Source organism: Telluria sp. LT1R51-2 (assembly GCF_059685775.1).
Map to the genome: position 1 here is coordinate 1,946,347 of NZ_JCASIM010000001.1, position 57,671 is coordinate 2,004,017.

A 57,671-nucleotide genomic window follows, 5' to 3' on the forward strand; every position below is an offset into this window, starting at 1 on the left:
ATCACGTCGGCCAGTTCCACCGGCGCTTTTTCCAGCTGGACCAGGCCGCGGCTCACGCGCGAGACGTCCAGCAGATCTTCGACCAGCCGGCTCATGTGCGTGACCTGGCGCCGGATCAATTCACCCATCTGATTGGCGCGCTGTGACGAGACGCCGTCGGGCAGCAGCATGCTCGCGGCCATGCCGGCCGCCGACAGCGGCCCGCGCAGCTCGTGGCTGAGCGTGGCAAGAAACTCGTCCTTGCTGCGATCGGCTTTCTGCAGCGCCTCGGCCTTATCATCCAGCAGGTCGTTCAGTGCTTCGATATTGCGGTTGCGCTCTTCCAGACGGGTCGAGACGAGTTGCAGCTCTTCCTGCCGCGCCTGCAACGCGCCAAGGGCGTCGGCCAGTTCACGATTCTGGTGCCGCGCTTCCGACAAGGCCGCGTGATTGGGCAGCGTCTCGAATTGCGCCACGAGAGGACTAAACCTGTCGGCGCTGATGAAACCGGTGTTGGCCGGAAAGCGCTTGCCGACCGTGATCCGGGTCCCGGATGGACCGCTGGCGATGTCGAACTGGTCCATCAACCGGCGCGCCGACAGGATGCCGACGCCCATGCCCGACGTCGACCGGTACGTGCCGGACAGGACGTGCCCGACATCGGCAATGCCGGGTCCGCGGTCGGCAAACGTGATGGAAAGATGCTGCGGCGCCACTGCGCCTTCGGCCACGAACGAGACCGAGCCGGCGCCAGCATAGTTGAAAATATTGCGCGCCAGCTCGGACACGACCGTGCCGATGCGTGCCTGGTCGACCGAACCGAAGCCGCACGCGCCAGCAATCTGACGCGCACGCTGGCGCGCAGCAATCACGTCAAATTCGGTATCGACATTGAGCGTCAGGATGGCCTGCGTCATGCGCGCTGAGGAAAGATCATGGTGTCACTCTACAGAGATCAGTGGCATCTGAAGACTGCAGAAGCCGGTGGCGGGCCGAATTATAACCCGCCACGACGGGGCGTTGTCCTACAAATTGTGACACCTGATCAAGCCGCAGCGCGACACTTGCCTTTACACGCCCACCATCGAGACGGCCTTCGTATTGAGATACGATTCCAGCGCTTCGGGGCCGCCTTCCGAGCCGTAGCCCGAATCCTTGATGCCGCCAAATGGCAGCTCGGCGCTTGGCGTTGCGGGCTGGTTGATCCACAACATGCCCACTTCGACGCGGTTCATCAGCAACTGCGCGTTCTTGATGGAGCGCGTGAAGGCATAACCGGCCAGGCCATACGGCAGGCGATTGGCTTCGGCGATCATGTCTTCCAGGCTGTCGAAACCGCGGATACCGGCGATCGGGCCGAACGGCTCGTCGTTGAACATGCTGGCGTCCAGTGGCACGTCGGCCAGAATGGTCGGCGCGAAGAAGTTGCCGCTGGTGCCCACGCGTTCACCGCCCGTTGCCACCGTGGCGCCGCGCGCACGCGCATCGTCGACCACCTTGGCCATCGCATCCAGACGGCGCGCATTGGCCAGCGGCCCGAGCGTCGTGCCATCGGCCATGCCGTCGCCCAGCTTGAGGCTTTCGGCGTGCTGCACCAGCGCGCGCGTGAACTCGGCCTTGACGGCGTTATGCACGAGGAAGCGGGTGGGCGAAATGCACACCTGACCGGCATTACGGAACTTGGCCGCACCGGCCGCCTTGACGGCCAGCGCCACGTCGGCATCCTCGGCGATGATGACCGGCGCGTGACCACCCAGCTCCATCGTCGCGCGCTTCATGTGCGCACCGGCCAGTGCGGCCAGTTGCTTGCCCACTGGCGTCGAGCCGGTGAACGTCACCTTGCGGATGATCGGGCTCGGAATCAGGTAGCCCGAAATTTCGGCCGGATCGCCGAATACCAGGCCGACGACGCCCGGCGGCAGGCCGGCATCGACGAAGCACTGCAGCAGCGCCGCTGGCGAAGCTGGCGTTTCTTCCGGCGCCTTGCACAGGAACGAGCAGCCGGTGGTCAGCGCTGCCGCGAGCTTTCGGACGATCTGGTTGATCGGGAAGTTCCAGGGCGTGAACGCGGCGACCGGGCCGACCGGCTCTTTCAGCACGAGCTGCTGGGCAGCCGGATTACGCGACGGGACGATGCGGCCATACACGCGCATGCCCTCGGCGGCGAACCAGTCGATGATCTCGGCGCCGGCCAGGGCCTCGCCCTTGGCTTCGGCCAGCGGTTTGCCCTGCTCCTGCGTCAGCAGGCGCGCGATGTCGCCGGCGCGCTCGCGCAGCAGCGTCGCGGCGCGGCGCATGATCGCGGCGCGTTCGGCAGCAGGCACGGCGCGCCAGGTCTCGAAGCCCTTCTGGGCCGCGGCCAGCGCGCGATCGAGGTCGGCGATGCTGGCGTGGGCAACCTTGCCGATCGGCTGGCCGGTGGCCGGATTGATCACTGGGATGGTCTTGCCGCCGCTGGCGTCGTGCCATTCGTTGGCGATGAGGAGACGGGTATCGGGGTAGCTGGAAGTCGTCATGGTAAGTGGTCCTGTGGTAAGGACGACAATCTTACCGTGGATGGCGACTCCCTGCAGAGGACCCCACCGCTTCGACGGCGCCCGCCTCGGCCATCGAACGGATGCGCGCGGCCATTGCCTCCATCGAAAACGGCTTGGTGAGCACCGCCATCCCCGGATCGAGGTAGCCGTTATTGAGCACCGCATTCTCCGCGTAGCCGGTGATGAACAAGACCTGCAGCCCGGGCCGCACTGCACGCCCCGCATCGGCCATCTGGCGTCCGTTCATGCCGCCGGGCAGCCCCACGTCCGTGACCAGCAGGTCGATCCGCGCATCCGATTGCAGCATCTTGAGCCCTGTCGCGCTGTCGGCCGCCTCGATCCAGCCAAAGCCGAGATCCTGCAGGATGTCGATGACGAGCATGCGTACGGTCGGCTCATCGTCGACGACCAGCACCGTCGCTACCTGCCCCGACTGCGTCAGCGCGGTGGGCGCCGCGATGTCAGGCTCCAGCTCCGTGGCGCCAGCGCCGTAATGCCGCGGCAGATAGATTCTCACGGTCGTGCCCTGCCCCACTTCAGAATAGATGCGGACCTGGCCGCCCGACTGCTGCGCGAACCCATAGATCATCGACAGCCCGAGACCCGTACCCTGGCCGATCGGCTTGGTCGTAAAGAACGGCTCGAACGCGCGCGCCACGACGTCCGGCGCCATGCCCACGCCCGTATCGCTGACAGACAGGGCCAGGTACTGGCCCTCTGCCATATTCTGCTGGCGCGCGACGCGCTCGTCGATCCATTTGTTGGCCGTTTCGACCGTGATCGCCCCACCATCGGGCATGGCGTCGCGCGCATTGATGCACAGGTTCAGCAGCGCATTTTCGAGCTGCGACGCATCGACCAGCGCCGGCCACGCATCGGCAACGCACACCACCTCGATCCGCACGGCCGGCCCCACCGTGCGCTGGACCAGTTCCTGCATGTCGGTGACGAGCCGGTTCACGTTCGTCGGCTTGGGCGTCAAGGTTTGCTGGCGCGAGAACGCCAGCAGGCGATGGGTCAAAGCTGCAGCCCGCTTGGACGCGCCCAGCGCCGTCGCAATATAGCGCTCGAACTCGTTGAAGCGGCCCTGCTGCATACGCATCTGCATCAGCTGCAGGGCGCCGGAAATACCGGCCAGCAGATTGTTGAAATCGTGCGCCAGGCCGCCGGTCAGCTGGCCCACCGCTTCCATTTTCTGGCTCTGGCGCAGGGCGTTCTGCATCGCCTCGAGTTCGGCCAGCTGCTCCTGGTCGCGCGTGATGTCGCGGCCCACCGCATTGATCATCGCGTCATGTGCACGCGTCGACCAAGAGATCCAGCGATAACTGCCATCCCGATGGCGGTAGCGGTTATCGAACCGTTGATGGCCGATCCCTTCCGACAATTCCCGCGCGCCGGCAATCGTATGCGCGATATCGTCCGGATGAATCAGGTCGAACAGATTCGAGCCGACCAGCTCGTGCTCGCGCCAGCCCAGCACGGCCGACCAGGCCGGATTGGTGGCCGTGATCACCCCGTCGAATGTACAGCGCAGCATGATGTCCGACGACAGCGTCCACAGCGCATTGCGATCCTGCGCCCGCTCGGCCACCTGGCGCTCGAGATCGAGCAGTATCCGCTTGCGCTGGTCGATGTCATCGAACACCAGGATGATGCCGGCCTGCGCGCCGGCGCTATCGATCAGCGGAACGGCGCTGACGGCAACCCAGGTTTCCGTGCCGTCCACCGCGCGCCGCAGAAATTCGTCGCCCGGCGTGACGAGCTCGCCCCGTAATGCGCGCGCACTCGGATAGTCGTCGGGCGCCAGCAAGCGGCCCTGCGCGTCGAAGCCGCGCCAGTGTTCCCAGGCGCGCTGCAGGCAATGCGCTGGCGAGAAATCGGGGACAAAAGTACGGAACACCGGGTTATTCAGGATGGCTTGCCCATCCATGTCGAACAGGCAGATGCCCACCGGCAGGTGCTCGATGACAGTGGCAAGCCGGCTGGCCGCTTCCCTGCGCGCGACAATCTCCTGCTCCAGCGCGATATTGCGCTTGATGAGCTGGTTCTGCGCCGCATCGCGCTCTCTGGCGGCGACAACCCCGGCCGTCGTTTCGGTGGCGATATTGAGCAAGCCAGCAATGTGGCCGTTGTCACGTAGCGGGCTGTACGCGAACGACCACCACGTCTCTTCTTCATAGCCACTGCGCGTCATGACCAGCGGCAGATCGGTGAAACTCACCGCTTCGCCAGCCATCACGCGCGCCACCAGCGGACCGATGTCATCCCATATTTCCGACCAGACGTCGGGCAGTGGCTGCCCCAGTGCGCCCGGATGGCGTTTGCCGAGAAACGGCACATACGCCGCGTTGTACAGCAATGTCTGCTCAGGACCCCAGGTGGCGCACATCGCCACCGGCGTTGCCAGCATCATGCCGAAGACGGCTTCGAGTGCCGCGGGCCAGTCTGCGCGTGCACCCAGTGGGGTCCCATGCCAGTCGAATGCCGCGATGTCGGCGTGCGCCGCGCTCACGCCCCTTCCTCGGTGACACGTGACAGGGTGATGGGCGCAGGGCGACGGTTGACGAGCATGTGATTACGTTGGCGCATGTAAATATGTAGTGTGAAGCGACATCAATGACCTTCAGAATTCTTGCACAATTCAGGCGTGCGCGTTGGACAGTTACGCTCAGCAGTACCGCCGACGCAACGGCGCCGCAGAGGACGGCACGCATCAATTTATTAATCATGCGACAATTCGCCACCGAATTTCCGGCTGTATGTACCAAGACCATTTCAAGAGAGTGCCGCCCATGTCACCGCCCAAGCCCCGCCACGGCTCCCCGCTGTTATTGCTCCCGATCGCGCTGATCATCATTGCGCTGGCCGTCCTCTTCGCCTGGATTGGCGGCTGGTTCGGCAACAAGAACGTCACGCCGCAGACGATGGTCAATACCGCCGAAGCCTCCGGCACGCAGCAACCGGGCGTGCGCCGTGCGCATGCCAAGGGCATCTGCATCGTCGGCACCTTTGCACCGACGCCCGCTGCTGCGCAGCTGTCCACGGCGCGCGTGTTTTCGCAGCCGTCGACGCCTGTCCTCGGCCGCTTTTCCAGCCCTGGCAATGACCCGCATTCGCCGGACAACAAGGCGGCGGTGCGCGGCATGGCGCTGCAGCTGAAAACGGACGACGGCCAGGAATGGCGCATGGCGATGAACAGCTTCCCGTTCTTCGCTGCGTCCACCCCCGAAGCCTTCCAGGCGCTGAACGCCGCCCGCCTGCCCGACCCGGCCACCGGCAAACCGGATCCGGCCAAGATGGACGCCGTGCTGGCCGCCCATCCCGAAATCAAGAAGTTCATGGCGTGGTCCAAGAGTGCGCCGACGCCCGACAGCCTGGCCAACACGCGCTTTAACGGCGTCAATGCGTTTCGCCTGACGAATGCTGCCGGCGCGACGCGCGCCGTGCGCTGGTCGATGCGCCCGCACACGCCGTTCGCGGCGGCCGACCCCGAGCAGCTGAAAACCGCCGACCGCGATTTCCTGGCGGCCGATCTCGATCGCCGTCTGGCGGCCGGTCCGCTGAAATGGGACATGGTCATGCAGTTCGCCGAACCGGGCGACCCGATCGAAGACCCATCCAAAGCCTGGCCCGATACGCGGCCCGAGACGCTCGCCGGCACGCTGACGCTGGTGCGCGCCGAGCCGCAGGTCGCCGGCCCATGCCTCGATCTGAACTTCGACCCGCTGATCCTGCCGAAGGGCATTGCCGGCACCGACGATCCCGTGCTGCACGCCCGCTCGTCGATCTACTCGGTCTCGTTCAACCGCCGCGAGCGTGAAATCAGCACGGGCAACCTCCACACCGGGAGCGTACGATGAACCGTCCACGCCACTTCAACCTGCTCGCCCGCGTACTCCACTGGTCGATGGCCGTCGCGATCCTGGCGATGCTGTTCGTCGGCGCCGCCATGGTCGTGTCGCTGCGCCACCGCGAATTTTTGCTCGACCTGCACCGTCCCCTGGGCCTGGCGATCCTGCTGCTGGCGATCGTGCGCCTCGGGAATCGCCTGCTGAACGCACCACCGCCGCTGCCGGCCGATCTGCCACGCATCCAGGTGTGGGCGGCCACCGCGTCGCACTGGGCGCTGTACGCGCTGATGCTGGCCATGCCGCTGATTGGCTGGGCCATGCTGTCAGCCGGCGGCTATCCGATCGTGCTGTTCGACGGCGTGAACCTGCCGGCGATCCTGCCGCACAGCCCTGCGATGTACGGCTTCCTGCGTCCGCTGCATGGCGTGCTCGCGTATGTGCTGTTCTTCACGATCCTGGCGCACCTGGGCGCGGCGCTGTATCACGCGTGGGTCCGGCGTGACGAGGTGTTCGGGCAAATGGCCAAGGGCGACTGAGTTATCGGTGCAGCACCGCACCGAGCCCGGGCAGCTCGCCACGTATCGTATTGACTCCATCTGCAGCGGGTGCACGGGCACCTCGCTGCGGATTCACTTTTCAAGCGAGACGTTCATGCAAAAATACACAGCAGCCATCGTGGGTGGCTTGATCGCAGGCGTGGTCACGACGGCCGTCATGGTCGCAGGCCGCAAGTCGGGTGTGCTCACCAAAACGCTCGACCGGGATGCGGTCGACTGGATCGATGACGTGACGGGCTCGCGCGCCGTCATCGGCGACGCCGGCACCAGCGCCGTCGAATTCGTCAATCACCTGGGCGCCTCGGCCGCATTTGCCGCCGCCGTCCCGAAGCTGCGCGAACTGGCCCCAAGCCTGTCGCCCGCCGCCATCGGCACGCTGTACGGCACGGCGCTGTACGCCGTGAATATCGGCGCCATCGCGCCGGTCCTGGGCATCACTGAAGGCGAAGTGGCGGCCGGCCCGCGCAAGGCCGGCGAGCGCTGGGCGATCCACGTGCTGCAAGCCGTTGTCACCGCCGTCCTGGCCGACCGCCTGACCGGTCCTTCGCGTCGCCGTTGATCCGGCTGGACGCAGCGCACGTCCTGCGTCACTAGTCGAAGCGGCGCTGCAACACCAGCAGCGCCGCACCACCCAGCCCCACCCACATCACGATCCGGAACAGGTCCTGGCCTGCCAGCAGGCCTGCTTGCCGTGCCAGTTCGGCGCCGCCATCAAACAGCAGCGACGATTTCTCCGCCAGGCGCGACGCATGCAGCGCCGTGCGTTCCTGCAGCCCGATATTGGTCATGCCCACGCCCAGCGCGAGGCCGGCCTGCCCCAGCATGTTTTTCAGTTGCTGGGCATTCGAGAACACCACATTGTCCGCCTGCAGCTCCTTGAACGCGTGAATCGCCGTCGTCGCCATCCCCAGCGTCAAAAAGCCGCCGAACAGGCCGAGCCAGAAGATCACGGCATCCCACGCATACGCGCGCGGGTCGAGCGTTGCGAAGCGCCAACCGAGCAAGGCCAGCATCAGAAAGCCGGTGACGAAAAACTTGGTCGGATGCGGGCGCCGCTTGACCAGTTCGAGCATCACGAAAAACGCGATGACCGTGGCCAGCAGCCCCGTTCCCTGCAGTTCGCCGGCCTGTTCCAGTCCGACACCAAGGCCCTTCTGCACCACTTGCGGCAACAGCGTGTTGACCATCCCGAGCATCGCGTAACAGACGCTGAAGATGACGAGGCCCAGCCGATAGCGCGGGCTGCGCAGCACGCCCAGATGCAGGAACGGCGCGCTGCGGCGCGCATGCAGCAACCCGAACGCGGCCAGCAGCGCGAGCCCCAGCACCAGGTGCGCCAGCAGCGATCCGCGTTCGCCATGCCAGTCATACGTCAGGTGCTGCAACGCGTACAGCGTGATGGCCGCGCCGGCCGCCAGCAGCATCGCGTCGATGGTGTGCATGCGCGACGGCGACCCGCCGGAGGCGCGATCGAGCGTGATGGCATCCTGCGGCATCCAGCGCGCGGCGATCAGCGCGCCAAGGGTCGCGAGCGCCGCCAGCACCAGGAACATCCCGCCCCACGCTTCGTGGCCCAGCATCTTCGCGGCCACCCACGGCCCGAGCGCCAGCCCGCCCGACAAGGCGGCGCCATACGCGGCGATGCCCTGCAGGCGCTGCGGCGATGGCGGGATCAGGTTGACCATCATGCGCGAGACTGTCATGAACACGCCGCCGCCCAGCGCCATCAGCAGGCGGCCGCCGGCAAAACCGGCCACGCTGGCGCTCGTGGCGCACACCCACGCGCCGAGCAGGTAGAACAGCACGGCGCCCAGCAGGTAGTTGCGCCAGCCGAGGCGCTGCAGCAGCACGGTCATCTGGGAAATCGCCAGCACCGCCACGGCGGCGTACAGCGCCGAGACCGTCGCGTACTCTTCGGGCGAGGCGCCGATATGGCCCATGATCGCGGGCGCAGCCAGCACCGTCATCCCGGTCGACAGAAACTCGATCAGGTTGAACACGAAGATGGCGCCCAGCAGCGCCGGGCGCGGCGTCGTGCCGATGGCGGCTGCGGTCAACGCGCCACCACGGCCGCTGGTGCGCCAAGCGCGCGGCGGATCGCCGCGTCGGCGCCGTGCGACTCCGTCTCGAACACGACCGTCTCATACGAATGGCGCACCGCGCCGGCCTGCATCAGGCTCGGACCATCGGCGCGGCTGGTATCGATCGCGACCTTCATCGATAGACCCAGGCGCAGCGGGTGGCGCGCCAGCTCCTGCGCGTCGAGCGCGATGCGCACCGGCACACGCTGCACGACCTTGATCCAGTTGCCGGTCGCGTTCTGCGCCGGCACGGCGGCAAACGCGCTGCCGGTACCGGCTTCCTGACCGGCCACGCAGCCGTGAAAGACGACGTCGGCGCCGTACACGTCCGACGTCACGGCCACCGGCTGGCCGATGCGCACGTCCTTCAGCTGCGTCTCTTTCAGGTTGGCCGTGACCCACATCTGGTCGAGCGGGACGATCGCCATCAGCGGCGCGCCTTGCGCCACGCGCTGGCCGATCTGCACGTTGCGCCGGGCGACGATGCCGCCCACGGGCGCTGCCAGCGTCGTGCGGGCCAGGCCCAGCGACGCGTCACGCAGGCCGGCAATCGACGACAGCACGTCCGGGTGCTGCTCGAGCGTCGTGCCGTCCACCAGCGCCCGCGCCGCATCCACCTGCTGGCGCGCTGCGTTCAACGCGGCGCGGGCGGCGCCCACGGCATCGTCGGCGTGGCGGATGTCTTCGCCCGACACGGCGCCCGTATCGGCCAGCTGACGGCGGCGCGCCAGATCGCTCTCTGCCCTGGCCAGGTCGGACTCACGCTGCACGACAGTTGAGCGCAATTGCCCGACGCCGGCCAGTTGCGAGCGCACCTGGCGCGCTGACCTGGCCAGCGCCGCTTCGGCGCGGTCCAGCGCCAGCCGGGCGTCGACGTCATTGAGCTGGACCAGCACCTCGCCTGGCCGCACGAAATCCGTGTTGTCCGCCGCGATGCGCGTGACGGTGCCCGCGACCTGCGGCGTGACGTGCACCAGATTGCCCTCCACGTAAGCGTCTTCGGTCTGCTGGCTGTTCCAGCCGATGCCCAGCACCCCGGGCGAGGACCAGGCAATGCCGGCCGCAGCGGCCAGCACGGCGGCGCAAAGGCCTAGCGCCAGCTTGCGCCGGCTTTGCGGCGCGTGATTCGTTTGTTCAGTCATGTGATGATTCCAGCGTTCTCAATGGATGGCGGCCCGATAGCCCCCGCCCAGCGCGCGCACGAGGTGCACGTCCAGCGTGTAGGCACGGGCCGCGAGCTCGGCCTGGCCCCGGCGCTGCGCGACGACCTGGGTTTCGGCAATCAAGACCTGCACAAAATTGCCCAGGCCTGCACGGTAGCGCTGCTCGGCCAGCGCATAGGCTTCTTCGGCCGCGCCAAGCGCCGCGTCCTGCTCGCGCTGGCGCTCGCCCAGCCAGCGCAGCGACGTCAGTTGCGCACTCACGTCACGCAGCGCTTCGAGCACGGCGCCGTTGTACTGCGCGACGGCGAGATCGTAGTCGGCGTTGCGCGCCGCCAGATTGCTGCGCAGGCGCCCGCCGTCGAGCAGCGGCAAGGTCACGAGTGGACCGGCGGCAAACGTGCGGCTGCCACCCTGCACCAGCCGGTCGAAGCCCAGGCTGGCCAGGCCACCCGAGACAGTCAGGTTCACGGTTGGATAGAACTGCGCCCTGGCGACGTCGATGTCGCCGCTGGCCGCTTCGACCTGCCAGCGCAGCGCCACCAGCTCCGGCCGGCGCCCGAGCAGCGCAGCGGGAATGTCCGCCGGCACGCCCGGTGGCCGGGCCGGCGCCACATGCGGCCGCGCGATCGTCGCACCGGCGTCCTGCCCCTGCCCGCTCAGGGCCGCGAGCTGGCCCCGTGTCAGGGCGAGCGCTTCGTCGAGCGCCGCGATCTCCCCGCGCGCAGACGGCACGCCAATCTCGGCCTGCCGGAGTTCCGCCTGGCTGTCCAGTTGTGCCGCCACGCGCTGGCGCACCAGGTCGGCGATGCGGGTGCGCTGGCGCAGTTCCTGTTCGGCCAGGTCGCGCCGCGTGTACAGGTGGTCCAGCTGCAGATAGGCTTGCACGACGGCGCCGGCCACGGCCAGGCGCGCCGCCTGGGCTTCGGCCTGGCGTGCATTCACGCGTCCCGCAGCGGCGGCCACACCGGCTGCGTTCCTGCCCCAGAAATCCAGTTCGTAGCCGAGGCTGACCCCGAGGTCATTCGCCCACTGCCAGCTGCCTGCAAGGGGTTTCGGTACGCTGCCGTTGTCGCTGTAGCGCTGGCGCACCGGATGCGCCGTGGCGCTGGCCTGCGGCGCCAGTGCGGCGGCCGCCAGGCCTTCAAGGGCGGCCGCCTGGCGCACGCGCGCCAGTGCGGCAGCAATCGTGGGGCTGGTCGCGCGCGCGCCGTCGACCAGTTGGTCGAGCTGTGGGTCGCCGTAGGTGCGCCACCAGTCCTGCGCGGGCCAGGCAGCAGGTGCAGATACAGATGCGGATGCCGGCAGCGCCTGCGCCGAGAGCGCATGCGTGGAATGCGCCGCCGCATCGACATTCAGGCGGGCCGGCGTGAGCTGCGGCCCCATCGACACGCAGCCAGTCAGTAACAGGATCACAGCGCCCAGGGCCAGGCGGCATGCGCCCCGGCCCGGCGTGCGTGTGGGTTGAAGCATGGTGTGCCTCGGCTTTTTTCGGGAAGGCCGAAGCTTACGCGGCGGCACCCGTGCCGGCCATGCCGCCAGGTGCATGCAGGTCATGCAGATTCTGCATGACCTGGTGCCTCAGATATCCGCAGATACGGGGTCGGACGCGGTCAGCGTGGAACGCACGAACGCGCGCAGCCAGACATTGGCAGGATCGCGATGACTGCGCTCATGCCAGTACAGCGCCAGATGCACGGGCGGCAGGTCGATCGGCAGGCGCGCCAGCACGAGGCCCAGGTCGCGGGCCAGCGGCCGGGCCAGGCGCAGCGGAATGGTGGCGATAGCGTCGGTATGCAGCGCGATGTGGGCCGCCGACGTGTAACTGGGCACGTGACACAGGATCCGCGACGGCGCGAGCAGCGTCTCCAGCTTGCGCGTGACGGCGCCGTTGTGCTGGCTCGTCTGCTCCATCTCGATCAGCACGTGACGGTGCGTGAGATAGGCATCGCGATCGAGCTGGCCGGCGCACGGATGCCCGGCCCGCATCACGCACGCGTACTCGTCGGTCCAGAGCTTGCGCCGGCGGATATTGTTGACCAGTTGCGGGAAGCGGCCGATGGCCAGGTCGATGTGACCGCGCTCGAGCTGGGCCTCAATCGCGCCGGGGTCGATGTGGACGCTGCGCAGTTGCAACCCGCTGGCGCCATCTTCCAGGCGCGCCAGTCCGGACAGCAGCTGCGGAAGGATGTTCACGACGGCGCCGTCGACCATGTACAGGCCGAACGAGCGCTGCGCGGTGAGCGGATCGAAGACAGCGGGACCGCTGTCGAGTTCACGCGCTGCGTCGAGCACGGCCGCGATCGGGCCAGCCAGCGCCAGCGCGCGCGTGGTCGCGACCATGCGCTGGCCGGTGCGCACGAACAGCGGGTCGTCGAAGTGGGACCGCAAACGGGCCAGCGCGCGGCTGACCGTGGGCTGGCTCATGCCGAGCAGTTCGGCGGTACGGGTAAGGCTGCCCTCGCGCAGCAAGCTGTCGAGGATCAGTAACTGGGACAGGTCGGGAATCACGGCCGCATCATAGCACCGGGCCTGCGCGGCGTGATCCCCCTGCGCTGGCTTACGCGCCCAGCACCTTGCGCAGTGTGCGCGACAGGTCTTCGGCCGAGAACTTGGCGACGTAGGCGTCGGCGCGCACGTTCTTGACGTGTTCCTCGTTAGTGGTGCCCGACAGCGACGAGTGAATTACCACCGGCAGGTTGCCGAAGCGCTGGCTCGACTTGATGTTGCGGGTCAGCGTGAAGCCATCCATCTCCGGCATCTCGAGGTCGGTCAGCACCATCGCGACGCGGTCGTAGACCGTGCGGCCTTCGGCTTCGGCAGCGGTAGCAATTGCACCCAGCTGGTCCCAGGCTTCCTTGCCGCTCTTGGTCATGATGAATGGCAGACCCATCGCGTCCAGACCCTGCTCGATCAGTGCGCGGGCGACGACCGAATCGTCGGCCGCCAGGATAATGGTGCCCGGCTTGATCGAGATCTTGTTGCCCACGGCCTGCGACAGGTCCTGGCGGTCCTGCTCCGGGTTCAGACGGCGCAGGATGGTTTCCACGTCGAGCACCTGGGCCAGGCGGGCCGGCTGGCCCTCGGCTTCCGGCAGGCGGGCGATGCTGGTGACCATGCCGGTGCCGGCGGTGTTCTCGGCCGTCATCACCTGGCTCCAGTCGAGACGCACGATTTCTTCGACGCTCTCGACGGCAAACGCCTGCGTGGTACGCGCAAATTCAGTGACCAGCATGATGTTCAGACCCGTCTTGGGCGTGACACCGGTGATGCCCGGCAGGTCGAGCACCTGGATGATGTGGCCACGCAGATTGACGACGCCCAGCACGTGCTGCGGTGCGCCGGCGACGGCGGTAATTTCGGGCATCGCCACGATCTCGCGTATCTTGAAGACGTTGATCCCGAACAGTTCGTTGTGGTTGCCCTGCGCGTCGCCACCGAGGCGGAACAGCAGCAATTCGAACTTGTTGGTTCCCGTCAGATTGCTGCGTTCATCGACTTCTTGTTGTACCGATTTCATGGCTGATCCTGTCAAAAATAATGCTGTCCGGAAATCATTGTAGACGGGCTACAGGTCCTTGGGTCATTACAGACCGAAAGCGTCGCAGATTTAGCGTCGGTCGGTGCAAAAAAACCACGGATTGTCACACTTTCATGAAAACACGCCACCAGCACATACCCGCAAGCGGGGACGAATCGCGTCATCAAAGCATAACGCTTTTTACCCCGGTAAAGGGTGATGAGAGCGATGCCGCAGGTAGTTCGACACCGCTGCCTCCACTTAGTGCTCCGCGCTCAGAAAGAATCCGCAGGCACGTTATACTTCACCAATAAGTTTCCACAAGGATACCCATGAGTGCGTCACCTGCCACGCGCCTGCACATCGGCGTCATCGGCGCCGGCACCGCCGGCCTGGCCACGGCAATTGCCTTCGCCCGCGCCGGACACACGGTCGACGTGTTTGAAAAACACCCGGCGCTGGCAACGCTTGGCGCCGGTGTGCTGATTCAGCCGCAGGGCGTGGCCGCGCTCGATGAACTGGGCGTGGGCGCAGCGTTCAATGCCATCAGCCTGCCGATCGAACGCCTCGTCGGCCAGTGCGAGCGTGGCTGGACCCTGGTCGACATTCTCTATACCGGCCTGCAGGCGCGCGCCGTCAGCCGATCGGCACTGGGCGGCGTGCTGGAACGGGAATCCCGCGCGCTGGGCGTGCGCCTGCACTTCGGCTGCGCCGTGGGCGCCATCGGCGTCGAGAACGGCGCTGGCACCGTCGATGCAGGCGGCGTGTCGCACCGCTTCGACCTCGTCGTGATCGCCAACGGCGCCTCGTCGATGCTGCCCGCGGCCACCGGCCTGGCGGTGGCTTCGCACCAGTACACGTGGGGCGCGCTGTGGGCCCTGATCGACCTGGACGACTGGCCTGATGCGCATCTGCTGGCGCAGCGCTACGGCGGCACCGAGCGCATGTACGGCATCATGCCGACCGAGCGTGTGAACGGCGCGCTGCGCGTGTCGCTGTTCTGGAGTCTGCGCAGCGACCGCTATGACGCCTGGCGCGCCGCACCGCTGGATGACTGGAAACGGGAACTGCTCGCGCTTTGGCCCGAATCGAAGCCGGTCGTGGACCGCCTCCATTCGCACAGCCAGCTGGCGTTTGCCCGCTACCACCACGCGCGGCCGTCACGGCTGGCAGCCGGCCCGATCTGCATCGTCGGCGACGCCGGCCACGCCATGAGTCCACAACTGGGCCTGGGCACGACGCTGGCGGTGCAGGATGCGCTGGTGCTGGCCCGTTGCGTCGAAGTGCATGGCGCGGCCGCCGGGGTACTGCGCTATTCGGCCAGCCGACTGCGCACCGTACGCGCCTACCAGGCGCTGAGCCGGACGCTCACGCCATGCTTCCAGTTTGACGGCAAGGGATTGTGGCGCGACCTGCTGTTTGCCGGCGCGCTGAAGGTCCCGGGCAGCCGCTACCTCATGTACCGCAGCATTGCCGCGCCGCGCCGCTGCCTGCGCCAGGCCTGGGCGGCAGGCTAGAACAACGCGCCCTGCCCACTGGTGATGTGGCGGGTAAGACTGGCGAAACTGTCGCCCAAAAACGGCAGGATCGCGTCGGCGATCGGTTCGAGCTGGCGCGTGAGGTAATGCTCGTAATCGATCGGCGAGCGGCGCAGCTCGAGCGGCTCGGGCCCATCGTGCGTCATCACGTAACGGATCCAGCCGCCCTTGCGGTATAGCGCGTGGCGGCCGTTGCGCAGGTGGTGTTCATCGGCCATGCGCGCGGCGCGCACGTGCGGCGGAACGTTGCGTTCGTAGTCGTCCAGCGCCCGCCGCAGGCGCTTGCGGTATACCAGGTCGTCATCGCACTCGCCGCGCAGCATCCGCGCCACCAGCTCGCGCACGAAGTCCTCGTACGGCTCGCCCTTGAAGATCCGTTCGTACAGGCCTTGCTGGAACTGCTGCGCCAGCGGCGTCCAGTCGCTGCGTACCGTTTCCAGGCCCTTGTAGACCATCTCATCAACGCCGTCGGGCGTGGTGGCCAGCCCGGCGTAGCGCTTCTTGCTGCCCTCGTCCGACCCGCGCACGGTCGGCATCAGGAAGCGCCGGAAGTGCACGTCGTATTCCAGTTCGAGCGCGCTGTCGATGCCCAGCTCAGCTGCCAGATGCGTCTTCCACCAGCCGTTCACATGATTGACCAATGTGTTCCCGATGCGGCGCGCATCGTCTTCGGTATGCGGTGCACCCAGCCAGACGAAGGTCGAATCGGTGTCGCCGTAGATCACCTGGTAGCCCTGCGCTTCGATCAGCGCGCGCGTGCGGTGCATGATGTCGTGGCCGCGCATCGTGATCGACGAGGCCAGGCGCGGGTCGAAAAAGCGGCAGCCGGTCGTACCGAGCACGCCGTAAAAGGCATTCATGATGATCTTGAGCGCCTGCGACAGCGGCGCATTCTGCGCCTTCTTGGCCGCTTCCCTGCCCGCCCACACCTGCGTGACGATGTTCGGCAGGCAGTGCCGGGTGCGCGAAAAGCGGCCGCCCCGGTAGCCGGGCACGGTGGTCTCTTCAGGCTCGCGCAAGCCCTCGATCAGGCCCAGCGGGTCGATCAGGAAGGTGCGGATGATCGACGGGTACAGGCTTTTGTAATCCAGCACCAGCACCGAGTCGTACAGGCCCGAGCGCGAATCCATCACGAACCCGCCCGGGCTGTCAGCGCCCTCGACGTCGCCGATATTCGGCGCCACCCGGCCCTGGCGGTGCAGCAGCGGCATGTACAGATGCTCGAACGCGGCCACCGAACCGCCGCTGCGATCGGCCGCCAGTCCCGTCACGCTGGCCCGCTCGAGCAGGAAGTCCAGCAGCCGGGTTTTGTCGAAGATGCGGGTGACCAGCTCGCAATCCATGACGTTGTAATAGGCCAGCGCCGGCTTGTCCTCGTTGAACATGCGGTCGATTTCGGCCATGCGGTCATGCGGGTTGTCGATCGCCTTGCCCACGCCCAGCAGCGTGCGCGAGACGTTTTCAAGACTGAACGACGGAAAGGTCCAGGTGGCCGAATGCAGCGCGTCGATACCGTCGATGACGAGGCGCCCGGCGATGCAGATGAAGTAGTGTTCCTGGCCGCCGCGGTTGCCGCCACCATTGCCACCGCCTTTGCCACCGGCTTCACGCCACTCGATCGCGCTGCCGTCGCGCCCCAGCCGCAGCGGACGCTTCATGCCCTCGGCATGCCGCTGCAGCACGCGCATGTCGAACTGGATCACGTTCCAGCCGATGATCGCGTCCGGGTCGTGCTGCACGAACCACGCTTCCATGCGGTCGAGCAGCTCGCGCCTGGTGGCGCAATACTCAAGATCGTAATCGCGCGGGCCATCGATGCCATTGGGTGGTCCCAGCATGTACACCTGGCGCTGCCCGCACCCTTCGAGCGCGATCGAACGCAGCTCGCCCTGGAACGTGGTCTCGATGTCGAGCGACACGGTGCGGATGGTCGGCCGGTAGCCGGGCGCAGGCTTCAGTACGCCATCGACCAGCAACTGCGGATTGCCCTCGACCGGCTGTCCCGCAAACACGACGGGCGCGGTGATGAAACGCTCCATCAGATAGCGCTCGGGCGGGCGCACGTCGGCCTCGAACACGTCCAGGCCATGCTGGCGCAGGCGCCGTTCGATCTGCATCAGCTGGCGGTACTTGCGGCAGTACAGCCCTGCGACGGGCCGGTGTTGAAAGTCGAGCAGGTCGAGCGGGCGCAATTCCCAGCCCCGTTCATCCTGCAGCAGTTGTTCGACCGTGCCGCGCTGCGCTTCGGGAATAAAGGCGACCGGGGTCTGCACCGGAATGCGCACGCAGCGCGGACCGGCGTCGGTGGCTAGCCAGAACTCGACTTCGCAGCCGGCAGGCGTGTCGCGCCAGTGCCGCGTCAGCAGAAAGCCGGTATTGTCCGACGCCGCATCGTCCATGTCAGCGATAGCGTTCCAGCTCGGCCTCGGAAAAGCCGGCCGCGCGGCGCCCTTCGATATTGAATGGGCCTTTGAGCACGGGCGCCTTGTAGCGCACGGTGAGTTCGTCGTAGGTGGCGATCGGCTCGATCCCGCGCGCCAGGCACAGTTCGAGGTACCAGCGGTTGCCGATTTCGACGTGCCCCACTTCGTCGACCAGCAGGCGGTCGAGGATCAGCGCCGCAGCCAGGTCGCCCGCCTGCGCGATCTTCTTGCGCAGCGGCGGGATCGCGTCCAGACCCCGCGCTTCGAGCGTGCGCGGCACCAGCGCCATGCGCGCCAGCACGTCGTCACCCGTCTTGGCGACCATCTCCCACAGGCTGTCGTGGCCCGGGAAGTCGCCATACGCATACCCGAGCGTACCCAGATGATCGCTCAGCATCGTGAAATGCAGCGCCTCTTCATCGGCCACCAGCAACCAGTCGAGATAATACTGCTCGGGCATCCCATCGAAACGCCACAGGGCGTCGAGCGCCAGATTGACGGCGTTGAACTCGATGTGGGCCAGCGCGTGGACCAGCATCGCGCGCCCTTCCGGCGTGCCCATCGAGCGGCGCCCGACCTGCAGCGGCGGCACCAGCTCCGGGCGCGCCGGACGGCCAGGGATGCCAGGCGGCGCCGCAATCACGGCCTGGGTGTCGATGGCGACCTGACCGGCCTTGCACGCAGCAGACAGCGCGGCGACCGCCCTGGCTTTGGCGGCGGGGTCGGCGTCGAGCAGTGCGTGCAGCGCGGCGGCGCGGAGTTCCATGGTGTTTGCTAATCTGACGAAAGCGGGCATTTTACCCAATCTGCCGGCTGTGCTTCGGTGCATGCACTACATCTGCCTGAACAGATGCGCATACACCGGACTGACACGCGGCTTTTCCGGCCGGCCGCGCAGCGTCAGCATCACCTTGCCCAGATCATCCCGCACCGCGCTGGTCACGCATCCCATATGCACCACCGTGCTGCGGCTCACCTGACGAAACTGCGCGCTGTCGAGTTGCGGCAGCAGTTCCTTCAGCGGCACCCGGATCAGTGCTTCGGCGTCTGCGGTGACCACATTCACATACTTGTCGATCGCCTGGAAGTACACGACGTCTGATACCGGGATCATGCGCACCGCGTTGCCGACCGCCGCCCGGATCACGCCCAAGCGCTCGCCTGGTGCGGCGCGTGGTGCCAGCGCCTGCAACTGCCCGAGCAGCTGGCCCAGTGCATCCGGCGCCAGCGTCGTGCGCGCGGCCAACGCGCCACGCAGGCGCTCGACGGTCTTGCCCAGCCGCGCGCTGCTGACCGGCTTGAGCACATAGTCGAACGCCGCGTGCTCGAACGCCTGCACCGCGTAGTCATCAAACGCGGTGACGAACACGATGTGCGGAAACGGCGCCGGTCCGTCCCAGCGCTCGGCCAGTTCTTCGGCCACTTCCAGCCCGCTCTGGCCCGGCATGCGGATGTCCAGGAACAGCACGTCCGGTCGCAGTGCCAGGGCCTGCTCCACGGCGACGACGCCGTTGGGCGCAGTCGCGACGATGTCGAGGCCGGGCCACAGGCCTTGCAGTGTTTTGGCCAGCGTGGCGGCCAGGATCGGTTCGTCTTCGGCAATCAGCGCACGGGTCATTCGTCGAACTCCAGAGGAAGGGTCAATCGGGCCAGCGTACCTTGCGGCGGCGCCGGATTCAAGGTCATCGATGCGCGCTCACCATACAGGGCCTCGAGCCGTTCACGCGACGTGGCCACGCCGACGCCACCACCACGCCGCGCAGGCACCTGGCCCAGACCCAGACCCGTATCGTGGACGTCGAGCACCAGGCTGTCTCCCTCGATCGCCGCGCTGATGGTGATCTCGCCGCCATCGATCTTCGGCTCCACGCCGTGCACGATCGCGTTCTCGACCAGGGGTTGCAACAACATCGTGGGCAGGCGCGCGGCACGCAGCGCCGGCGGCAGGTCGAGCTGGTAGCGCAGCCGCTCGCCCATGCGCACGCCCATCAGGCCCAGGTACGCCCCCATGGCGGCAAATTCCTGCTCGAGCGTCGTGGTCTCGCTGCGCGATACGCTCAGCGTGGCGCGCAGATACTGGATCAGCTGGTCGAGCATGTCGCTGGCACGCGCCGGGTCGAGCGCGATCAGGCCCTGCAGATTGGCCAGCGTATTGAACAGCATGTGCGGTTCGATCTGGGCCTGCAGCAGGCGCAGCTGCGCCTGCAAGGCCTGGCGCTCGATGATCTGCGCGCGCAGGTGCGCCTCGGCCTGCTCTTCCTGGGCACGCCGCATGCGTTCGCGGTTCCGGATCAGCACGACCATCAGTGTCGTGCCCAGGAAGGTGAAGACGATCATGCTGATGCGGTCGGCGGAAGGATATTCGGCAAGCGTCGGCGTACGAATGCCGAGCAACAGCCCGGCCGTGTACAGGCCGGTGAAGTGGGCAACCGGCGCCGCCAGCACCGCCAGCGCAGCGAACATGGCCCATTCGCGCAGGCGCCAGACCGGCCGCTTGATGAACAGCAGCCGCCCGCCGTACACGATCGTGAAGGACACGATGCCGATCAGGACCGACACCAGCATGTTTTCGAGAAAGCGTCCCGTGACCAGGCTGATGAAACATGCCAGCAGCGCGCTGATGCCGATCGACAGCGGAAAATCGGTCAGCACGCGCCGCAGGCGCGCACGTCGTTGCTGGTGAATCGGCGGGGAGAGGCTGGCCATGCGGACTCGCTTCAGAAAATAAGGGTAATAAGGACAGGGACAATTCATTGTGCCGAGCCGGCGTGCCAGCGGCAAGAGGCGGTGCGACGAATTGGCGAAAGGCGGGAGTGAACCCGGACTCGCAGAGCGCGATGGCCCGATTCGCTAGCGTGCCCATCATTCAATTCTCCGAATTCATTTATGCTGGCCGCATCCATCCACAACGCTACAAGGACCCCATGCACCAGTTATTCTCGCCATTCAAGCTTGCTTCTCTCCCTCTCGTCAACCGCGTCGTGATGGCGCCCCTCACCCGGGCGCGTGCGCCGGACGACGTCGCCACCGAAACCGTCGCGCTGTACTACACCCAGCGCGCCACCGCTGGCCTGATCGTCAGCGAAGGCACGCCCATTTCGCGCGAAGGCCAGGGCTACCTGTTCAATCCCGGCATCTACACGCCGGCGCAGATCGCCGGCTGGCGCCTGACGACCCAATCTGTGCACGCTGTCGGCGCAAAGATGTTCGCGCAGCTCTGGCACGTGGGCCGCGTGTCGCACCCGAGCATCCAGACCGATGGCATCGATCCGGTCAGCGCCAGTTCGAAAATCGCGCAAGGCGCCATGGCTTATGGCCTGAAGGACGACGGCACGCCGGGCATGGTGGCCACCACCCAACCGCGCCAGCTTGCGACCGACGAGGTAGCGCGCGTGGTGCAGGATTTTGCCAATGCCGCCGCGAATGCCATCGAGGCCGGTTTCGACGGCGTCGAGATCCACGGCGCCAATGGCTATCTGCTGGAGCAGTTCCTCAACCCGCTGGTCAATGACCGCGATGACGAATACGGCGCGGCCATGATGGACAACCGCCTGCGCTTTGCCCTGGCAGTCGTCGACGCGGTGATTGCCCGCATCGGCCGCGAACGCGTGGGCATCCGCCTGTCGCCCTACGGCCGCCTGTTCGACATGCCGCTGTACGACGACATCGACGCCACCTATATGGCGCTGGTCGCCGCGCTGGGCGAACGTCGCATCGCGTATGTCCACATCATGGACCAATCCGGCTACGGCATGAGCGACAAGGCATCCGGACCGACCGTGTCCGACAAGATCCAGGACCTGCTGCGCGCCTTCCGCCCTACGCTGCCCGAGACTGCACTGATCCTGGCTGGCGGCATGACGCGCGAACGCGCTGACAAGATGATCGACGATGGCGTGATCGACCTGGCGGCGTTCGGCCAGCCGTTCATCTCGAACCCGGACCTGGTCGCGCGCCTGCGCAACGGCTGGCCGCTGGCCGAGCCGGACCGCAGCACCTACTACGGGGGTGATGCCAGGGGCTATATCGATTACCCGCCGTACGCTGCAAAGACCTGATCGTCAGAGTGGGATGAAGCAGGATGCGCCATCGTGGTGCTCCGGTCGGGTGGATGCACATATCCCGGTTGACCCGTTTCGCCCCACCATGTCATATTGCCATCCTCATCAATCCACGGAAGTCCTCGCATGCGTCACCTTGCCTCCGCGCTGTCCATTTCCATCGCCCTCGCCCTGACCGGGTGCGCCACCTCGGCCCAGGGGCCGCAGACTTCAGGGCGCGATGCGCTGACCTCCAGCATCTCGGCCGACTCGCTGCGCGGCCACCTGTCGTTCCTGTCGTCCGACCTGCTCGAAGGGCGCGGCACGCCGTCGCGCGGCGTCGATCTGGCAGCCGAATACATCGCGGCGCAGTTCCGCCGCGCGGGGCTCGAGGCGGCGGGCGACGATGGCTACTTCCAGACCGCGAACTGGCACTACGCCAAGCGCAGTCCGCAGGACATCGCGTTGACGGTGACGGCCGGCGGCAAGACCATGACCCTCGACGGCACGGGCGCATCGGCCAACTTCGTCGATCCGGTCACGCTGGCGCGCACGCCTGCCGTCTTCATGACCTGGCAGGCGGCGCTGGACGATCCGGATAAAGCCAACGGCAAGGTGCTGGTGGTGCCGGCCGCTGCGATCCCCGGCGCAGGCGCCGCGCTGCAAGCCAAACTGAAAAGCAAGCCGGCACTGATCGTGCTGATCGACCGCGAACGGCGCCAGGCGCGCACGCAGGGCGGCTGGCTGATCGACCCTAGCGTGGCAGTGGCCAAAGGTGGCGCACCGGTCGTACTGGTGCATGCAGCCGACGCTGCGACCGCGCTCGAACAGGGCAGCGCTACTGTCGCTGCAAAGATCGTGGCGCCCGAGATCGCACCGACCAAACTGCGTAACGTGATCGGCGTGCTGCGCGGTTCGGACCCGGCCCTGAAAAGCACCTACGTGATGCTCAGCGCGCACTACGACCATCTGGGCATCCGCGACGGCGAGATATTCAACGGCGCCAACGACGATGGCAGCGGCACCGTGTCGGTAATCGAGATCGCCGCGAGCATGGCGGCGCAAAAGGAGCGGCCGCGCCGCAGCATCGTGTTCGTCGCGCTGTTCGGCGAAGAACTGGGTCTGCTCGGCTCGCGCTACTACGCAAAGCATCCCGTGTTCCCGCTGAAGGACACCGTGATGAACCTGAACCTCGAGCAGCTTGGCCGCACCGACGACAGCGAAGGCCCGCAACTGCGTTCAGCCACGATGACCGGCTTTGACTATTCGACCGTCGGCACGACGCTGCAACGCGCGGGCGAACAGACCGGCATCCGCTTCTGGAAGCATCCAACCAATAGCGACCGCTATTTTGCGCGCAGCGACAACCAGGCGCTGGCCGATGCCGGCGTGCCGGCCCACACGCTGTGCGTGGCGTTCGGCTTCCCGGATTACCACGGCAAGGACGACACCTGGGACAAGGTCGACTACGACAACCTGGCCAGCGTGAACCGCATGATCGCGGTGGCGTTGCGGGACATCGCCAACGATCCGGTCAAGCCGGCGTGGACGGCCGTGCCCAACGCCGCCAAGTACCGCGCCGCGGCGGCTGCACTGCAATCGTCGAAGTAATGGTAGCCCGGTGAAGCTGGCCAGCCTGGCGCTCCGCCCGCCCGGCAGCGCTGCGCCGCAGGCGGTCGAGCGGCTCACGCTCGTTGCCGACTCGGGGATCGATGGCGACCGCCACCGTGACCCGGCATCACCGCGCCAGTTGCTGCTGGCGAGCAGCGCGACCTATGCCGACTTCGATCTCGCTCCCCACGCGCTGCGCGAAAACCTGCTGCTCGATACGCCCATCGACGCCCTGCCCTCCGGCACCGTGCTGCAGATCGGCGACCGGGCGCAGGTGCGCCTGATGTTTGCTTGCGAAGCATGCGGCCGGCTCGACCTGCATGGCGCGCGTGTCGCCGCCCGCATCGGCGCCCGGCGCGGCGTGTTGGCGCGCGTCGTGCAAGGCGGCACTATCCGTACCGGCGACACGGTGTATGACCTGGGGCCATTGCTGCCAGTGTGGTCGGACGACTGGCACGAACGCGTCGCGCAGGTCATCGACGCGATGCCATCCGGACGGGTGATCGAGTACGCATTGCTGGCGCGCCTGGCCGGGATCCAGTCCACTTACTGCCGCGCCTTCCCGCGCTTTTTGGCGTCACTTGGGCCGGCATACGCCAGCAGAGCGATCGCGGCCCGCGTCACGTCGCCGCTGGCGCGATGGGATGGTGGCGGCCTGTTCGACACGCGTCCGGAGCATGCACCTGGGCCGGACGCTGAACTCAATTGTTGTTAAGTTATCCAGCGCACAGCCGATGTGTTTTGGAAATGTTTTAATGCTTCTGTCGCGCACGATTGCGGTCTGGGCGTGAGTCAAAAAATTGGCAGCTGGTGTAAGCTGAATGACAACATTTAATTTTAAGGAGCACCCCATGAAAACCACGATTACCATTTCCGCCCTGATGCTGAGCGTCGCGATGCTGGCCGGTTGCAACAAGAACGACAATATGGGTCCTGCACAAGAAGCCGGCGCTGCCGTCGACAACGCAGGTGCCAAAGTTGCCCAGGAATCGAAAGAAGCCGCTGCTTCGGTCGATGCTGCTGCTGAACGCGCTGGCGACAAGATGGAAGTTGCTGCTGACAAGGCTGAAGCCAATATGGACGCTGCTGGTCAGCGTATCGACGCCGCAACCGACCGTGCTGGTGCACGTATCGACGCAGCTGGCGCAGAAGTGCGTCAGGAAAGCCGCGAAGCTGCTGCTTCCGCTAAAGAAGCCACCAGCAACGCCACCGCTGCTGCTGGCCGTAGCGTCGAGCGCGCTGGCGAAAAGATGCAGGACGCTTCGAAGTAATTCGCACGAATTAGTTCTACTAGCAGTTCTGTAACGCGCAAGCCGCGACCCGGGTAACCGGTGTCGCGGCTTGTTCACATTGGGCACCCTCAGCGCAACAAGCGCGTTGCATTTCGCCAGGCAAACTGGTTGGTTCGCCTCTCAAAACCTTGTGTGCCGGTTTCGACACGTTTCTCGCCTGAGTGAGCGAACTCTTGGCTCGAACTCGAATACCGGTTGACACTGTCAAACTGAAAAACCTACAGTTTCATTATTGAAGATCTGGTTCCGCAAAGAGAAACCCGCTTCATGGATCCGACGTCGGTGCCTGTCATAGCCGGCCACGACCCGGCACCATCACAATAATGGAGACAGACCGAGTGAAGAAACACATCATCGCAATGGCGGCGCTATGCGCCTGTGTGTCAGTTGCACCGAGCGCCTCCGCGCAATCGGCCATTACCCTGTACGGCATCATCGATGCCGGCCTGACCCGCCTGACCAACGACGGCCCGCAAGGCGACCAGACCAAGGTCGATACAGGCCAGATGCAGGTATCACGCTGGGGCATCAAGGGCCAGGAAGACCTGGGCGGCGGCATGAAGGCGCGCTTCGGGCTGGAAGGCACGCTGCTCAATGACACGGGTGGCGCCGGCGTCCCGTTTGGCACCCCATCCAGCACGAGCCTGTTCGACCGCGAAGCGACGGTCGGCATCGTCACCAACTACGGCGCCATCGACATCGGCCGCCAAAATATCGTCGGCATCATGTCGGTCGGCATGGCCGATCCGCTGGGCCTGCGCTTTGCCTCCAGCAGCCCGAACGTGCTGTTCTCGGCGATGAACAACGCGGCCGTGTATGCGCCGTATGGCGCCAACAATGGCGGCACGGCCCTGCGCCAGAACAACTCGATCAAGTACACGTCGCCCGTGTTCAAGGGCCTGAGTTTTGCCTTGATGCGCGCCTTCGGCGAGCAGGCGGGCGATGCGCAGAAGAGTTCGTACCAGGGTGGCGCGCTGCTGTACAACACCGGCAAGCTGGCCGTTGCAGGCGCCTACGCGCGCATGAAGAACATCACCGACACCGATCTGCTCACGTCGCACGCGTATGGCATCAAGTACGCGTTCCCGGCGGTGACGCTCAAGTCGACCTATTCGTGGAATGAACTGCGCAGCACTGGCCGCAAGATCGCGGTGCTTGGCGTCGGCGCCGATGTGCCGGTGGCGCCGGCCTTCCTGGTCACGGCCGCCGCCTACCAGGTCAAGCGCTCGGGCGACCTGAAGGACGATGCACAGCAATTCATCCTGATCGGCCGCTACCTGATGAGCAAGCGTACGACCGGCTACGTCTCGGTGGGCCACGCCGCGACCGACAGCATTGTCCAGACGGACCAGATCAACCTGGCCCAGAACTTCGTGGCGGTCGGCAGCGACTCGGCCAACCGGTTCACGATGGGCATCATGCACACGTTCTGATGACGACACACGACGACGCGCATTCCGTATCACTTTCCGCCCCGCCTGGCTTTGAACGCCTCAACCGCGGAGGGCCGTATATGGCCAATCTGGGCGAGCTGTATTGCCGTCGGGGCGAGGGTGAGCGCGGGAACGAGATCGTATTCGCGATGCGCATCGAGGACAAGCACACCAATATGCGCGGCATCGCGCATGGCGGGATGCTGGCCAGCCTGGCCGATTCGGCGCTTGGTCTGGGCTTGACGCTATATTGCGAAGGGCGCCAGTCGTTCGTGACCGTCAACCTGAGCACCGATTTTATCGACGCGGCCAGGCCCGGCGACTGGGTCGAAGCGCATGTCGAGGTGCAGAAGCTGGGCAAGCGGATGGCGTTTGCCAACTGCTTCCTGCAGGTCGGCACGCGCCGCATCCTGCGCGCCAGCGGCGTGTTTGCGGTGATGAACGCGTTGAAGCCCGACCAGCTGACGGCCGGGTATTAAGCGCCGCCTGATTACGACTCGAGGCGCCGGGCGACCTCGATCAGGCGCGGGCGCACTTCATCGAGCAGGAAGGCGGTCGACACGCTCGACGAGGGGCCGCCGCAATTGATCGACATGATCTGGTTGCCGCCGATCGGCATGAAGCCGACCGCGATCCCGTTGACGTCCTTCTGCCAGTCGCCGAACGACGTCGTGCAGCCATACGTCTCATAATCGCTCAAACCCTTGGCCAGACCCGTGCGCATGGCCTCGAACGCGGTTTCGTCCAGCTCCAGCGACCGACTGAGGATATCCCTGCGTTCATTCTCGGCAGCCCGCGCGAGGTAAGCGCGGCCGATCGCCGATGTCGCCAGCGGCATGCGCGAGCCGACCTGCAGCGCCAGCGCCAGCGCTGCGCTGCTGCGGCACACTTCCACATAAATCATCGACAGCCGGTCCCGCATCGCGATCGACACGGTAGTACCGGAGAATTCGGCCAGCTCCTGCATCATCGGACGCGCCATCTGGCGGATATCGAGCCGGGCCAGCATGGCGCTGCCCAGGCCCAGCGTGGCGCTGCCGAGCGTGTAACGCCCGCCGGGTTCCTGCGCCAGGTAGCCGAGCGTGGTCAGTGTGTAGGTGATGCGGGTGACAGTGGACTTGGGCAAGCCGCAGCGCTCGGCGATTTGCTGGTTGCTCAGCCCCTTGTCGGCTGAACGAAAGCAGGCAAGGACTTCGAGGCCGCGCGCCAGCGCCGTGATGAAGTAGCGTTCTTCGGCGCCGCGCGGGGCGTCGGCCGTATCGCCCGCATCGGCGATGTCTCCTGCTTGGACATCATCAGGAAGGGTGTCGCTCACTGGCATGGGAAAGCCCTGAATAAGAATGGTGGTCAAATTCCATTCTAATCCAGTTCATTTCGCCAAGCAAAACCGGCAGGCAACAACAGTCGTATTGACGCTATTAAACGACACCACGCTCCCGCAGCCCGGCCAGCGTGTCTGCCGACAGGCCAAGCAACTCATGCAGCACGTCATCCGTCCCCTCGCCCAGGCACGGCGGCGCGGTGCGTACCGGCAGGCGTTCGCCATCGAAGCGATAGGGCGAGGCCAGTACAGGAACGCTGCCCACAACGGGATGCGGCATGTCCTTGACCAGGCCGCCCTGCTGCGCACGGGTCGACGTCAAAGCCTCATGCAGCCCGGCGACCTCACCACACGGAATACCGACCCGGCTCATGCACGCAAGAAGATCGCTGCGCGTGCGCTGCGCCAGTTCGCGCTTGATCTCGGGCATCAACTCGTCGCGGTGCTGCGTGCGCGCCAGGTTGGTCTTGAACCGTTCATCCAGCGCGATATCGGGGCGCTCGATCACGTCGTTGCAGAAGCGTATGAACTGGCTGTTATTGCCCACCGCAACGACCAGTGGACCATCCTTTGCCTCATATACGCCATACGGCATGATCGATGGATGCGCATTGCCGTAACGCGGCGGATCGTTCCCGCGCAGCAGCGCTTCCAGGCCGTAGTAGGCGGTGATCATCAGGCCGCAGTCGAACAATGCCATGCCGATATGGCGGCCCTTGCCCGTCTTCTCGCGCTCGTACAGCGCCGCCAGCACGCCCTGCGCCGCATACATCCCGGTCATCATGTCGACCGCGGCCACGCCAAATTTCAGCGGCGGCTGGGTCGGCTCACCGTTGAGCGCCATCAGGCCCGATTCGCCCTGGATCACCAGGTCGTAGCCGGGCCGCGCGGCTTCGGGGCCGGTGCGGTCGTACCCGGTGATCGAGCAGTAGATCAGGCCCGGCTGCTCTTCCTTCAGGGCGTCGTAGCCGAGGCCCAGCCGCTCGATATCGCGGAACTTGAAGTTCTGGATCACGATGTCGCTCTTGCGGATCAGATCCCGCGCGATGGTCTGGCCTTCAGGTGTTTTCAGGTCGAGGCACACCGAACGCTTGTTGCGGTTGACGCTGTTGAAGTACGCGGTTTCGGTGGCGCCGATGCGCATGCCCCAGTCGCGCGTGTCGTCACCGCGCTCGGGGTGCTCCACCTTGATCACTTCGGCGCCCAGGTCGCCCAGCACCATCGCGCACCACGGCCCGGCCAGCACACGCGAGAAGTCCAGCACGCGCACGCCAGAAAGAGGCAAAGCAGATTTGTCAGTCATAACACTCCAGATACCCGGCTTCTCTACAGGGAGCCGGCAAACGTCATTCTTGTGGCCGACCTGCGGCTGCAGCGCCCCGCAGCGCCGCGAAAGCGGGCGCGCGTTTGTCAAAAAAGGCCGCAATGCCTTCCTGCGCTTCGTCGTCGCCCTGCGACTGCACCATCAGCGCGGCTTCCAGGTCGAGCTGCCCGGCCAGGCTTGCAGCCCCGGCATGTTCGCACAGCACCTTGATGCGCCCATTGGCGTTGACTGGTCCGGCGGCCACGCGGGCCGCCAGCGCCAGCGCCTCGGCTAGTGCCTGCCCCGGCGCAGCCAGACGGTTGACCGCGCCCAGCGCATAGAGGCGCGCGGCCGGCAGGCGCTCGCCAAGCAGACAGAGCTCGGTCAGCAACTGGCGCGACATGCAGCGCGCCAGAAACGCCGTCGCGCCGCCATCCGGACTCAGGCCGACCTTGACATACGCCATCGAAAAGAAGGCATCGTCGGCCGCCACCACCATATCGCACGCCAGCGCCAGGGACAGGCCTGCGCCGGCCGCCCCACCCTCGACCGCGGCAATCACCGGCTTCGGGCAGGCGCGCAGCGCGCGCACCAGATCGTGCAAGCGTTCGACCTTTTTGCGCCGCTCGTCCGGCGCCAGCGCGCGGCGCGTGGCCAGCTGACGCAAGTCGCCACCGGCGCAGAAAAAGTCGCCGTCGCCGACCAGCACGATGGCGCCGATGGCCGGGTCCTGCGCCGCCTGGTCGAGCGCGGCCGGCAGCGCATCGTACAGCGCCGGGGTGATCGCATTCTTCGCCGCCGGGTTGCTGTTGACGAGAATGCGCACTGCGCCGTCGGTGTGCATCAAGAGGCCGGGTGCGTTCATGCGGCTGCGGTCTCGCCGGACTGGCGTCCGAGGTCAATATAGCGCGCCAGGTGATGGTCTTCGTCGCCCAGCTGATGGTCGATCATCACCAGGCGCTTGGCGTAGTGCGCCAGCGGCAGCTCCCAGGTCATGCCGATACCGCCATGCAGCTGGATGCATTCTTCCGCCACCAGCGTGCCGATCCGGCCGATGCTGGCCTTGGCGGCCGACAGGCTGCGCTCACGCGTGATGCGGTCGGCGTCCAGGGCAGACGCGGCATTGATCACCGCCGAGCGGGCCTGCTCGATCTCGAGCAACAGGTCGGCCATGCGATGCTGCAAAGCCTGGAAGCTGCCGATCACGACCCCAAACTGCTTGCGCGTGCGCAGGTAGTCCAGCGTCGCTTCCTTGGCCGCTTCCATCGCGCCGAGGGCTTCCGCGCACAGGGCCAGCACGCCGCGGCCCACGGCGCGCTCGATCGCCGCAAAACCGTGACCCGCCTCACCGAGCAGCGCATCAGCGCCAACCCGCACGCTGCTGAAGGTCAGCTCGGCCACGCGGCCGCCGTCCATCGTCGGCGAGCCCACCATCGACAGGCCAGCCACATCGCCAGGGACCAGGAACAGTGAAATCCCCGCTTCGTCATCCACCGCGCCCGACGTGCGCGCCGACACGACGATCCACTCAGCCTGTTCGGCGTTGGCCACCACGGCCTTGGCGCCGTCGATCACCCAGCCATCGTCGTCGCGCCGCGCGCTCATCGCAACCCGCGCCAGTTCGTAATGCGCGCCCAATTCGTCGTGGGCAAACGCGGCGATGACTGACGCATCGGCGATGCTGGCCAATACCTCTTTTTGCGCATCGCTACCGGCTGCCGCAATGGCTTCGGCGGCCAGCACAGCGCTGCCCAGCAGCGGCTCGAGCACCAGGCCACGACCCAGCGCCTCGAACACGACCGCGATGTCAAAACCGGCCCCGCCGAAGCCGCCGTCTTCTTCGCGCAGCAGCATGCCCACCACGCCGAGTTCGGCGAACTGCTGCCACATCGTGTTGGAAAAACCTTCCGGCGAGGCGGCAATCCTGTGCCGCGCGTCGATATGATATTGCTGGGCGATGAAGCGGTTCAGGCTATCGGCCAGCATGCGCCGTTCTTCTGTATGTTCGAAGTTCATGTCGCTTGCCCTTACAGTCCGAGGATCATCTTGGAGATGATGTTTTTCTGGATCTCGTTGGAGCCGCCGAAGATCGACAGCTTGCGGTTGTTGAAGTATTGCGCCGAGGCGGCGGCCGCGAAATCCGGGCCGAAGCCCGGGCCATCATTGGCCGCATCGAGCATGTCCTGCGTAAACGGGCGCGCATACACGCCCATCGCACGCCGCGTCAGCGCATTGATCTCCTGGCGGATCTCGGTGCCGCGGATCTTGAGCATCGAGCTCTCCGCGCCCGGCACGCCGCCACCAGCCACCGCCGCGATCACGCGCAGATTGGTGGTCTTCATGTTTTCCAGGTCGATCTCGACTAGCGCCAGGCGGCGCGCGAAGCCCGGATCGTCCGCCAGCGGTTTGCCACCACGCGTCTGCTCCTGCGCGATGCGTTTTAAACGTGCCAGCGCCGCCATCGAGAAGCCGACCCCGGCGATATTCGTGCGCTCGTACGTCAGCAGATATTTGGCGCAGGTCCAGCCGCGATGTTCTTCGCCGACCAGGTTCTGCACCGGCACCCGCACGTCGGTGAAGAACACTTCGTTGACTTCGCGCTCGCCATCGAGCAGCGTGATGGGCCGCACGTCGACACCCGGTGACTGCATGTCGATCAGCAGAAAGCTGATGCCTTCCTGCTTCTTGGCGCCAGAATCAGTGCGCACCAGGCAGAAGATCATGTTGGCGTGCTGGCCGAGCGTGGTCCAGGTCTTCTGGCCATTGACGATGTAATGCTCGCCGTCGGCGTCCACACCGCGCACGGCGCTGCACTTGACTGCCGCCAGGTCCGAGCCGGCGCCCGGCTCCGAATACCCCTGGCACCACCAGTCCGAGCCATCCAGGATGCGCGGCAGCCAGTAGTCCTTCTGCGCCTGGTTGCCGTACTTGATCAGGACCGGGCCCAGCATGTTCACGCCGAACGGCACGATGCGCGGCGTATTGGCCAGCGCGCACTCGGTCTCGAAGATGAATTTTTCAATGGCGTCCCAACCCGGGCCACCGTATGCTTCCGGCCAGTGGTTCGCCAGCCAGCCGCGCTCATTCAGGATCGCGTGCCAGCGCTCCATGTCAGCCTTCGACAGGTGCTTGCCATTGGCAACCTTGCTTGAGAGGTCCTGCGGCAGCTTCTCGGCCAAAAATGCCCGTACCTCGTCGCGAAAGCGCTCTTGCTCAGGGGTGAAATGTAAATCCATGATGATCCTTTAGAAAATCTCGAACAGGCCCGCAGCGCCCATGCCGCCGGCGATGCACATCGTGACCACCGCATACTTCGCGCCGCGGCGCCGGCCTTCAATCAGAATGTGGCCAGCCAGGCGCGCGCCCGTCATGCCGAACGGATGGCCGATCGAAATCGCGCCACCGTCGACGTTCAGGCGCTCGTCGGGGATGCCGAGTTGCTGCTGGCAGTAGATCGCCTGCGAGGCAAACGCTTCATTCAGTTCCCACAGGTCGATGTCGTCCACTGTCAGGCCGAAGCGCTTCAAGAGCTTGGGCACCGCGAACACGGGGCCGATGCCCATTTCATCCGGCTCGCAGCCGGCCACCGCCATCCCACGGAACGCGCCCAGCGGCGTCAAGCCGAGGCGCTCGGCCTCTTTTGCTTCCATCATCACGCAGGCCGACGCGCCATCGGACAGCTGCGAGGCATTGCCGGCAGTGACGAATTTACCGTCACCCATGACCGGCGCCAGCTTGGCCAGGCCTTCATAGGTCGTGCCGCGCCGGTTGCAGGTGTCTTCGGCGATCGTGACTTCACGGTGGCTGACTTCCTTCGTCTCCTTGTCGGTGACGGCCATGGTCGTGGTGCAGGCGACGATTTCCTCGCTGTAGCGGCCGGCCAGCTGCGCCGCCTCGGTCTTGCGCTGGGACTCGAACGAGAAGCGGTCCTGCGCTTCGCGGCTGATGTTATAGCGCGCGGCGACGATGTCGGCGGTGTCGATCATCGGCAGATACAGGTCCGGCTTGTGTTCCAGGATCCACGGGTCGATCCCGCTGTCGCCGCTGTCGCGGCTGCGGATGTGCGAGATGCTTTCCACGCCGCCAGCGATGATGGCCGGCGCGCCGTCAACGATGATGCGGCCGGCGCCAATGGCGATCGCCTGCAGGCCCGAGGCGCAGAAGCGGTTCACAGTCGTGCCGGCAATCGTGATCGGCAGACCGGCACGGATCACGCTCTGGCGCGCGATATTGCGCCCGGTGGTGCCTTCCGGGTAGCCGCAACCCAGAATCGCGTCCTCGATCATGGCCGGATCGATGCCGGCCCGCTCGACGGCGGCGCGCACGGCAAACGCAGCCAGCTGGGCGCCGGGCGTGATATTGAATTCGCCGCGGTGCGCCTTGGTCAGCGGGGTGCGGGCGGTTGAAACGATGACAGCTTCGCGCATGGCGAGTCTCCTGACAAATTGAGAACAATAGGGTCTACGCGGATTGATTCAGGCTGGCGAAACTGGCGCCCTTGTCGACCAGCTCGACCAGCAGCGGCGACGGTTGCCAGAACAGCGGATCTTCCTTGGCAAACTCGCGGATGTCGGCCAGGATCGTCGGCAGGCCGACCGTGTCGGCATAGTGCATCGGGCCGCCGCGGTAGCGCGGGAAGCCGTAGCCGTGCACGAACGTCACGTCCACATCGAGTGGCCGCAGGGCGATCTTCTGGTGCACGACATTGGCGCCTTCATTGATCATCGCGGCCAGGTAACGGCGCACGATCTCGGCGTCGCTGAAGCTGCGCGGTGATTTACCTGACAGCGCACCCGCGCGTGCCCGCTCGGCATCGATGATGGCCTCGACTTCCGGGTCGGGCGTGCCGACGCGGGCGCCGTCCGGATACAGGTAGTAGCCGCGTCCGGTCTTCTGGCCGAACCAGCCCCGTTCGCACAGGCGGTCGGCAATCTGCACGTAACGTGCGCGCGGGTCACGCGTGGGCGCGCGCCGCTTGCGGGTGGCCCAGCCGATGTCGCCACCGGCCAGGTCGGAGACCTGGAACGGGCCCATTGGATAGCCGAAGTCACGCAGTGCCTTGTCGATCTGATAGGGCGACGCGCCGTCTTCCATCATCGCGTGCGCGGCCTGGCCGTACACGGCGAGGATGCGGTTGCCGATGAAACCGTCGCACACGCCGGCGCGCACGGGCACCTTGCGCAGCTTCTTTGCCAGGTCGAAGGCGGTCGCGACCACGTCGTCAGATACCTTGGCCGGCACGACGATCTCGAGCAGCTTCATGATGTTCGCCGGCGAGAAGAAATGCAGGCCGACGACATCTTGCGGGCGTGAGATGGCGGCTGCGATCTCGTCGATGTCAAGGTAGGACGTATTGGTAGCCAGCACCGCACCGGGTTTGCAGACGCGATCGAGTTCGGCAAACACGGCGTGTTTCACGGCCATGTCTTCAAACACCGCTTCGATCACCAGATCGGCCTGGGCCAGCGCGTCGTACGACGTGCTGCCATTGAAGCGCGCCATAGTGGCGTCTTTGGCCTGCGGCGTGATGCGCCCCTTGGCGATCAGGCTGTCATATACCTTCTCGACATGCTTGCGGCCACGCGCCAGCGCCTCGTCGTCGCGCTCGATCATCGTGACCGGCAAGCCGGCATCGAGGACGGCAACGGCGATGCCGGCGCCCATGGTGCCGCCACCGACGACGCCGATGCGCTCGATCGGTCGCGGCTTGGCGCTGCGCGTCTCCGGCGCCCTGGCCGTTTCGCGTTCGGCAAAGAAGGCGTGTACCAGGCCGGCGCGCTGCGGGCTATCGAGACATTCCAGGAACAGCTTGCGTTCGAGCGCCTGGCCTTCGTCGAACGGCAGTTCGAGCGCGCCCTGCACCGCGTCCACGATTTTCAAGGGCGAGAACAGGCCGCGTGATTTTTTGGCCGTCTCGGCGCGGGCGCTGTCGATCGCGGCGCGCTGGGCTGACGTGTCGGCGAGCTGCGCCGCGTCACGGGTGCGCCGCACCGGTGCCCCGCCCTGCACCAGTTCCTGCGCATACGCCAGGCCTGCTGCGAGCGGGTCGGCGCCATCCACCACCCGGTCGACCAAGCCCAGTTTTGCCGCTTCGGCCGCGCCCACGTGGCGACCGCTCAGCATCAGGTCGAGCGCTGCCGCGGCGCCGATCAGGCGCGGCGTGCGCTGGGTGCCGCCAGCACCCGGCAGCAGACCAAGCGCCACTTCGGGCAAACCCAGTTTCGCCGCCGGCAGCGCCAGCCGGTAGTGCGACGCCAGCGCGATCTCGAGTCCACCGCCAAGCGCAGCGCCGTGGATGACCGCGACTACTGGCTTGCTGCAGGCTTCGATCCCGTTGCAGAGGTCGGGCAGGAACGGCGTCATTGGTGGCTTGCCGAACTCGCGGATATCGGCCCCGCCGATGAAGGTCTTGCCGCTACCGACGATCAGCACGGCCTTGACCGCAGCGTCGGCCCCGGCTACGTCGATTGCCGCGGTCAGGCCGCGCCGGACGTCGACGCCAAGTGCATTGACGGGAGGATTGTCGATGGTGACGACGAGAATGTCGCCGTGCATGGCACGAGCGACCGGGCCAGTTGCGCCGATGTGCATGAGCTGTCTCCTTGATTTTATGTCGGATGCTACGTCGGTTCGCTGTGCGAAACCGCGTTTTGCATTTCTTGTTGCGATCAACGATAACCGATTTTTCGCGAAAATGTAAACGACTTCGCGGTGCCGCTTTTGCGGGAAAAACCGGAAGATTCGGTGATTCGCTGTGCGAAATACATCGATTCAGCGTAATTACCCATACTATGTGTTTCGCTCTGCGAACGACCATTTCACAAAAACTGTTGACACTCCCGTTTTGGGTATGTGAATATCCGACTCAAGCCCTGCCGGAGATGCCGGGCATAGGAGACAAGAATGGACTCGATCCAGTCACTGGAAGACCCTTCGCTGGCGGCTTCCGCCACCGCGCAAGCGCTGCCGCAAGAATTGCTGCAAGTGCCCCAGGACGACGCGGCCGACGAAGACAACGGCAAGGACCGCCAGTTCGTCACGGCCCTGGCGCGCGGCCTGGAAATCCTGCGCTGCTTCCGCCCGGGCGAGGCATACCTCACCAATAGCGAAATGGCCAAGCGCACCGGCATGCCCAAGCCGACGATTTCACGCCTGACCTACACGCTGACCAAACTCGGCTACCTCACATATTCAGCCGACCAGGGCCGTTACCAGCTCGGCGCCCCGGTGCTGGCGCTCGGCTACACCCTGCTCGCCAATCTCGACGTACGTAAACTGGCCCGGCCGGCGATGCAGGAACTGGCCGAATACGCCCAGTGCAGCGTGGCGATCGGCATCCGCGACCGCCTGCACATGGTGTATGTCGAGGCTTGCCGCGGCAGCGCTGCAGTCACGCTGCGGCGCGACGCCGGTTCGCGTATTCCGCTGGCCACCACCGCCATGGGCAAAGCCTATCTGTGCGGCCTGCCCCAAACCGACCGCGATTTTTTGATGGACCATATCCGCCTGACGGCCGACACCAACTGGCCCAAGATCAAGACCGACATCGAACAGGGCTTCAAGGATTACCAGGACCGCGGCTTTGTCCTGTCGTCCGGCCTGTGGGACGCCAACATCAGCGCAGTAGGCGTGCCGCTGCTCGACCAGGACATCGCCCGGACGATGGCATTCAACTGCGGCGGCCCGGCCTTTTTGCTGCCCTACGAAAAACTGGTCGAGGACCTTGGTCCGCGCCTGGTGCAACTGGTGCGCAACGTCGAAATCAGCATGGGCCGGCATATCGGCTAGCGGTGCCGTGGTACCGGCAATCAAGGAGCGACGCCGCCCCATGCGGTGAGGCCCCCGGCTTGCCGTCGTTGTTGACTATTCCTACATTCACTAAAAAATAACGGAGACATGATGAAGGCAAACAAGATCGTCCTCGCCATTTTGGCGCTCGGCACCGTCGGCAGCATCAACCTGGCAAGTGCCGAAGAATTTCTGGTCGGTGTGCAGATTCCGCTGACCGGGCCGCTGGCCCGCGTCGGCCTGGGTACCCAGGAAGGCATCCGCGTTGCGGCCGAGGTCTTCAACAAGACCAACGGCAAGCACACGATCAAACTGATCACCGTCGACGACGAGTCGGCGCCGGCCAAGGCCGTCGCAGCGGTTGAAAAACTGGCCAGCCAGAATGTGGTCGCCGTCACGGGCGGCTACGCGTCCAACAATATCTCCCCTGCCTCGGACGCTGCCGGCAAACTGGGACTGGCCTATGTGACGTCGGGCGGCGTCGACGATGGCCTGGTCAATGCCGGGCGCAAGAATTTCTTCCGCATCAATAACACCCAGGGTTACCAGAAGGCGCTGGTCGGCCTGCTCACCGACCTGAGCGTCAAGTCGGTGTCGATCATCTATTCGACCAAGGATGCGACCCACGGCCTGGCCGCGGACGTCGAAAAAACGCTGGCAGCCAAGGGCGTCAAAGTCGTCACGCACGCGTTCGACCCGTTGATCACCGACTTCAAGCCGATCATCAACAAGGTGAAGCTGCGCGACCGCTCCGAATTCATCGTCATGGTCGGCTACGAAAACGACTACGTCGGCATCCTGCGCGCGGCGCGGGTTCTGAAGCCGAGCATCAAGGGCGTGGCCGGCGTGTGGTCGCTGGCAACGCCAAAGATGGCCGCCGATTTCCCGGACCTGATGCCGAACGTGTACGGCACCGCCGTGCTGCCATTCCCGGTGCAGTTCTCGACCGAAGAAGGCAAGCGCTTTGCCGACGGCTACAAGGCGCTGTTGAACAAGGACCCGGACTACCTGGGCCAGTTCGGCTATGTCCAGTCGATGCTGCTCTTCGAAGCGATCGCGCGCGCCGCCGACAAGGGCACGCTGAAAAAAGGCGGCGTGATCGAAGAAATGCGCAAGACCGATCGCCAGACCCTGATCGGCCGGGTGCAGTTCGATGCCCGGGGCGACAACCCGAACTTCACGCAGCGCATGGGCCAGCACCAGGGCAAGAAGGTCGAACTGGTGTGGCCGAAAGAATCGGCTACCGCCAAGCCGGTGTATCCGGGCCTGCCCTGGTAACGCTGTGAGCGCATGAGCGAGCGCATGAGCGAGACGGGCAGGATCCCCCTGCCCGCGTGAATAATCGATTGGATGCAGAAATGACGGACTTGATTCTACAAGCCGTGTATTCCGGGTTGTTGCAGGGCGGCTCCTACGCCCTGATTGCACTGGGACTGGCGCTCGTGTTCGGCGCCATGAACGTGATCAACCTGGCGCACGGTGAACTGGTATTGCTGGCGGCCTACATCGCCTACACGGTCGAATCGCAACTGGGCTGGAATCCGCTGGCCGCGATTCCGGTTGCCGTGATCATCGTGACCATCACCTCGAGCCTGCTATATTTTTTGGTCAGCCGGGTGACGGTGCACCGCGAAATCAATTCACTGACGCTGACCTTCGGCGTCGGCGTGATCCTCACCAACCTGGTCCTGATGATCTGGAGCGCCGACGTGCGCACCACGAGCTCGACCTGGATGCAGGAAGCCTTCATCGTCGGCGAGCTCTACAGCATGCGCAGCGAGGTGCTGTTCTTCGGCGTGAGCCTCGTGCTGATCGTGGCGCTGTGGTGGTGGTTGTCGCGCAGCTGGTATGGCCGCGCCGTGCGCGCCGTATCGAGCAACCGCGACGCGGCCAAGCTGATGGGGATCAACCCTGGCCGCACCGAGCTGGTGTCGTTCATCGTGGCCGGCATCCTGGCTGCATTCGCCGGTGTTGCCCTATTCAGCTACGGCGTCGTCACGCCAGGCTATGGCAGCGTACTGACCGTGAAAGCCTTCATCATCACCGTGCTGGCGGGCCTCGGCTCGATCCCCGGCGTGCTGATCGGGGCAATCCTGCTGGGCGTGGCCGAATCGCTGACGATCACGCTGGCCAGCTCGGCGCTGCAGGAACTGGCCGGCATGGGCCTGTTCCTGGTGGTGCTGTTCGTGATGCCCAATGGCCTGTTTGGTGTGGCACGGAGGCGTGGATGAAACTCAATAAACTCCTGATCGCCACGCTGGTGGCGACGTATCTTGTGGTGCCATTCGCGCTGGGCGGCAACAGCTATGTCATGAGCCTGGTCATCGCCTCGCTGATCATTGGCGGCGTCGCGCTGTCGTGGGCGCTGCTGGGCAACCTGGGCGGCATGGTCAGCTTCGGCCATGCGGCATTCTTTGGCGTGGGCGCCTATACGTCGGCCGTGCTGACGATGCAGTACAACGTGCCGGTCTTCATCGGCCTCGTGCTGGGCGGCGTCGGTGCGGTGCTGTCGGCGGTCCTGATGCTGCCCGTGCTGCGCCTGCGCGGTCCCTACTTTGCGCTGGCGATCCTGGCATATGCGCACATCTTCCGCATCGTTGCGACCGAATGGACGTCAGTCACGAACGGCGCCGGCGGCATTGCCAGGATCCCGGCCCTGCCGACCGTGTTCGACTACAATTTCGGCAGCCACACCGGCAATTACCTCGTGATTTTGACGATGGTGCTGCTGTTTGCCTGGGCCTATGACGTCATCCGCCGCAGCCCGCACGGCCTGGCCCTGCGCGCCATGCATGACAGCGAGGATGCAACGCGCGTGGTGGGCGTCAACAACACGCTGCTCAAGGGTCTGATGCTGCTGGTCTCGGCCTTCATGTGTGGCGCCGTGGGCGCCTTCAATGCGCACTACATCAACTTCCTCGAACCGGATTACGCCTTCAGCGCGGTGTGGGTGACGATCCCGATCGTCGCGGCGATCTTTGGCGGCTACCGCACCATCACGGGTCCCCTGATCGGCGCCGTCGTGGTGTATCTGGTCGACCAGTTATTCATCAAGAACTTCATGCCCACCGGACACCAGTTGGTGCTCGGCGTGGTGCTGGTCGTGATGATCATTGCCAGCCCGGATGGCCTGCTGGGCATGATCCGCAGGGCGCTAAGGAAAAAACATGCTGCAACTTGAAAACGTCACCGTCCGCTTCGGCGGCCTCACGGCGGTCAACGATGTCACGCTGGCCGTCGGCACGGGGGACCTGGTCGGTCTGGTCGGCGCCAATGGCGCCGGCAAGACCACGCTGTTCAATGCCATTTCGGGGCTGGTGCGCCCGACCACGGGCCGCATCCTGTTCAATGGCGCCGATGTGCTGAAGGCGCCCATGTACCAGCGTGCGCGCATGGGCATCGGGCGTACCTTCCAGATCCCGCAGCCGATGCACGAGCTGACCGTGCGCCAGAACCTGGAAGTCGCGCAGCGCTTCGGCACCGGCTCGGTCGACAAACGCCGCATCGACCAGATCCTGGACTTCACCAACCTGGCCGCCAAGGCCGGGCGTGACGCATCGAGCGGCCTGGCGCTGACCGAACTGAAGGCGCTCGAAGTGGCCAAGGCGCTCTCGACCAACCCGAAGCTGCTGCTGCTCGACGAAGTGCTGGCCGGCCTCGAAACGAGCGGCAAGCGCAACTTCATGAACATGCTCAAGGATCTGCACGCCAAATTCTCGGTCGGCATCCTGATCATCGAGCACGACATCGACACCATCAGCAATCTGTGCCAGCGGGTGGCGGTGCTGAACTTCGGCGGCATGATCGCCGAAGGCACGCCGGCCGAGGTCTTCAATAACCCGGCCGTCATCAAGAGCTATACCGGAGGCGAGGTCGACCATGCTTGAGATCCAGAATGTGCGCGCCGGTTATGGCGCGATCAATGTGCTGTGGGATTTGTCACTCAGCATCGCACCAGGCAAGCTGACCACGATCATCGGCCAGAACGGCGCCGGCAAGACCACACTGCTGCGCGCTATGATGGGGCTGATCCCCGTCTCGCAAGGCACGATCACGCTCGACGGCAAGCCGCTCAACGGCACCCCGACTTGGGACATGCACAAGGTCTCGATGGCCATGATTCCCGAAGGCCGCATGGTGTTTCGCGACATGACCGTCGAGGAAAACCTGATGATGGGCGCCTTTGCGCCGCAGCACCGCGCGCATGCGGCGCGCAATCTCGAGCGTTCGTTCGAGATGTTCCCGCGCCTGCGCGAGCGGCGCCGCCAGATGGCCGGTTCGCTGTCGGGTGGCGAGGCGCAGATGCTGGCCATGGCGCGCGGCTTGATGAGCGACCCGAAGGTCCTGATCATCGATGAGCCGTCGCTGGGCCTGGCGCCCGTGATGGTCAATGAGCTGTTTGCGATCCTGAAGCGCCTGAAGGACGATGGGCGCACGATGATCCTGGTCGAGCAGAACACGCACCGTGCGGTGGGCGTGGCCGACCACGTCTACCTGATGCAGAGCGGTAAAGTGGTGCTGTCGCAGGCGGCAAGCGAAGTCAGTCTCGAGCATCTGCACGGGTTGTATTTTGCACGCGAGAGCGGGGCCACGGCATGAATCTGATCGAACAATACGGCCCGCGTGAGGCGATGGAATACGACGTCGTGGTCGTCGGCGGCGGCCCGGCCGGGCTGTCGGCGGCGATCCGCCTGAAACAGCTGGCGCTTGATAAAGGCCAGGAAGTCACCGTCTGCGTGCTGGAAAAAGGCGGCGAGCTGGGCGCGCACATCCTGTCCGGCGCGGTGATGGACCCGCGCGCGATGAACGAGTTGATCCCCGACTGGAAAGAAAAAGGCGCGCCGCTCAATACGGCCGTGACCGAAGACCGCGTCTTGTTCCTGAGCGAAACCAAATCGTATGCCACCCCGGCGTTTGCCATCCCGCCGGCACTGGCCAATCACGGTAACTACGTGATTTCGCTGGCCAACGTGGTGCGCTGGCTGGGCCAGCAAGCCGAAGCGCTGGGCGTGGAAATCTTCCCGGGCTTCCCGGCCGCTGAAATCCTGTACAACGAGGATGGCTCGGTCAAGGGCGTCGCCACCGGTAACATGGGAATGAAACGCGATGGCGAGCCGGGCCCGGAATTCCAGCTCGGGATGGAGCTGCATGCGAAGTACACATTCTTCGCCGAAGGCTCGCGCGGCCACCTTGGCCGCCAGCTGATGGCGAAGTACGAACTGAACAAGGGCAAGGACCCACAGACTTACGGCATCGGCATCAAGGAGTTGTGGGAAATCGATCCGGCCAAGCACCAGCCGGGCCTGGTGATCCACACGGCCGGCTGGCCACTGCCGAACGACACCTACGGCGGCTCGTTCCTGTACCACTTGGAAAACAACCAGGTTGCGGTCGGCTATGTCGTCGGCCTGTCGTACCAGAATCCGTATTTGTCGCCATACGAAGAATTCCAGCGCTATAAAACGCACCCGGCCATTCGCGGCTTCTTTGAAGGCGGCAAGCGCATATCGTACGGCGCACGTTCGATTACCGCCGGCGGCCTGCAATCCTTGCCAAAGACCGTGTTCCCGGGCGGCGCGCTGATCGGCTGCGATGCGGGTTTCCTGAATACCAGCCGCATCAAGGGCAGCCACGCCGCGATCAAGACCGGTATGCTGGCGGCCGAGGCGGCGTTTGCTGCGCTGGGCGAAGGCCGCACGAGCGACGAGTTGACCAGCTTCCCGGCGGCATTCGAACAATCGTGGCTGCACGAAGAGCTGCACGTGGCGCGTAACTTCAAGCCATGGATGAGCAAGGGCCTCGTGCTGGGCACGATCATGACGGGCATTGACCAGATTGTGTTCCGTGGCAAGGCGCCGTGGACGCTGCACCACAAGCACGCCGACCACGAATGCCTGAAGCCGGCATCGCATTTCAAGCCGATCGTCTATCCGAAGCCGGATGGCAAGCTGACCTTCGACAAGCTGTCGTCGGTGTTTATCTCGAACACCAACCACCGCGAAGACGAGCCGATCCACCTGACGCTCAAAAATCCGAGCGTGCCGGTCGACGTCAACCTGGCCAAGTACGCCGGGCCCGAGCAGCGTTACTGTCCGGCCGGGGTGTACGAGTACGTCAAGCGCGAAGACGGGGGCGACCGCCTGCAGATCAATGCCCAGAACTGCGTGCACTGCAAGACCTGCGATATCAAGGACCCGACCCAGAACATCGTCTGGGTGACGCCCGAAGGCGGCGGCGGCCCGAACTATCCGAATATGTAACGACCATTTTATAAAAGAGACCAACATGACAACCAAAGCCGCTTTCCACTGGGATGACCCGCTGCTGATCAATGGCCAGCTGACGGACGAAGAGCGCATGGTGCGCGACGCCAGCGCTGCCTATTGCCAGGACAAGCTGCGTCCGCGCGTGCTCGAAGCATTCCGTAACGAGTCGATGGATGTGTCGATCTTCCGGGAGATGGGCGAGCTGGGCCTGCTCGGCCCGACCATCCCGGAACAATACGGTGGCCCGGCGCTGAACTACGTCGCCTACGGCCTGATCGCGCGTGAAGTCGAGCGCGTCGATTCGGGCTACCGCTCGATGATGAGCGTGCAGTCGTCGCTCGTCATGGTGCCGATTTTCGAATTCGGCAACGAAGCCACCAAACAGAAATACCTGCCGAAGCTGGCCACCGGCGAATGGATCGGCTGCTTCGGTTTGACCGAGCCGAACCACGGCTCCGATCCCGGTTCGATGATCTCCCGCGCCCGCAAGGTCGAGGGCGGCTACAGCCTGTCCGGCGCCAAGATGTGGATCACCAATTCGCCCGTGGCCGACGTGTTTGTCGTGTGGGCCAAGGACGATGAAGGCGCGATCCGTGGCTTCGTGCTCGAAAAGGGCTGGAAGGGTTTGTCGGCCCCGGCGATCCACGGCAAGTTCGGCCTGCGCGCGTCGGTCACCGGCGAAATCGTCATGGACAATGTGTTCTGCCCGGAAGAAAATGCGTTCCCCGACGTGCGTGGGCTGAAAGGTCCGTTCACCTGCCTGAATTCCGCCCGCTATGGCATCGCCTGGGGCGCGCTGGGCGCGGCGGAAGATTGCTGGCACACGGCGCGCCAGTACACGATGGACCGCCAGCAGTTCGGCAAGCCGCTCGCGGCAAACCAACTGGTGCAAAAGAAGCTGGCCGACATGCAGACCGAGATCACGCTTGGCCTGCAGGGCTGCCTGCGCCTGGGCCGCATGAAGGACGAAGGCACGGCGGCGCCGGAAATCACGTCGATCATGAAGCGCAACTCGTGCGGCAAGTCGCTCGACATCGCCCGCGTGGCGCGCGACATGCTGGGTGGGAATGGCATCTCGGATGAGTTCGGCATCATCCGGCACATGGTCAATCTCGAGGTCGTCAACACCTACGAAGGCACGCATGACATTCATGCGCTGATCCTTGGCCGCGCACAGACTGGGATTGCGGCGTTCTGACCGTCGCGGTGCATCTGGTCTGTGTCACCGTAGGGTGGACGGGTTCCCCGTCCACCCTACAGCGGCTGTCCCGGCAGCATCAGCTCCACGATGTTGGTCGCATCCGCCCGTTCAAACGGCGAATGGCGTCTCTGCAATCCCTTTTACTCCCGGCCGCAGGATGACGACCGAACCGGCGTCGCCGCCGGCATTGCCCGCCCCCGCCGGATCGATCGACGTCACGAGCAGCAGGTCAAGATCGGGCCCGCCAAACGCGCACATCGATGGCTTGGCCATCGGCAGCGCGATTTCCCGATCCAGCTTGCCCTGCGGCGTGAAGCGCTGCACCACCCCGCCATCGTTGGCACAGCTCCAGTAACAACCGTCGGCATCGACTGCCGCCCCGTCCGGCCTTCCGAGTTGCCCGCTCAGGTCGAGAAACACGCGCTCGTTGTGCGGCAGGCCGGCTTCGATATCGTAATCGTAGGCCCACACGAGGCGCCGCTGCGGATGCGAATCCGACAGGTACATCGTGCGGCCATCGGGCGACCAGGCCAGGCCGTTCTGCGTCAGCAGATTGCGCACCACCGGCCCATGCAGCCCGCCAGCAGCGCTGTAGCGATACAGCCCGCCCACCGGGCGCGCAGCGCCCATGTCCATGAACATGGTGCCGCTCCAGAACCGGCCCTGGCGGTCGCAGCGCCCGTCGTTGAAACGCATGCCCTCGCCCAGTTCGGCCGCCGCCGGCGCAGCGAGCCGGCTGGCATCCGGCGCGCCATCGGCCCCCAGCGCCAGGCGAAACACACCCGACTCCATTCCGGCAATCAGGCTGCCGTCGCTGCTCACCGCAATGCAGGCCACCATTTCGGGCGCCGTCCACTGCTGCAGCGCGCCGCTGGCATGGTCCCTGCGCCAGATACGGCGCGCAGGGATGTCGACCCAATACCAGGCCGCTTGCCCCGCGTGCCACAGCGGACTTTCACCCGTGGCGCAGTGCACGCCCGCGATGCGTTCAACGTCAGCAAACATCGATTACAACCCCTTGATTTCACGGTGCTGCGGCACCAGCATTTTCATGACCGTCCACGCCACCAGGTAGGCCACGGCGCAGATCGAGAACATGATCATATACCCGGTCTGCAGCTGGCCCAGCGCGCCGTAATGGTCGAACAGCCAGCCACCGAGCTTCGTGAGCAGCACGCCGCCCAGGCCACCGGCCATGCCGCCGATGCCGACCACCGAACCCACGCTGTGTTTCGGGAACATGTCCGAGACAGTTGTGAACAGGTTCGCCGACCAGGCCTGGTGCGCCGAGGCGCCGATGCCGATCAGGATCACCGGGACCCAGAAGCCCAGGTAGCCAAGCGGTTGCGCCAGCAGCACGACCAGCGGGCACAGGGCGATGACGAGCATGGCCTTCATGCGGCCGTGATAGATGTCGGCGCCCCGGTTCAGGAACCAGGTCGGGAGCCAGCCGCCGCCGATACTGCCCACCATCGTCATGCTGTACAACACCGCGAGCGGGATGATCATGTCGGTGGCCGACATGCCGTATTGCGCCGACATGTATTTGGGGAGCCAGAACAGGAAGAACCACCAGACGCCGTCGGTCATGAATTTACCGAAAGCGAAGGCCCAGGTCTGGCGGTAGCCCAGCAGCTTGAACCACGAGCCTTTGACCGGCGTGCCGGTAGGCGCCACCACGACGCCGGCATCGCTGTTGATATACGCCAGTTCGGCCGCCTTCAGGCGCGACTGCTGTTCCGGCGCATCGTACAACCAGATCCACAGGCCCATCCACAAAAAGCCGATGCCGCCGATGACAATAAAGGCCGCCTGCCAGCCCCAGTGCGCGGCAATCAGCGGCACGGTCAGTGGCGCCAGGATCGCGCCGACGTTGGCGCCCGAATTGAAGATGCCGGTGGCGAACGAGCGCTCGCGTTTCGGGAAGTATTCGGCGGTCGCCTTGATCGCGGCCGGGAAGTTACCGGCTTCACCGACCGCCAGCACCGCGCGGCCGATCATGAAGCCGGCCACGGATACCGGCACGACGGCCAGGCCAATGCTGGTGAAGACCGTGTTGACCGCTTCGCCGATGCCGATCGCGTACGCGTGGCCGATGGCGCCCAGCGACCAGATGATGATTGCCAGCACATAGGCACGCTTGGTGCCCATGCGGTCGATCACGCGGCCGGCAAACAGCATCGAGATCGCATACACGAACTGGAAGGTCGCCGTGATGTTGGCGTAATCGGTATTGGTCCAGTTGAACTGCTCGGTGAGCACCGGTGCGAGCAGGCTCAGGACCTGGCGGTCCAGGTAATTGATGGTGGTGGCGAAAAACAGCAGCGCGCAGATTGTCCAGCGATACCTGCCCACCACAGACTGCGCCGGTGTTACGTCGATGACTTGCTGATTCATGATGATCAGTTCTTTTCAAGTTGGGTGACAGCCGGCGTCTCCTCCGGCTGGTACTGCGTTCAGGCGTCGTGTGTTACTTCCCTCCGCCCACTTGCAACGTGCCATCCTGCAGGCGCGCAAGGCCCAGCGGATTGTCGTCACGCAGCGCCTCCGGCAGCAGGCTGCCCGGCACATTCTGGTAGCAGACCGGCCGCAGGAAACGGTCGATCGCGCTGGCGCCAACCGATGTCGTGCGGCTGTCGCTGGTGGCCGGGAACGGGCCGCCGTGCACCATCGCATGCGCCACTTCGACGCCGGTCGGGAAGCCGTTGAACAGCACCCGGCCCGCCTTGCGCTCGACGATCGGCAGCAGCTTGGCGGCCAGGTCGAGGTCGCCCTCGCGCGCATGGACCGTCACGGTCAGTTGACCGTGCAGGTGTTCGGCTGCCTGCAACAGTTGGGCAGCGTCGGTAAAGCGCACCAGCACCGCGCACGGACCGAACACTTCATCTTCCAGTGCCGGGTTGCCCATGTAGGTCGCGGCGTCGCACACGTACAGCGCCGCCTGCGCAGCGCAGCCATTGCCTTCGGTCGTGCCTTGCGCAACCAGTTGCAGGCCGTCGACGGCATTGAACGCCGTCACGCCCTTCGTGTAGGCGTCGTGGATGCCGCCGGTGAGCATCGTGCCGGCGCCCTTCGCGCGCAGTGCCTCGGCGCTCGCGGCGACGAAGGCGTCGAGTTCTGCGCCAGCCAGGGCAAACACCAGGCCCGGGTTCGTGCAGAACTGACCGACGCCCAGCGTCAGCGAATCGACGAAGCCCTGCGCCAGCGTCGCGCCACCGGCTTGCACTGCAGCCGGCAGCAGGAACACGGGATTGACGCTGCTCATTTCGGCGTACACGGGAATTGGTTCCGGACGCGCGGCGGCGTTGCGCAGCAGCGCCAGACCGCCCTGGCGCGAACCGGTGAAGCCCACGGCCTTGACGGCCGGATGCGACACCAGTTGCTGGCCGATCGTGCGGCCGTCACCGAACAGCATCGAGAACACGCCTTCCGGCAAGCCGCATGCTTTTACGGCGCGCTGCACGGCGCGTCCGACCAGTTCCGACGTGCCGGGATGGGCGCTGTGCGCCTTGACCACGACCGGGCAACCGGCGGCCAGGGCCGATGCCGTGTCGCCACCAGCGACCGAGAACGCGAGCGGAAAGTTACTGGCGCCGAACACGACGACCGGACCGAGGCCGATCTTGCGCAGACGCAGATCGGGCCGCGGCGGCGCGCGCTCCGGCAAGGCGCTGTCGATGGTCGCGTCCATGAAGTAGCCGTCGCGCACGACCTTGGCAAACAGGCGCAGCTGGGTCACGGTGCGCATGCGCTCACCTTCCAGGCGTGCCTGCGGCAGGCCGGTCTCGAGCTGGGCGCGCTCGATCAGCTCGGGGCCGATCGCCAGAATTTCTTCGGCCACCATCTCGAGGAACGCAGCGCGCCCTTCGAGCGGCAGTGCGCGATACGGGTCGAACGCTTCGCTGGCCAGCGCGCACGCGCGCTCGACGTCGTCACCCGTGGCCTGGCCGAAACCGGGCTGCAAGTCTTCGCGCGTGGCCGGGTTGAAGCCGAAGACTTCCGTGCCGGCGCCGCGCACGCTGTGCGCGCCAATGATCATTTCACCGAGAATCGCCATGATCAGACCACCCCGTTCTTCTTGAGCAGGGCCAGCAGCATCGCGTCTTCTTCGGCCGTCAGGTCGGTCAGCGGTGGACGCACCGGGCCCGCACCGTGGCCGACCAGGCGTGCGCCGGCCTTGACGATGCTGACGGCGTAGCCGGCCTTGCGGTTGCGGATCTCCAGGTATGGCAGGAAGAAATCGTCGATCAGGCGGTTGGTGGTGGCGAAATCGTCAGCGACGGTCGCGTGATAGAAGTCCATCGCCAGTTGCGGCACGAAGTTGAACACGGCCGACGAATACACCGGGGTGCCCAGCGCCTTGTAGGCGCCGGCGTAGACTTCGGCGGTCGGCAGGCCGCCCAGATAGCTGAAGCGGTCGCCCATGCGGCGCCAGATCGAGACCATCAGTTCGATGTCGCCGTTACCGTCCTTGAAGCCGATCAGGTTCGGGCAGCGATCGGCCAGCTTTTCCAGCGAATCCGGGGTCAGGCGGCAGTTCGCGCGGTTGTAGACCACGACGCCGATCTTCACCGAGCGGCACACCGCTTCGACGTGGGCGATCAGGCCGTCCTGGCTGGCTTCGGTCAGATAGTGCGGCAGCAGCAGCAGGCCTTTGGCGCCCTGGCGCTCGGCTTCCTGGGCGTGCGCGATGGCGGTGCGGGTCGGGCCGCCGCAACCGGCCAGGATCGGCACGACGCCGGCGCAGGTGTCGACTGCCGTCTTGATGATCTGGCCGTATTCTTCGCCGTGCAGCGAGAAGTACTCGCCGGTGCCGCCAGCCGCGAACAGCGCGGTGGCGCCGAACGGGGCGAGCCACTCCAGGCGCGCGGCATAGCCTTTCGGATCGAAATCACCCTGCGCATCGAAATCGGTGATCGGGAACGACAGCAAGCCGTGGGAAAGGACTTGCTTGAGTTCGTTTGGTTGCATCGTGCTGTCTCCGCTATTTGGTTGTTGGACGAAATACCTGCCATCGAGCAGGTTGTAAGTCATCGTACAACTGACTGCGGTCATCCGCAAGCATAAAATGCGGAAATTCAGTTCATCGTGCTTTCCAGGCGGCGCTGCGCTTCCACCAGCCGTTCACGGCTATTGGACAGATGGGTACGCATCGCAGCGCGCGCGGCTTCCGGGTCGCGTCGCTCGATGGCGCGGTAGATGTCGTCGTGTTCGCGGCTGACGCGTTCGAGGAAACCGGCGGGCTTGTCCTGGTCGAGCACGGGCGTGTTGAGCCGCGCGCGCGGGATGAAAGCATTGCCCAGGCGGGTCAGGATATCGACGAAATAGCGGTTGCCGGTCGATTGCGCAATCAGCAGGTGGAAACGTTTATCCGCCTCGACCGCCGGCCTGCCCTCGGCCATCGCCTGCTGCATCTCGCGCAGCGCCGCGGCCAGCTCGTCGGCCTGCTCCTGGCTGCGACGGCTGGCCGCCAGGCCTGCCGTCTCGGTCTCGACGCCGATGCGCAACTCCAGCACGGCCAGCACGTCGCGCAGCGTCACGATATTCTCGGACTCCAGGCCCAGGCCCGCCTGCGCGCGCTCGATCACGAAGGTGCCGATGCCGTGGCGGGTCTGAACCAGGCCGGCTGCCTGTAGATGGGTGATCGCTTCACGCACCACGGTGCGACTCACCCCGTGCTGGCCCATCAAGGACGACTCCGTGGGCAATTTGTCGCCCGGCTTGAGCACGCCCTGCCGGATCGTGTCGCTGATCTGCTCGACCACTCCCTGGGACAGACTGCGGTGCTTGCGTTGCGGGAGCGTCATGATGGGAAATCGCGATGAATGGGATGGTGCAGATTATACGCGACGATCAAGTTGTACGACGTCCTATAACTTGCATCCGTTGCGTGACGCTCTGCGGTATAGCCACGTTGCAAAATTGGTCCGACCAACCTAGAATCAGATGATCATAAAAATATGGAGACACCGTGGCCAACATGCGCCCTTCTGCCCTGACCCTGCTATGCCTGCCGTTGTGGTTCCTGGGCGGCACCGCCACGGCCACGCCACCCGTCCACGACCGCGTGATCCTGGTGGGCGACTCCACCATGGCCAGCACCACCGGCTACGGCGACGCGCTGTGCGAACGATTCACGCCCGAAACGGCCTGCCTGAACCTGGCGCGCGGCGGGCGCAGTTCGGGCAGCTTCCGGGCCGAGGGCCGCTGGGACGAGGTCACCGGCCTGCTGCGCGCCGGCGGCTACCGGCGCACCTTCGTGCTGATCCAGTTCGGCCACAACGACCAGCCGGGCAAGCCGGGCCGCTCGACCGACTACGTTACCGAATTCCCCGTCAATATCAAGCGTTACGTCGAAGAAGCCCGCGCACTGGGCGCGGTACCGGTGCTGGTCACACCACTCACGCGGCGCAGCTTCAAGGGAGGCTACGTACAGGATGACCTGGCGCCATGGGCGGCCACCGTGCGCAACATTGCAGCGGCCACGGCCACGCCGCTGATCGAACTGAACGCGCTGTCGCTGGCGGCCGTGCAGGCCATGGGGCCGGACGAGGCCGACAAACTGGCGCGCGTCGGCGAGAACTTCGACCGTACGCACGTGGGGCCGCTGGGTGCGCAGCGCTTTTCCGACATCGTCGCGCGCGAGATCGTGCGCAAGGTGCCGCAACTGGCGGGGGACCTGATGACTGCCGACAGCGCCGGGGGTGCGCAATGAACGCCGCGCTGGCGGCGGTCGTACTCGGACTGGCAGCGGTGCAACCCGTCCACGCACAGTTCCTCGCGCCGGCAAGCGCCGAGCGCCAGCACGCACCGGCCGACGGCTGGGCCGCGCAAGAAGGCGGCACGCGCGGCGGGGCGCTGGCCCTGCCCGCCCACGTGTACACGGTGCGCAATCGCGCGGAACTGGTCGCGGCGCTCAAGGTGCCCGCAACGGCACGCATCGTACGGGTGGCGGCAACCATCGACATGACCGAAGGCCGGCCGTTCACCGACAGCGCCGATCAGGCGCGGCGCGGCGCGGTGACCCTTCCTTCCAATACCACGCTGCTGGGCGTGACACCCGGGGCCGGCTTCATCAACGCCAGCTTGACGATCGACGGGGTCGAACAGGTGATCGTGCGTCACCTGGCGATCCGCAATCCGTGCGACATCCAGCCGGAATGGGACCCGCACGACGGCCCGCAAGGCAACTGGAATTCGGATTACGACGGCATCACGGTACGGGCCGCGCGCCACGTCTGGATCGACCATAACAGCTTCACCGATGCACCCGACACGGACGACCGGGCGCCGGTCGAGAATGGCAAGATCAAGCAATGCCACGACGGAGCACTGGATATCTCCCAGGGCGCGGACCTGGTCAGCGTCACCTACAACCATTTCGCCGATCACGAAAAGAACATGCTGATCGGCGCCAGCGACCGCGCCACCGGCGACACGGACCGGCTGCGCATCACGCTGAAGGGCAATCTGTTCGAGCACGTCGCCGAGCGCGCGCCGCGCGTACGCTACGGCCAGGTGCACCTTTTCAATAACTATTATGTCGGCGAGCGCAAGCAATCCGTCTACCGTCACAGCTACAGCATCGGCGTAGGACACCAGGCACTGGTGCGCTCCGACGCCAATGCCTTCGATGTGACCGGCGCCAGGGGCTGCGCAGACGTAGTGCGCGACCCGGGGTCGAGCCACGGCGTGTTTGCCGACAGTGGCTCGCTGCTCAATGGCCAGCCGCTTGGCGCCTGTCCGTTTGGCGGGCCTGCGATGGCACCCCTGCCCTATACCCATACGGCGCTGCCGGCCCAGCTGGTGCCCGAGCATGTGCGCACGAATGCCGGCCCACGGCCGGCCCAGGGCGGAGACGGCATTGCCGAAGCGCGCCTGTCGCTGGCGCCGGGTGCCCCGTTCGTGCTGCGCGCGCGGCGTCAGGCGAATGGCGACTGGCAGGGCGTGAGCATGCAGCTGGCTGACGAAGGAAAAACCCTGCAGGTCGAACTGCTGGCATCGCGCAGCGGCAAGGTGGAACGCCTCAAGCAGGTGCGGCGCCGTCTTGCGCCAGCCTTCGTGGCATCCCGCACGCCGCTGACAGTGGGCCTGACGTCAGAGGGTGGCGTCCTGTTTGCGCTGATCGATGGCGAACGCGTCACGAGTGCGCTGGAAACGCCGTTGCCGGCAACTCTGCCGCTTGACTGGGAAGCAGGCGCGCACACGGTGCTCGACGTACGCAGCGGGCCGGAAGGTACGGTGTCGGCGCGTGTGACGCCGCAGGTCGCCGACAACCGGATCGCGCTGCAGGCAGGCGATCCGGCCGAGACGGTCGGCATTGGCGGCGCAGCCGACCTGGTCGCCGTGGTGGCCGATCCGCGCATCGCAACGCCTGCCGTGGTCGATGGCGCGCTGCGGATCACGCCGCTGGCGCCCGGCCAGACCACGGTTGCACTGACCAGCGCGAGCGACCCGTGGGCGCAGGCGAATCTGGCCGTGACCGTCGGCCCGCGCTTCGCCGAACCGACCGGCGGGCCGGCCAGCGCCGGCCTAGACCCCGCGCGTGGCGCGCGCGGCGTACCGCCCGACACGCTGCTGCGCCTGACGCTGGCACCCGGCGCGCAACTGACCGGTGAAGGCAGCATCCGGATCTGGCGCAAGCGCGATGGCGCGCTGGTCGGCGTGATCCGTCCCGGCGAGATGGTGAGCAGGATCGGCCCGGCGCCGCGCCAGCGCCTGGTGCGAGAGCATCGGCTGCGGCTGGTCGACGGGCAGTTGCGCGCCCAGTTGCCACATGGGCTTGACTACGATACCGAGTATGTCGCAACGGCCGAAGCGCGCCTGATGCGCGGCGCGGACTTCGCCGGCGCGCGCTGGGCGTTTCGCACGACCCCGCACCGCCCGGTCGGCGACAGCATCACGGTGGCCAGCACCGGCCGCGCCAACTTTCGCACCGTACAAGGCGCGCTCGACTACGCGATGAGCCTGCCGCGCGCCCTGCCGTTGACGATCAACGTGAGCGACGGCGTCTATACCGAACTGCTGTACCTGCGCGACAAGGACCGGCTGACCCTGCGCGGCGCCAGCCGTGAAGCGACGATCATCCGCGCCACTAACAGCGACACGCTCAATCCCGGTTCGGGCAGCGGCCAGGCGCCACAGGAGCCAGGGCTGCTGGGCGGGCGCGCGCTGTTTTTGGCCCAGGACAGCGATCTGCTCGAACTGCGCGACATCGCCCTGCACAACAGCACGCTGCGCAGCGACGGCCATTCGCCGCAGGCCGAGACGCTGTTCTTCAACAGCCCCGATGGGCATCTGGCTGTGCGCAATGCGCATTTTTCGAGCGAACAGGACACGCTGCAACTGAAGGGCTACGCGTGGATCTACAAATCGCTGGTCGAGGGCAATGTCGACTTCGTCTGGGGGAACAACCGGACCACGCTGTTTGAGGACAGCGAAATCCGCACGGTCGGCGACAGCGCGAATCCCGACAGCGGCGGCTACATCGTCCAGGCGCGCACTATCGGCGCTAACGAGCCGGGATTTGTCTTCCTGCGCTCGCGCCTGACCCGCGGCCCGGGTCCGGCGGGCAACCTGCCCCCGGATGGCAGCGCCTACCTGGCGCGCTCGCCGGGAACGGCAAACACCTGGGACCACGTCGCCTTCATCGAGTGCACCATCGGCCCGCACATCGCCGCGGACGGCTGGCTGCGCCGTCCGGCGCCCAATCCGCTGCAGGGCGGCTGGCGCGAATACGGCAACCGCACGCCGGACGGCCAGCCGCGCAACTACGGCGGCGCGGTCCTGGACGCCACGCAGGCGGCGCGCTACCGCACCCGGGCCGCTGTCTTTGCCGGCAGTGGCTGGGACCCGCAGCCATGAGCGGGTAGTAACCACGATAACTATTTGCTGCGCGCCCTTGCCACATCAGGCCGGCCAAACTAAGATTCGCTAGTTTTGGCAGAGCTGCCAATTATTCAGGACAAACCGACCGATGAAGATTACTCCAGCGCCGAATGAACCAGGCACCACCGAGCCGCGGCTGTACCGGGTCGTGGCAGCCAGGATCGAAGAACTGATCCGTGCCGAGAACATCCGCGGTGGCGAGCGCCTGCCGGCCGAGCGCGAGCTGGCAGCCAAGCTCGGGGTCAGCCGCACGTCGCTGCGCGAAGGCCTGATCGCGCTCGAACTGGGCGGCAAGGTTGAAGTGCGTGGCGGTTCCGGTGTGTATGTCAGCGAACAGGCGGCGCCGCAGGCGGTGGTGCCGACGGCCGGGCCGGGCCCGTTCGAAGTGCTGGCCGCGCGCCGCATGATCGAGGTCGAAGTCGCCGCGCTGGCGGCGAAGCACGCCAACGATTCGGCCATCGACGCCATCCTGCTCGCTGTCGAGGAGATGGAACAGCACCATGAAGACCGCAGCGCCAATGAAATGGCCGACCGCAATTTTCACCTGGCGATCGCACGCGCGACCGGCAACAGCGCCATGGTCGGCGTGATCGAATACCTGTGGAGCCAGCGCGGCTCGCTCTGGCACAAGCTCAAGGAGCACTTCCAGACCGAGGAACTGCGCCAGCAAACGCTGATCGACCACCGCAATATCTTCGCCGCCATCGCATCGCACGATGTCGCCGGCGCACGCCAGGCGATGCGCGCCCACCTCGACCGCGTCACGCGCACCTTCTCGCGCGGCTGACCAGCCTCGTCACAACAGTGGGCCGCCCGCCGGCGCCCGCTTCACGGGCCAGTGTTGCCCGCCGCCTGCCCTTCCCCTCCCTGCGCCCTGCCTCCATCTTCCTCATCCGACGTAAATAAGACAACCTCTGTATAGACCAGAACATATTTCGGCACGTCCAGATTGCCTAAGTGGTCTTACCAAAGTAAAATTGAACATACCAGTCGCCGGTTGCGCACGATTCACAGAAATCACGAACCGCCCGACAAGCACGCGATCTCGAGACACATCCGGACGCACTCTCACGATGACAGGCAGGAGACACTCAGTGAAGATTCACCGTACAACCCCATTCCAGGGCTTTCTGCTCTCGGCCGTCGCATTGGCCGCCATGACCCTCGCCAACGGCGCGGCAGCGCAGGAAGCGCAGCCGCAGCGCGTCGAAGTGACGGGCTCATCCATCAAGCGCCTGGCGACCGAAAATGCCCTGCCCCTGACCACCTACAAGGCCGAGGAACTGGTCAACCAGGGCCTGACCACGATGTCGGAAGTGGCCGTGGCCCTGACCGTGGCGGCCACCAACGAACCGGTTGGCGGCGGTGGTGGCGGCACCATGATCAATATGCGCGGCCTGAACACCAACCGCACGCTGGTGCTGCTCAACGGCCGCCGCCTGGCCAACGAAGCGCTGGGCGCGAGCTCGGTTAACGTCGACGTCATCCCGATGGCCGCCATCGAGCGCGTCGAAGTGTTGCGCGACGGCGCGTCTGCCCTGTACGGCACCGACGCGATCGCGGGCGTCGTCAACTTCATCACCAAGCGCACTGTGCAGGAAGTCACGATCCACGCCAGCACGGTGCAGCCGGAGCAGTCCGGCGGCGGCGAACAGAAGCGCGTGACGATCCTGGCCGGCAAGGGCGATATCGCCACCGACGGCTGGAACGTCTACACGGCGTTCAGCGCCCAGCGCCGCAGCTCGCTGCTGCAGCGCGACCGGCCGCAGATTTCGGACGCCGGCAAGCTCGCGTCGCTGGGCGGCACGCCATTCACGGCCAACACCTCGGGCGGTTCGGCCGCGCCGGCCAACTTCACGATCTACCGCAACGGGCGCCCGGCCAACATCACCGGCAACCCGTACTTCGCCGCCGGTTGCGTGGCCCCTGGCCTGGCCCAGACCACGGTGCCGTCCACCCGCACCCAGGCCAATGGCGCCCGGACCTGCATCACCGACCCGGGCATCTACCCGGAACTGCTGCCGGAAAACCAGCAAGTGACCTTGTTTACCAAGGGCAGCCTGGCGCACGGCGACGGCAAGATGCTGACTGTGGAACTGAATCTGTCGCGCTCGTACATCGACGCGATCAGCCCGCCGCAGCCGTTCGGCAACAATACCGACTACGACCGCCTCACCGCGTCGCGCCGGCCACTGATGATTACCAGGGCCAGCCCGTATTATCCGGGCGGTCGCGGCGGCGTACCGGCCGTGGCCGGCCTGAACGGTGAAGACCTGGCCCTGACCTGGAGCCTGGATGAACTGGGCGCGGCCAAGCTGCATGACGTGCAGACCAACCACCGCCTGGTGATTGCCGACGAAGGCGAGTTCAAGGGCTGGGACTACCGCGTCGGCGGCTCGTACGGCTACAGCCACCGCGACTCCGGCTTCAAGGAAAACTTCGTGCGCACCCCGGCCGTGTATGCCGGCGTGGCCAACGGCATCCTCAATCCGTTCGGCGCGCAGGACGAGGCGGGCCGCGCCTACCTCGAGGACATCTCGGCCGACGGCCAGCTGTTCCGCCAGGCCGACGTGCGCTACTACGGCGCCGACTTCAACCTGAGCCGCACGCTGATGGCGCTGCCCGGCGGCGACCTCGGGATTGCGATCGGTGGTGACTGGCACCGTGAAACCTATGCCGAAAATGTGCCGATGATCGGCAACGAGGTGGTCTGGCGCGTCAGCGGCTCTCCCGGCAACAACCCGAGCGGCCAGCGCCGCGTGGCCGGTCTGTATGCCGAACTCGACGCACCCGTGACGAAGGACCTGAACCTGAACTTCGCCGTGCGCGGCGACCACTTCAGCGACTTCGGCTCGACCTTCAACCCGAAGGCCAGCTTCCGCTACCAGCCGATCAAGGCGCTGATGGTGCGCGGCACGGTCAGCACCGGCTTCCGCGCGCCAACCCTGCCGGAACTGTACGGCGTACCGCGCACCTTGACGCCATCGACGTCGAGCTGGGACGATCCGCTGCTGTGCCCTGGCCCGACCCCGAACGTGGCCGGCTCCGGCACCCTGACCACCGACCCGCGCTTTGCCGGCCTGGGCCTGGACGCCGAGCGCGTCTGCAACACGCGACTGACCACGCTCGTCGGCGCCAACCCGGACCTGGAGCCGGAAAAATCGAAGACCTACACGGTCGGCTTCGTGATCGAGCCGGTCAAGAACTTCGTCGCGACGATCGACTTCTGGAAGATCGACATGAAGCGCACGATCGCCCAGATCAACGAAGACTCGATCTTCGATAATCTGGACCGCTACCAGGACCTGTTCGTGCGCAATCCCGACGGCACGCTGCAGTACATCACCAAGACGCGCCTGAACATGGGCGGGCTCAAGACCCAGGGCATCGACCTGAGCCTGAACTACATGCTCCCGACCGCGCACTGGGGACGCTTCGGCTTCTCGATGGACGGCACCTACACCGACCGCTACGAAGGCCAGAACGATGCGGGCAGCCCGTGGGTCGACAGCGTCGGACGCATCGGCGCACTCTCGACCGGCTCGACCTCGGCCAACACGTACATTTTCAAGTGGAAGCACCAGGCGCGCGTGAACTGGCAGTACGGTGCGTTCTTCGCCCAGCTCACGCAGCAGTACAGCTCGAGCTACGAAGACACGAATGCGCTGCCGACCCAGCAGCCAGGGCAGCCGTTCTACAACGTGATCGAGCCGTACCGTGTGTACAACCTGTCGACGACGTATAAGGTCTCGAAGCAACTCAAGATCGGCGCCGGCGTGAACAACCTGTTCGACACCGATCCACCGCTGTCGAATCAGCGCCTGTCTTCACGTGTGGTGTTCGCCCAGAACATCGCCAAGCCAATTGGCCGGGCGTTCACGG

At 65.6% G+C, this 57,671-nt stretch carries 46 protein-coding genes (2 of these 46 only partly in view); 22 read left to right on the plus strand and 24 right to left on the minus strand.

Features of this window, described 5'->3' with window-relative positions; translation table 11 throughout:
- The 3 genes from AC56LH_RS08570 to AC56LH_RS08580 form a co-directional block, all read right to left on the minus strand.
- Window positions 1-896, minus strand: partial view of an ATP-binding protein gene (locus AC56LH_RS08570; protein ID WP_499645552.1) — the 5' portion only. 448 nt of this gene lie to the left of the window's left edge; 896 of the gene's 1,344 nt are visible here — the first part of the coding sequence; the start codon lies at window positions 894-896; the stop codon falls past the left edge of the window.
- A gap of 153 nt (window positions 897-1,049) precedes the next feature.
- Window positions 1,050-2,495, minus strand: a complete 1,446-nt coding sequence (locus AC56LH_RS08575; protein WP_499645553.1) for an NAD-dependent succinate-semialdehyde dehydrogenase — start codon at window positions 2,493-2,495, stop codon at window positions 1,050-1,052.
- A gap of 31 nt (window positions 2,496-2,526) precedes the next feature.
- Window positions 2,527-5,028, minus strand: a complete 2,502-nt coding sequence (locus AC56LH_RS08580) for a PAS domain-containing hybrid sensor histidine kinase/response regulator family protein (RefSeq protein WP_499645554.1) — start codon at window positions 5,026-5,028, stop codon at window positions 2,527-2,529.
- A gap of 280 nt (window positions 5,029-5,308) precedes the next feature.
- On the opposite strand from AC56LH_RS08580, the gene AC56LH_RS08585 reads away from it, so the two are divergent.
- From AC56LH_RS08585 to AC56LH_RS08595, 3 genes are all read left to right on the plus strand, one after another.
- On the plus strand, window positions 5,309-6,376 hold the full coding sequence (locus AC56LH_RS08585; protein ID WP_499645555.1) for a catalase family peroxidase: 1,068 nt from the start codon (window positions 5,309-5,311) through the stop codon (window positions 6,374-6,376).
- Window positions 6,373-6,903, plus strand: a complete 531-nt coding sequence (locus tag AC56LH_RS08590) for a cytochrome b (RefSeq protein WP_258834284.1) — start codon at window positions 6,373-6,375, stop codon at window positions 6,901-6,903. Before AC56LH_RS08585 ends, AC56LH_RS08590 begins: the two co-directional genes overlap by 4 nt.
- 115 nt (window positions 6,904-7,018) lie before the next feature.
- Window positions 7,019-7,483, plus strand: a complete 465-nt coding sequence (locus AC56LH_RS08595) for a hypothetical protein (RefSeq protein WP_499453980.1) — start codon at window positions 7,019-7,021, stop codon at window positions 7,481-7,483.
- A gap of 31 nt (window positions 7,484-7,514) precedes the next feature.
- Here the strand turns inward: AC56LH_RS08595 and AC56LH_RS08600 are convergent, their stop codons facing one another.
- The 5 genes from AC56LH_RS08600 to AC56LH_RS08620 form a co-directional block, all read right to left on the minus strand.
- Window positions 7,515-8,981, minus strand: coding sequence for an MFS transporter (locus AC56LH_RS08600; protein WP_499645556.1), 1,467 nt, complete (start codon window positions 8,979-8,981; stop codon window positions 7,515-7,517).
- Complete coding sequence (locus AC56LH_RS08605; protein WP_499645557.1) at window positions 8,978-10,147, minus strand: HlyD family secretion protein; 1,170 nt, start codon at window positions 10,145-10,147, stop codon at window positions 8,978-8,980. Before AC56LH_RS08605 ends, AC56LH_RS08600 begins: the two co-directional genes overlap by 4 nt.
- 18 nt (window positions 10,148-10,165) lie before the next feature.
- Window positions 10,166-11,638 (minus strand): efflux transporter outer membrane subunit, encoded by a 1,473-nt coding sequence (locus AC56LH_RS08610; RefSeq protein ID WP_499645558.1) that lies wholly within the window; start codon window positions 11,636-11,638, stop codon window positions 10,166-10,168.
- A gap of 108 nt (window positions 11,639-11,746) precedes the next feature.
- Window positions 11,747-12,676, minus strand: coding sequence for a LysR family transcriptional regulator (locus tag AC56LH_RS08615; protein ID WP_499645559.1), 930 nt, complete (start codon window positions 12,674-12,676; stop codon window positions 11,747-11,749).
- Window positions 12,677-12,725: 49 nt separating this feature from the next.
- Window positions 12,726-13,685 carry a chemotaxis protein gene (locus tag AC56LH_RS08620; RefSeq protein WP_499645560.1) on the minus strand — a complete coding sequence of 320 codons (960 nt, stop codon included), beginning with the start codon at window positions 13,683-13,685 and terminating at the stop codon, window positions 12,726-12,728.
- A 332-nt stretch (window positions 13,686-14,017) separates the two neighbouring features.
- Between AC56LH_RS08620 and AC56LH_RS08625 the strand changes: the two genes are divergently transcribed.
- Window positions 14,018-15,202, plus strand: a complete 1,185-nt coding sequence (locus AC56LH_RS08625; protein ID WP_499645561.1) for an FAD-dependent oxidoreductase — start codon at window positions 14,018-14,020, stop codon at window positions 15,200-15,202.
- Here the strand turns inward: AC56LH_RS08625 and AC56LH_RS08630 are convergent.
- From AC56LH_RS08630 to AC56LH_RS08645, 4 genes are all read right to left on the minus strand, one after another.
- A complete protein-coding gene (locus tag AC56LH_RS08630) occupies window positions 15,199-17,622 on the minus strand; it encodes a DNA polymerase II (protein WP_499645562.1) in 2,424 nt (807 codons plus the stop codon). The two genes, AC56LH_RS08625 and AC56LH_RS08630, sit on opposite strands and share 4 nt — an antisense overlap.
- A 1-nt stretch (window position 17,623) precedes the next feature.
- On the minus strand, window positions 17,624-18,412 hold the full coding sequence (locus AC56LH_RS08635) for a ferritin-like domain-containing protein (RefSeq protein WP_499645563.1): 789 nt from the start codon (window positions 18,410-18,412) through the stop codon (window positions 17,624-17,626).
- Between the two features lie 66 nt (window positions 18,413-18,478).
- Window positions 18,479-19,264: a LytR/AlgR family response regulator transcription factor gene (locus AC56LH_RS08640; RefSeq protein ID WP_499645564.1), complete on the minus strand. Its 786-nt coding sequence runs from the start codon at window positions 19,262-19,264 to the stop codon at window positions 18,479-18,481.
- Complete coding sequence (locus AC56LH_RS08645) at window positions 19,261-20,352, minus strand: sensor histidine kinase (protein ID WP_499645565.1); 1,092 nt, start codon at window positions 20,350-20,352, stop codon at window positions 19,261-19,263. Before AC56LH_RS08645 ends, AC56LH_RS08640 begins: the two co-directional genes overlap by 4 nt.
- Window positions 20,353-20,570: 218 nt before the next feature.
- On the opposite strand from AC56LH_RS08645, the gene AC56LH_RS08650 reads away from it, so the two are divergent.
- The 6 genes from AC56LH_RS08650 to AC56LH_RS08675 all read left to right on the plus strand — a co-directional run bounded on the left by AC56LH_RS08650 (window position 20,571) and on the right by AC56LH_RS08675 (window position 26,501).
- Window positions 20,571-21,704, plus strand: a complete 1,134-nt coding sequence (locus tag AC56LH_RS08650; protein ID WP_499645566.1) for an alkene reductase — start codon at window positions 20,571-20,573, stop codon at window positions 21,702-21,704.
- 129 nt (window positions 21,705-21,833) lie between these two features.
- A complete protein-coding gene (locus AC56LH_RS08655; protein ID WP_499645567.1) occupies window positions 21,834-23,297 on the plus strand; it encodes a M28 family peptidase in 1,464 nt (487 codons plus the stop codon).
- Between the two features lie 10 nt (window positions 23,298-23,307).
- Window positions 23,308-24,012 carry an MOSC domain-containing protein gene (locus tag AC56LH_RS08660; protein ID WP_499645568.1) on the plus strand — a complete coding sequence of 235 codons (705 nt, stop codon included), beginning with the start codon at window positions 23,308-23,310 and terminating at the stop codon, window positions 24,010-24,012.
- A 136-nt stretch (window positions 24,013-24,148) separates the two neighbouring features.
- Window positions 24,149-24,568, plus strand: a complete 420-nt coding sequence (locus AC56LH_RS08665; protein WP_499645569.1) for a hypothetical protein — start codon at window positions 24,149-24,151, stop codon at window positions 24,566-24,568.
- Between the two features lie 359 nt (window positions 24,569-24,927).
- Entirely contained in the window at window positions 24,928-26,022 is a 1,095-nt protein-coding gene (locus tag AC56LH_RS08670) for a porin (RefSeq protein ID WP_499645570.1), read from the plus strand.
- An 80-nt stretch (window positions 26,023-26,102) separates the two neighbouring features.
- Window positions 26,103-26,501, plus strand: coding sequence for a PaaI family thioesterase (locus tag AC56LH_RS08675; RefSeq protein WP_499645571.1), 399 nt, complete (start codon window positions 26,103-26,105; stop codon window positions 26,499-26,501).
- An 11-nt stretch (window positions 26,502-26,512) separates the two neighbouring features.
- On the opposite strand, the gene AC56LH_RS08680 is transcribed toward AC56LH_RS08675, so the two are convergent.
- The 7 genes from AC56LH_RS08680 to AC56LH_RS08710 all read right to left on the minus strand — a co-directional run bounded on the left by AC56LH_RS08680 (window position 26,513) and on the right by AC56LH_RS08710 (window position 35,237).
- Complete coding sequence (locus tag AC56LH_RS08680) at window positions 26,513-27,343, minus strand: IclR family transcriptional regulator (RefSeq protein WP_499645572.1); 831 nt, start codon at window positions 27,341-27,343, stop codon at window positions 26,513-26,515.
- A gap of 97 nt (window positions 27,344-27,440) precedes the next feature.
- Window positions 27,441-28,646 carry a CaiB/BaiF CoA transferase family protein gene (locus tag AC56LH_RS08685; RefSeq protein ID WP_499645573.1) on the minus strand — a complete coding sequence of 402 codons (1,206 nt, stop codon included), beginning with the start codon at window positions 28,644-28,646 and terminating at the stop codon, window positions 27,441-27,443.
- A 43-nt stretch (window positions 28,647-28,689) separates the two neighbouring features.
- Window positions 28,690-29,511, minus strand: a complete 822-nt coding sequence (locus AC56LH_RS08690) for an oxepin-CoA hydrolase, alternative type (protein WP_499645574.1) — start codon at window positions 29,509-29,511, stop codon at window positions 28,690-28,692.
- Window positions 29,508-30,662: an acyl-CoA dehydrogenase family protein gene (locus AC56LH_RS08695; protein ID WP_499645575.1), complete on the minus strand. Its 1,155-nt coding sequence runs from the start codon at window positions 30,660-30,662 to the stop codon at window positions 29,508-29,510. The genes AC56LH_RS08690 and AC56LH_RS08695 overlap by 4 nt, the downstream gene beginning before the upstream one ends.
- An 11-nt stretch (window positions 30,663-30,673) precedes the next feature.
- Window positions 30,674-31,882, minus strand: coding sequence for an acyl-CoA dehydrogenase family protein (locus AC56LH_RS08700; protein WP_499645576.1), 1,209 nt, complete (start codon window positions 31,880-31,882; stop codon window positions 30,674-30,676).
- Window positions 31,883-31,891: 9 nt separating this feature from the next.
- Entirely contained in the window at window positions 31,892-33,073 is a 1,182-nt protein-coding gene (locus tag AC56LH_RS08705; RefSeq protein ID WP_499645577.1) for an acetyl-CoA C-acyltransferase, read from the minus strand.
- Window positions 33,074-33,107: 34 nt separating this feature from the next.
- Window positions 33,108-35,237 carry a 3-hydroxyacyl-CoA dehydrogenase NAD-binding domain-containing protein gene (locus tag AC56LH_RS08710; protein WP_499645578.1) on the minus strand — a complete coding sequence of 710 codons (2,130 nt, stop codon included), beginning with the start codon at window positions 35,235-35,237 and terminating at the stop codon, window positions 33,108-33,110.
- A gap of 312 nt (window positions 35,238-35,549) precedes the next feature.
- Here AC56LH_RS08710 and AC56LH_RS08715 point away from each other — a divergent pair, with 312 nt between their 5' ends.
- The 8 genes from AC56LH_RS08715 (at window position 35,550) to AC56LH_RS08750 (ending at window position 43,898) form a co-directional block, all read left to right on the plus strand.
- Window positions 35,550-36,434 carry an IclR family transcriptional regulator gene (locus tag AC56LH_RS08715; RefSeq protein ID WP_499645579.1) on the plus strand — a complete coding sequence of 295 codons (885 nt, stop codon included), beginning with the start codon at window positions 35,550-35,552 and terminating at the stop codon, window positions 36,432-36,434.
- Between the two features lie 108 nt (window positions 36,435-36,542).
- Window positions 36,543-37,712, plus strand: coding sequence for an ABC transporter substrate-binding protein (locus AC56LH_RS08720; protein ID WP_499645580.1), 1,170 nt, complete (start codon window positions 36,543-36,545; stop codon window positions 37,710-37,712).
- 80 nt (window positions 37,713-37,792) lie between these two features.
- A complete protein-coding gene (locus AC56LH_RS08725) occupies window positions 37,793-38,665 on the plus strand; it encodes a branched-chain amino acid ABC transporter permease (protein ID WP_499645581.1) in 873 nt (290 codons plus the stop codon).
- A complete protein-coding gene (locus AC56LH_RS08730; protein WP_499502477.1) occupies window positions 38,662-39,615 on the plus strand; it encodes a branched-chain amino acid ABC transporter permease in 954 nt (317 codons plus the stop codon). Before AC56LH_RS08725 ends, AC56LH_RS08730 begins: the two co-directional genes overlap by 4 nt.
- The gene (locus tag AC56LH_RS08735) at window positions 39,602-40,321 is read left to right on the plus strand and encodes an ABC transporter ATP-binding protein (protein ID WP_499645582.1); all 720 of its coding nucleotides are present in this window, start codon (window positions 39,602-39,604) and stop codon (window positions 40,319-40,321) included. The genes AC56LH_RS08730 and AC56LH_RS08735 overlap by 14 nt, the downstream gene beginning before the upstream one ends.
- Entirely contained in the window at window positions 40,314-41,033 is a 720-nt protein-coding gene (locus AC56LH_RS08740) for an ABC transporter ATP-binding protein (RefSeq protein WP_499645583.1), read from the plus strand. Before AC56LH_RS08735 ends, AC56LH_RS08740 begins: the two co-directional genes overlap by 8 nt.
- A 32-nt stretch (window positions 41,034-41,065) precedes the next feature.
- Entirely contained in the window at window positions 41,066-42,694 is a 1,629-nt protein-coding gene (locus tag AC56LH_RS08745) for an electron transfer flavoprotein-ubiquinone oxidoreductase (RefSeq protein ID WP_499648434.1), read from the plus strand.
- 25 nt (window positions 42,695-42,719) lie between these two features.
- Window positions 42,720-43,898 carry an acyl-CoA dehydrogenase gene (locus tag AC56LH_RS08750; protein ID WP_183552715.1) on the plus strand — a complete coding sequence of 393 codons (1,179 nt, stop codon included), beginning with the start codon at window positions 42,720-42,722 and terminating at the stop codon, window positions 43,896-43,898.
- A gap of 111 nt (window positions 43,899-44,009) precedes the next feature.
- Here AC56LH_RS08750 and AC56LH_RS08755 read toward each other — a convergent pair whose 3' ends face one another.
- The 5 genes from AC56LH_RS08755 to AC56LH_RS08775 form a co-directional block, all read right to left on the minus strand.
- A complete protein-coding gene (locus AC56LH_RS08755) occupies window positions 44,010-44,906 on the minus strand; it encodes an SMP-30/gluconolactonase/LRE family protein (RefSeq protein ID WP_499645584.1) in 897 nt (298 codons plus the stop codon).
- A gap of 3 nt (window positions 44,907-44,909) precedes the next feature.
- The gene (locus tag AC56LH_RS08760; RefSeq protein WP_499645585.1) at window positions 44,910-46,298 is read right to left on the minus strand and encodes an MFS transporter; all 1,389 of its coding nucleotides are present in this window, start codon (window positions 46,296-46,298) and stop codon (window positions 44,910-44,912) included.
- A 73-nt stretch (window positions 46,299-46,371) separates the two neighbouring features.
- Window positions 46,372-47,958, minus strand: a complete 1,587-nt coding sequence (locus AC56LH_RS08765) for an aldehyde dehydrogenase (NADP(+)) (RefSeq protein ID WP_499645586.1) — start codon at window positions 47,956-47,958, stop codon at window positions 46,372-46,374.
- Between the two features lie 2 nt (window positions 47,959-47,960).
- A complete protein-coding gene (kdgD, locus tag AC56LH_RS08770) occupies window positions 47,961-48,872 on the minus strand; it encodes a 5-dehydro-4-deoxyglucarate dehydratase (protein WP_183552723.1) in 912 nt (303 codons plus the stop codon).
- Window positions 48,873-48,979: 107 nt separating this feature from the next.
- On the minus strand, window positions 48,980-49,708 hold the full coding sequence (locus AC56LH_RS08775) for a FadR/GntR family transcriptional regulator (protein ID WP_499645587.1): 729 nt from the start codon (window positions 49,706-49,708) through the stop codon (window positions 48,980-48,982).
- 173 nt (window positions 49,709-49,881) lie between these two features.
- Between AC56LH_RS08775 and AC56LH_RS08780 the strand changes: the two genes are divergently transcribed.
- From AC56LH_RS08780 to AC56LH_RS08795, 4 genes are all read left to right on the plus strand, one after another.
- Complete coding sequence (locus AC56LH_RS08780; protein WP_499648436.1) at window positions 49,882-50,616, plus strand: rhamnogalacturonan acetylesterase; 735 nt, start codon at window positions 49,882-49,884, stop codon at window positions 50,614-50,616.
- Window positions 50,613-53,765: a pectinesterase family protein gene (locus tag AC56LH_RS08785; RefSeq protein ID WP_499645588.1), complete on the plus strand. Its 3,153-nt coding sequence runs from the start codon at window positions 50,613-50,615 to the stop codon at window positions 53,763-53,765. Before AC56LH_RS08780 ends, AC56LH_RS08785 begins: the two co-directional genes overlap by 4 nt.
- Before the next feature lie 112 nt (window positions 53,766-53,877).
- The gene (locus AC56LH_RS08790) at window positions 53,878-54,576 is read left to right on the plus strand and encodes a FadR/GntR family transcriptional regulator (protein WP_183552730.1); all 699 of its coding nucleotides are present in this window, start codon (window positions 53,878-53,880) and stop codon (window positions 54,574-54,576) included.
- A gap of 307 nt (window positions 54,577-54,883) precedes the next feature.
- A protein-coding gene (locus tag AC56LH_RS08795) for a TonB-dependent receptor plug domain-containing protein (RefSeq protein WP_499645589.1) crosses the window boundary here: on the plus strand, window positions 54,884-57,671 show its 5' portion. 23 nt of this gene lie beyond the right edge of the window; only the first 2,788 of its 2,811 coding nucleotides appear in the window; the start codon lies at window positions 54,884-54,886; its stop codon lies beyond the right edge, outside the window.

Excerpts from the sequence above, each read along its gene's own strand:
- AC56LH_RS08575 (WP_499645553.1), bottom strand. The coding sequence starts at position 2,495 with ATGACGACTTCCAGCTACCCCGATACCCGTCTCCTCATCGCCAACGAA.
- AC56LH_RS08585 (WP_499645555.1), top strand. The coding sequence starts at position 5,309 with ATGTCACCGCCCAAGCCCCGCCACGGCTCCCCGCTGTTATTGCTCCCG.
- AC56LH_RS08590 (WP_258834284.1), top strand. The coding sequence starts at position 6,373 with ATGAACCGTCCACGCCACTTCAACCTGCTCGCCCGCGTACTCCACTGG.
- AC56LH_RS08595 (WP_499453980.1), top strand. The coding sequence starts at position 7,019 with ATGCAAAAATACACAGCAGCCATCGTGGGTGGCTTGATCGCAGGCGTG.
- AC56LH_RS08605 (WP_499645557.1), bottom strand. The coding sequence starts at position 10,147 with ATGACTGAACAAACGAATCACGCGCCGCAAAGCCGGCGCAAGCTGGCG.
- AC56LH_RS08610 (WP_499645558.1), bottom strand. The coding sequence starts at position 11,638 with ATGCTTCAACCCACACGCACGCCGGGCCGGGGCGCATGCCGCCTGGCC.
- AC56LH_RS08620 (WP_499645560.1), bottom strand. The coding sequence starts at position 13,685 with ATGAAATCGGTACAACAAGAAGTCGATGAACGCAGCAATCTGACGGGA.
- AC56LH_RS08625 (WP_499645561.1), top strand. The coding sequence starts at position 14,018 with ATGAGTGCGTCACCTGCCACGCGCCTGCACATCGGCGTCATCGGCGCC.
- AC56LH_RS08630 (WP_499645562.1), bottom strand. The coding sequence starts at position 17,622 with ATGGACGATGCGGCGTCGGACAATACCGGCTTTCTGCTGACGCGGCAC.
- AC56LH_RS08635 (WP_499645563.1), bottom strand. The coding sequence starts at position 18,412 with ATGGAACTCCGCGCCGCCGCGCTGCACGCACTGCTCGACGCCGACCCC.
- AC56LH_RS08640 (WP_499645564.1), bottom strand. The coding sequence starts at position 19,264 with ATGACCCGTGCGCTGATTGCCGAAGACGAACCGATCCTGGCCGCCACG.
- AC56LH_RS08645 (WP_499645565.1), bottom strand. The coding sequence starts at position 20,352 with ATGGCCAGCCTCTCCCCGCCGATTCACCAGCAACGACGTGCGCGCCTG.
- AC56LH_RS08650 (WP_499645566.1), top strand. The coding sequence starts at position 20,571 with ATGCACCAGTTATTCTCGCCATTCAAGCTTGCTTCTCTCCCTCTCGTC.
- AC56LH_RS08655 (WP_499645567.1), top strand. The coding sequence starts at position 21,834 with ATGCGTCACCTTGCCTCCGCGCTGTCCATTTCCATCGCCCTCGCCCTG.
- AC56LH_RS08665 (WP_499645569.1), top strand. The coding sequence starts at position 24,149 with ATGAAAACCACGATTACCATTTCCGCCCTGATGCTGAGCGTCGCGATG.
- AC56LH_RS08675 (WP_499645571.1), top strand. The coding sequence starts at position 26,103 with ATGGCCAATCTGGGCGAGCTGTATTGCCGTCGGGGCGAGGGTGAGCGC.
- AC56LH_RS08680 (WP_499645572.1), bottom strand. The coding sequence starts at position 27,343 with ATGCCAGTGAGCGACACCCTTCCTGATGATGTCCAAGCAGGAGACATC.
- AC56LH_RS08685 (WP_499645573.1), bottom strand. The coding sequence starts at position 28,646 with ATGACTGACAAATCTGCTTTGCCTCTTTCTGGCGTGCGCGTGCTGGAC.
- AC56LH_RS08690 (WP_499645574.1), bottom strand. The coding sequence starts at position 29,511 with ATGAACGCACCCGGCCTCTTGATGCACACCGACGGCGCAGTGCGCATT.
- AC56LH_RS08695 (WP_499645575.1), bottom strand. The coding sequence starts at position 30,662 with ATGAACTTCGAACATACAGAAGAACGGCGCATGCTGGCCGATAGCCTG.
- AC56LH_RS08700 (WP_499645576.1), bottom strand. The coding sequence starts at position 31,882 with ATGGATTTACATTTCACCCCTGAGCAAGAGCGCTTTCGCGACGAGGTA.
- AC56LH_RS08705 (WP_499645577.1), bottom strand. The coding sequence starts at position 33,073 with ATGCGCGAAGCTGTCATCGTTTCAACCGCCCGCACCCCGCTGACCAAG.
- AC56LH_RS08710 (WP_499645578.1), bottom strand. The coding sequence starts at position 35,237 with ATGCACATCGGCGCAACTGGCCCGGTCGCTCGTGCCATGCACGGCGAC.
- AC56LH_RS08715 (WP_499645579.1), top strand. The coding sequence starts at position 35,550 with ATGGACTCGATCCAGTCACTGGAAGACCCTTCGCTGGCGGCTTCCGCC.
- AC56LH_RS08720 (WP_499645580.1), top strand. The coding sequence starts at position 36,543 with ATGATGAAGGCAAACAAGATCGTCCTCGCCATTTTGGCGCTCGGCACC.
- AC56LH_RS08725 (WP_499645581.1), top strand. The coding sequence starts at position 37,793 with ATGACGGACTTGATTCTACAAGCCGTGTATTCCGGGTTGTTGCAGGGC.
- AC56LH_RS08730 (WP_499502477.1), top strand. The coding sequence starts at position 38,662 with ATGAAACTCAATAAACTCCTGATCGCCACGCTGGTGGCGACGTATCTT.
- AC56LH_RS08735 (WP_499645582.1), top strand. The coding sequence starts at position 39,602 with ATGCTGCAACTTGAAAACGTCACCGTCCGCTTCGGCGGCCTCACGGCG.
- AC56LH_RS08740 (WP_499645583.1), top strand. The coding sequence starts at position 40,314 with ATGCTTGAGATCCAGAATGTGCGCGCCGGTTATGGCGCGATCAATGTG.
- AC56LH_RS08745 (WP_499648434.1), top strand. The coding sequence starts at position 41,066 with ATGGAATACGACGTCGTGGTCGTCGGCGGCGGCCCGGCCGGGCTGTCG.
- AC56LH_RS08750 (WP_183552715.1), top strand. The coding sequence starts at position 42,720 with ATGACAACCAAAGCCGCTTTCCACTGGGATGACCCGCTGCTGATCAAT.
- AC56LH_RS08755 (WP_499645584.1), bottom strand. The coding sequence starts at position 44,906 with ATGTTTGCTGACGTTGAACGCATCGCGGGCGTGCACTGCGCCACGGGT.
- AC56LH_RS08760 (WP_499645585.1), bottom strand. The coding sequence starts at position 46,298 with ATGAATCAGCAAGTCATCGACGTAACACCGGCGCAGTCTGTGGTGGGC.
- AC56LH_RS08765 (WP_499645586.1), bottom strand. The coding sequence starts at position 47,958 with ATGGCGATTCTCGGTGAAATGATCATTGGCGCGCACAGCGTGCGCGGC.
- kdgD (WP_183552723.1), bottom strand. The coding sequence starts at position 48,872 with ATGCAACCAAACGAACTCAAGCAAGTCCTTTCCCACGGCTTGCTGTCG.
- AC56LH_RS08775 (WP_499645587.1), bottom strand. The coding sequence starts at position 49,708 with ATGACGCTCCCGCAACGCAAGCACCGCAGTCTGTCCCAGGGAGTGGTC.
- AC56LH_RS08780 (WP_499648436.1), top strand. The coding sequence starts at position 49,882 with ATGCGCCCTTCTGCCCTGACCCTGCTATGCCTGCCGTTGTGGTTCCTG.
- AC56LH_RS08785 (WP_499645588.1), top strand. The coding sequence starts at position 50,613 with ATGAACGCCGCGCTGGCGGCGGTCGTACTCGGACTGGCAGCGGTGCAA.
- AC56LH_RS08790 (WP_183552730.1), top strand. The coding sequence starts at position 53,878 with ATGAAGATTACTCCAGCGCCGAATGAACCAGGCACCACCGAGCCGCGG.